This is a genomic window from Mesorhizobium sp. CA10, from assembly GCF_020165285.1.
GTDB lineage: Bacteria > Pseudomonadota > Alphaproteobacteria > Rhizobiales > Rhizobiaceae > Mesorhizobium.
This window is the reverse complement of sequence record NZ_JAIUHV010000004.1, coordinates 1-56,647: the sequence shown is the minus strand read 5'-3', so window position 1 is coordinate 56,647 and position 56,647 is coordinate 1. Positions and strand designations below refer to the sequence as shown.

Here is a 56,647-nt window from a genome sequence, read left to right as displayed (position 1 = left end):
TCGCTTTGCGTCGGTTCCGGCCGCGGACCCATCTATTCCTTCTCGACAGGCATCCATGTCGCAATAGCCCGGCACGTTGCTTCTTCAATTCGACCGCGGAGGCCATGCTACACCTTGAGGCGCCATCCGTTGCATCGGAGCCGATAGACCGCCACTAGCTTTGCATCGGCGATGGGCCGCCATCAACAAAATCGATGCGGCGCAACCAAACGCCGGCTGCAGCTCTCCTTGATCGGAGGCTGTAGCCGGCGCGCCTGAAATCCCTGCTCGGTTCGCTCAGCTAGCGCGCGGTGGCCGGTGAGGCCGAGCGCACCGTTTCCGTCGACGAGAAGACGACGAAGCCGAAGACCAGCACCGCGGCGGCCACGATCAGCGAGCCGATTGCCACGACCGGCTCGATCTCCGGGTGGCCTCCCGCCAGCATCCAGTAGAGCGCCGGCAGCATGATCACGATGCCGACCGTATAGAGGCCGTAATGGATCATGGCGATGCGGCGCTCGGCCTTGGCCGGGTTGAGCGCATAGTAGCCGCCGAAAATGGCGCTGGTGACCCAGCCAAGAAGGTTGATGTGAGCATGCGCCGGAAAGGCACCGTGATCGCCCGAAATCGCCATCTGTAGTCCGGCGGCGACGCCCAGGACGAGAAAGACGATGGCCGTCTTGAAGAAGAGTTCCGATACCCGTGGCATTTGTTGTCCTCCCAATGCCTCTGTAAACCCGACTCTGCGCAGTCTACATCGTGCGAGCGATATTAGCCATGACGCACCTAAGTCGGTGCGGCCTTCGGGCGAAAGCCGCGAGGTTTGGCGGCGGTTTTGCAAAAAAATGGCTCGCCTCTTTCGAAGCGAGCCGAAAAGGGAGCCGGGCTTGAGGTCGGCTCCATCCAGGTTGCCACCTGAATTCCAAGCAGAGCTAGCGTAACAAAGCCGGAATTTATTCCACCGCAACGGGGCAAAGGTTTTTCCGACACGCGGCCGCTAGCCTTTGCCGATCGGCCATCGCACAGAAGACGCCGCCGGCCAGCATATCTCCCCAATCAGCCGACGGGCGAAAGCATGCGCTTCAGCGTCCCGTCCCTCAGCCAGAACTGATGGTAGAGCGCCGCCACGACGTGGACAGCGATCAGCACGATGAATGCCGGCTTGGCAAGCGAATGAATGTCACCCCAAGGGTCGCCCAGATAGAACGCCAGAAGCCCGATTGCCGGCGTCGCCAGCAACAGCACATAGAACAGGCCGTGCGATACATGCGCGGCGACCCGCATCCATCCCGATCCATGACCGGCGGGGGCCGGCGCGCCGGATACCAGCCTGAGGACCAGTCGAACAAGCACAAGCGCAAGAACGGACAGGCCGACCCAGTAATGAGCTGAGCCCAGCGCCTGGTCGGTGGCCGATACCGGCTGGCCGTCTTCGGCGGCGTCCACGACGACTGTCATGCTCTCACCGAAGAAGAGCTGAAATAAAACCAGCGCTGCAATCAGCCAATGCAGCGCGATCTGAAAAATTGAATATCCACGTCTGGTTTCCATCGCGACCGTTCCCTGAATACAAGGCGTCCCACGCCTTAACGTTGTTGAATAGTCGCGAGGACGATGGCCGAATTTGGCTCGAAAGCTCCCGCAATTGTGGCCACAATCTTACATTTTCGTATGGCGAGCATTCGCGCCGGCCTTGGCGGTTCGAGACTGGGACCGGCACCTTGCAAGCGCGCAGCATTTGGGCAATGCTTGGGCCTGGGGGAGTGGTTTCCGTAATTTCGGAAGCGCGATTACATGTTCATCGACTACTACGAAGTTCTGGAAATAAGCCCGAACGCCAATTCCGAGACCATCGAGCGGATCTTCCGCTACTTTGCCATGCGCTATCACCCCGACAATCGGGAAACCGGCAATGAATCGCGCTTCAGCGAGATCGTTGAAGCCAACAATACACTCCGCGACCCCGTCAAGCGGGCTCAATACGATATCCTTTACCGCGAGCATCTGGGTCTTCGTCATGAACTCACCGAGGGAGCGCGCGACGGCGGCGGCATGGAGCGGGATTCCGTCATCCAGGCCAATCTGCTGTCGCTTCTCTATGTGAGGCGCCGGCGGGACGTCAACAATCCGGGCATCGGCGACGACGAACTCGAGCGCCTGTCCGGTTGCCCCCGCGAGCACCTGGAGTTCCACCTGTGGTACCTCAAGTCGAAGGGCTTCATCGGCAGGACGGAGAACGGCACGTTCGCGATTACCGTGGAAGGCATAGATCACGCCGGGGTCAAGCAGGGCCGGAATCGCCCTGACGCCACCCGCCTGCTCGATCACGCCGAATGAGCCCGGTTTGCGTCGCCCTGATCGTCAAAGGTCCGCCTGCTGGCCTGAACCAGCGGCGGGCACAACGAAGGAACAGCTACATCCCGCAGGAATCGACCGTCCTCTCCTCACCTCCCGTATCTGGGCGATTCCACCGGGGCCGCGGAGCATGCCATGCGCCTTGGAGGGCAGAACAGCGTCGGTGACTTAGGCACTGTGCGCCCTCGAATACAAGGCGACTGAGGTCTGGCGCACTGCCGCAATTGGCACGGCTTGCGACGGCAAATGCAGTCGCGAATGAAGGCACCGCTGGAGCTTGCTCTTGTGTGATGCAGTCCGTTCCTGGCCGGTGCGAGATCAAAGGGATTGCCTGCCCGCCGTGCCGGCGATAAACATGTCGCAGCACGATATATTATCCCGCGGCGCGCAGTAGAGCGTCCGCAAGCCGGCGTCTCGGTTTCGACCGCCGGCCACCCGGAAAACAGGTGGCAACCTGGTGCGGGATCAGCACCCGGCAATGGGGCTCCCGCTTTGGCTCGTCTCGACTGGGGCGAGCCATTTTTCTGCCGGAGACGGCGCGCCCGTCGCCCTGTCAACAAAAAACCGCCGGGCGAGGCCCGGCGGCTTTCGCTCGCCCTCCGGTCGGTTCGTCCGCCTTATGGGGTTGTTGTGGTTGTCGCCGTGGCCGCGGCTTGCGCGTCGATCTTGCCCGCCAAAGTATCCTTGGCCCAGGCGGTGACGTCGGCGTCGACTGGCTTGTTGGCCATGTCGGCAAGGGCAGCGTCCAGCGACGCATCGGTGGGAGGCGGCGCGTTGTCAACCGCGGCCTGCGCATCGGCGATCGCCTGGGCATCAGTGGTGCTGATCGTGGCGTTCTGGGCGTCAATCTGTCCCTGAACGTCGGCGATCTGCGCATCGAGAGCCGCCTGCTGTTCGGGCGTGAAGCCGGTTGTGTCGGTCGCGTTGAGGTCGGCGAGTTGCTGAGTGAGGTCGGCCAGCTTGCTCTGGTCGGCGGCCAGTTGGGCGTTTGCCGCGTCGAGGTTGGCCTGGGCGTTCTTGGCTGCCGCGGCCTGCGTCACGTAAGCCTGGACGCCGGCGAACTTCTTGCTCTTGGAATTCATATAAGCGTTGATGTTGCGCTGCAGCGAGTTCAGCCGGCCGAGCTTGGCGTGAATGTTCTTGTCCTTGGGCGTGGCAGACGTGGTCGTATCGTCAGTCGTCGCGTCATCGGTCGAGTTGTCATCCGACGCGCTGGCATCGGCGCTCTTGTTGTGGCCCGGAGCCGAGGCCGAGTTGCCGTGCGAGGCGCCGCTCTTGCCGCTGCCCCCGCCATTTCCATGACCGCCACCGTTACCGTTACCGCCGCCGTTTCCGTTGCCGCCGCCATGGCTGCCGCCATTGCCGTGGCCGCCGCCGTTACCGCCGGCGCCGGCAAGCGCGGGGGCGGTCGCGAGCGCGAGAATGGCCAGGGATGCCAGAAGTGTCTTTCGCAATGTCATTGTGCTTCTCCGCAGATGAATCGTCACTATGGCCCAACCGCTAGGCAGCCTCTTATGAGAATTTCCTAATGGCGTCGGATAAACTTTAAGCAACTGCGGTCGCGAAATGAGAGCATAGCCGCGGCCTCTCCGCAATTTTCCCAAAATACCACGTTAACTCATTGAAATCTAACGTAAATACAAAGGGCTTAGCATCTGTGGGCCGTTTGGAACAAAGAAGGCCCTTGTCTCGCCAGACCATGGTCCCAAGAGGCAATTGCCGCCGCGACAATCCCCTGCAATCGGGATCACCTGCGCCTTTGGAACCCTGCCGAAAGGTCGGGGTTAAACAAGCGAAGGGACGTTGCCTAAAAGGACAGTCACCATGAAACGAATTCTTCTCGTTGCCGCCTTTGTTGCTTTGTCCGGTGGTCTGGCGACGGCGCAGTCGGGCACGACATCGGGCAGCTCATCGACATCGTCATCCACCACAACGACGATGCCCAGCAGCCAGGGCACAGACACGACCACGACGAACTCGACCAATTCGAATTCAGCGAAGGACTGCGCGCCTGGGCAACAGACCGGCAGTGCCAAGCAGGCGGCCCCTGGCCAACAGGATACGAGCGCCAAATCCAACGCTCCCGGCCAGATGAAAACCACAACGGAAGGCTGCTAGCCACCAGGCACAAGTGGGGCTGGCTTTTTGCCGGCCATCAAGCGGAAGGATTTGGATCTTCCGTGCCACCAGTCTCGGTCGCCGTGCCGGTTGCCGTCTCCGGCTCCTGACCTTCGCCCGAACCGGTCGGGGAAAGCACGGTCAGGTCCATTCGGGCGATCCGGGATGCGGATTTTCCTTGGGCATTCGGCTCGCCGATGTCCGTCTCAAAGACCGAGGCTTTCGCGAGGTGGCCGACGCTTTCGGCGCGCTTGCCCGGGAAAGTTTCCGACGCCTGGGGTCTGCTCGCTTGATGCACGGCGCCTGGGCCGTGCTGGCTTCCAACAAGAGAGGTCATGGCTGCGCTCCTGATATTGGATGACAGCAACCCCTAGCATTCCTGGCTGGCGCCAGCCTTGCAGCTTTTTAGAGAATCCTAAGGTACATCCGTTCGTCCCTCTAGCTGCTGACCAGGGGCACGGTCACCGAGGTGGTGTAGCTGATCGGGTAATTGCTGAAATAGGGAAAGCTGATGACAAAGGCATAGCTGGCGTTGACGTGTGCCATGCGGAACCCGCCGCTCGCCGGATCGGTGGTGATGGTGACGTTCACATTCCGCAGGCCAAGCGCCTGAAGCTTCTGTGTGGCGATGGCCTGGATGTCGGCCTGCGTCAGCGTGTTGTTGAGCTGCAGGGAGCGCGCCGAGGCTTCGAGCGCGTAGCGCACGCTGGATACGCTGTTCATCGACCAGCCGAAGGCGAAGATGCCGAACAGGAGCATGATGAGAAAAGGCGCGACCAGGGCGAATTCGAGACCGGCGCCGCCCGCCTCATTAGCCGCAAATGCCGAAAGCCGGAGCCTTTGTTTAGCGCACACGGACCACCTGCACATGGCCGATCGCGGTATTGTCTGGGTATGGACCAAAGGTGAAGGGCGGGATCCAGGTGCCGGATGCCTGAATCTGGACGTAGACGGACGGCGCTTTCGGTCCACTGCATAAGGTCGACGCATCGACCACGGTGGTCCCACACTTATAGATGCGACTAATCGTAACCTGCGCGTCGGAAGGCTTGTTCTCCCAGCTCGACAGCGCGACAGTCTGGGTCGCGCTGTCGTCAGCGGAGCCAGCCATCACGAGGTTGGCCGCCGTTTTCACACCGGCGCGCATCGACAGCGAACCCGCGACATAGGACCAGCCGTCCATGATTCCGAGCAAGGCCGCGCACAAGACAGGCAAGACAAACGCGAGTTCCACCGCGGCGATGCCCGATTCATCGCGAATGGCCGGCATCAGTCGACGGGCAGCGGATTTCACTCTACCACCGCAACCGCCTGAGCGGCCGGGATGTCCTTCATCCCGAGGCTCGAGCAGTCCTGGTTGATGGTCGAGTTGCCCGACCACTGGATGGTATCGGCAACGACCTGGGTGCAGCCATTCACGCCCGAGAAATTGCCAAGATAGTTGACCTGTTGCCTGGGGAAGTAGATCGCGCCGGTCAAAAGCGAAGTCGCGGTGCCGTTGAAGGTGCTCTGCGCGGCGGTCCCCGTCCGGTCGCCATAGAACAGCACGCCGGAATAGGTGCCCGTAGTCGGGGCGGCCAGCGTCACGGTGGCGTTGCCGTTCATGCTGACAGTGTTGCTGCCGGCCATGAAGATCGTAACGTCGCTGCCTTGGATGACGGCACCCGCATTGATCTTCAAGTCGCCCTGGACGACGTAGACACCGGGGGAAAGCGTGATGTTGCCGTTGAGGCTCATGCCGCTGCAGTAGGTCCCGGGCTGGATCGTTTGCGTCGTCTTGTTGCCGTTGATCTTCTGGCATGGGGTCGTGGTCGCGGGAGCCGGCAAGCTGGCGAACGGATCGGCCGCCGGCAGCGCCTGGGTGATCGGGGCCTTGCAGACCATCGGCACCGGATTGTTCAGCACGACGCCGCCGGCCGAAATCAGGCAATCGGCCTGAAGCCCCGCCGACCCCTGCACCTTGATGGCATCGTTGGCGATCGAATTCGCCATGATGACGCAGCCGGCCAGTTTGACGCTGGTGCTGCCGGAGAAAAGTGCTGCCTGGGAGGCCGACGGATTGAGCGCTTCGATGCAAGCTTTGGAGGCGTCGGTGATCAGCGCCACCGCCCTCGCCCGCTCCGGTACTTTTGTCTGAGTGAAGATGGACGTGAAGATCCGGTCGAGATCCTGGTTGAGGATGACCTCGACCGCCTTCTTGGCCGTGTTCGGTCCCGACGCCGGCGGGGTGTTGACGACAATGGTGCCCGCACCAAGGCCATTCGAGGCGGCCGATGACGCGGCGGCGGCGGTGATGGCATCCGTGTTGGATCCGGCGATCTTTTCCAACGCGCCGGCATAGGCGGCCGCGTCGGCGATCGCCTGCAGCTTCAGGCTCGAATAGTACCAGTAGGAGGTCTCGACGCCGAGCCCGGCGCCGCCGACGACGACCGGCAGGGTGAGCGCGAAAATGGTGGCGACATTGCCGCTCTTGCCTTCGCAAAAGCGTCGAGAGCCGCGTCGAGAAAAAAGATTTCTGATGAACCGACCTGAAAAGGCCATGGCCGAGCGCACCCAAGCTATCCCAGCCGTTACGTCATCATTGCCGTATGAACGAATGCCTAATTATTTCGCTCGATTTTTGCCGGTGGGACCCTAGCGCTCCGCTGCCCCCGCCTTGCGCCGCACACACTAAGACTTAAGGCCTATAAAGCCTCGGACTTAAGGTTTAAGCGTCGGTAAAACCGTGCATTTTAGCTCTCTCTGCATTTTATCTATTTTGGAAATCGACCGTAGAGACGGCGCGCATATCACTCTCGGACATATGACGAGGGCGAGCTCCATGTTGGGACGTTTTTTGGCATCGAGGCGCGGCAACTTTGCGATCGCAGCCGCGGTCGCCATGGTGCCGCTTATGCTTGGCGTGGCGGCATCCATCGATCTGATAGGCACGAGCGACGACGCCGCGCAGTTGCAGAACTCGCTGGACGCGGCCGGCTTGGCGATCGGCACGAAATACCTGCCAGGCATGTCGGCAAGCGACGTGCAGCAACTCGGCCAGACCTTCTTCGCCGCCAATATGAGCGCAGCCGACGCGCAGGAACTATCGGGCAGCCTCGCCGCCTTCCAGGCCAGCGCGAGCGGCGATCCGGGCGCCTATTTCATTTCGCTGTCGTCGAGCATCAGCCGGCCGGCCTTCATCAGCGGCATGCCGGCCTGGCAGGCGACGCGCACCGCCTCGGTCAAGCTCAAGCCCGGCGCGCAAGCCTGCGTGCTCGCGCTCGATCAGCACGCCGACGGCGCGGTCAACCTGCAGGGCTCGACCAATGTGGCGATGAACGGCTGCGTGATCGCGGCCAATTCAGACGCGCCCGACGCCGTCAATCGCGGCGGCTCGGCGATCGTCAGCGCCGGCTGCGTCTCGACAGTCGGCGGCACGCAAGGGCTGACGCCGCCGAACGCCACGCTTTCCTGCGGCGCGCCGCATGAGAACCAGTATGCTTCGTTCGATCCGCTGGCCGACGTCGTTCCTCCCGCCTATACGCTGTGCCTGCCGGTGCCCAATGGCAAAACGGTGACGCTCTCGCCGGGTACCTATTGCGACAAGACCTTGTCGGGAAAGATCACCCTCAATCCGGGCACCTACATCATGCGCAATGTCACCATAAAGCCGGGCGGCAACGGCAGCCTGAGCGGCCAGGGCGTGACGATCTTCCTGATGGAGAACTCACAACTCTATATCAACGCCAACGAGCAGGTGAACCTGTCGCCGCCCACCAGTGGCCCCTACGCCGGAATCACCATCTACCAGGCTCACGGCAACACACAGGCGCTGACGCTGAACGGCGGATCGGGCTCCGTGGTCAGCGGCTTCATCTACGCCCCGGACGCCGTCATCACCTATGCCGGAAATTCGGACATGAACGCCCAGGGCAGTTGCCTGCGGCTGGTCGGCGATACCATCTCGATGACGGGGAACTCGGCCGTGAAGTCGGATTGCACGGCCGAACTCGGAGGCCGGGCGGCGTATGCGGGCCGGATGATCACCCTGGCGAAATGAGCACCAACCTCCTCCGCCAGGAGGAGGACGAGATTGCGCCTAGCCGACAATATCCGCACCCGCTCGCTCGTCGAAGAGCACGGCGCAGCCGCGCTTGAGAGCGACCTGCGTCAAGGCGTTGGCCGCATCCTCATCCGACGAGACGAAATCGCCGGTCAGGACGCGCAACTCCTCGACGGCCCTGGACATCGGCACGATACGGCCGGCCGAACGGTCGCTCACGCAGGCGTCGATGACGCACAGAAGATCGATGAGTTCGAAATTGTCCATGGCGGCCTCCGCCAGCGCCATCCCTTCGCTCCGTCAACGGCCCGGGGCGCGGACTGGTTCCCGCGCCCGGCTTCATCCGCGCGGCCTGGCGGGCGCGAGCTTGAGGTCGAAGCGGGCCGGCAGGCATGGCTCGAGGCAGGCTCGGCGCAGCGATCCGGTCGCAATCGTATCGACCGGGAGAAGGATCACCATACGGGCCTGGCGCTCGGGCCAGAGCGGCCTGCCGAAGACGAAGAAGACGCCGCCGACCAGGCCGGCCAGAAGCAGTGCGGCAAACAGATTGGCGATCATCTTACCGGGTTGCACGGCCCTCAACTCCAGGAGCGGTTTCAGGGAAAGGCGTGCCCGCCATATCGCAGGAATAGCGGGCACGCCGTGGTCAACCGCCGATGAAGGGACTTTGTCCGGCGGCTTGCTAGCCAATGATTTTGGTGCCGTCGTTGTTTCCTGAAAATAGGCGTGTCGGGCCTCTGCGTTCGTGCGATGGGACTTCGGTCCGAAGATGGCCCGGGACCGTCGCCCGAGGGCCTGGAATATCCACCTTCCACGACAATGCGCCAAGTGTTCGGCTGAGCTCGCGGTCACCTCTATTAATTAGCAATCGCTCATAATAAGGCTTATGAATACACTCGCGGTCGCCGACGATCGCAACGTCAGGCGCCGCTTCACACATGGGAGGGATACCATGGCCGAAGTTGCAATGAAGGTGACGAAACTCGAATCCAAATCGCACAACAATCCCGATGAGGTCCGCGCGCCCGCCAAGACGCGTGTCGAGATCGTCCGGCTCCCGGGCTATACGCTCGGGCGGATGAACATGCAGCCGGGCTGGAAATGGTCCGAATGCGTGAAGCCGGTGGTCAAGACCGACAGCTGCCAGGTCTCGCATGTCGGCTATGCCGTGTCCGGCTCGATCACAGTACGGATGACCGACGGCACGCAAAAGACCATCGAGGCGGGCACTTCCTACACCATCCCGCCCGGCCACGACGCCTGGGTGGAAGGCAACCAGCCGTTCCAATGCATCGAGGTGCTGAGCGCCGAAGAATACGCCAAGCCGGCATAGCGCAGACAGTCGCAATTTACGTTCAGAAGCGAAGGAGGGACCGCCTCGCGAGGCGATCCCTCCTCATGCTGCGGCGGCGTGTCCCGCGCAAAGGTCATGCGCACAACCGGCGTTCTATCTGTGGCTGCGCCCCCAGTTGTGGAAACCTGCACGGCCAAGCGTGGTGGCTTGACAGAGAGCTTCTTTTGTTCTCTTTATGTTCCGTTAATTCCCCTTACAAAAGACGCAGCTAATGCTGCAATGCCACACAAATGGCCATGGGAGCGCGCGATGGCCGCCACGAACACCGCCGCGGCCGCCACCATCCTGCATGCCGACCTCGACGCCTTCTACGCCTCGGTCGAGCAGCTGCTAGATCCGTCATTGCGTGGCAAGCCGATCACCGTCGGCGGAGGCGTGGTGCTGGCGGCCTCCTATGAGGCGAAAATCTTTGGCGTGCGCGGCGGCATGCCGGGCCGCAAAGCGCGCGAGCTCTGCCCTCAGCTCATCTTCGTCGGCGGTCATTTTTCCGAATACCAGCGCCTCGGCGACGCCGCGATCAAGGTGCTCGACGACTTCACGCCGGCGGTCGAGCGCATCTCGATCGACGAGGCTTTTGCCGACGTCGCCGGCTGCACGCATCTGTTCGGATCGCCGCAAGAGATCGCGCGAAAAATCCGCGAGCGGGTGAAGGCCGAGCTCGGTCTGCCGATCTCGATCGGCGTGGCGCGGACGAAGCATCTGGCCAAGATCGCCTCGCAGGTAGCCAAGCCCGACGGGCTGGTGGTGGTCGAGCCCGACAGCGAGCTCGCCTTCCTGCACGACCTGCCTGTCACGCTGATGTGGGGTGTCGGCCCGGCGACCAAGGCCAGGCTGGCCGAGATCGGTGTCGAGACGATCGGGCAATTGGCGCGCACCCATAGCGGGGCGCTGGAGCGGCTGATCGGCCATGCCGCCGGCCAGAAGCTTGCCGCGCTCGCCTGGAACCGCGACCCGCGAAAACTCGAGGCACACCGCCGCGCGCATTCTGCCGGCGCGCAATCGGCGCTCGGCAGGAAGCCGGCAGTGCCGCGCGTCTTCGTGCCGACGCTCCTGCATCTGGCCGACCGCGTGGCCAGCCGGTTGCGCGCCAAGGACCGGCCCGGGCGCACAGTGACGGTGCGGGTTCGCTTCGCTGATCTGCGCGCTGTGAGCCGCTCGATCACGCTCGACCAGCCGATCCAGGCGACCGCGATGCTGGCGGAGATCGCCGAGGAACTGGTGCGCGGCGTGCTTGCCGCCCATCCGGGCGAGAGGGACATCTCGCTGCTCGCCATCTCTGTCTCGCATCTGGAGGAACATGCCGAGCTGCAGCTCGAACTGCCGCTCGGGCTGGCGGACGAGAAGCTGAGGCCCGGCAGCCGCAAAGGCCTCGCGCGCTTCGGCGCCGACCGGGCGGTGGACAAGATCCGCCAGCGCTTCGGCAAGGAGGCGGTCGGCTACGGCACGGTAGCGCTGGAAGGTCCGCGCTCAGTGCCGGACGGGTTTAGGGAATTGGCCGAAAAGGAGCTGTGAGTGGCTGAGGCATCTCCTCTGGCGCCATTGGAGATTGACGAAAGCCTACGCGCCGTCCGTGCGCTGCGTACCAACCGCTTCGGGTAATCTCCCCGTCCGTCGGCGCGGGCCGATTTCCAATCTGTGAAGTTACGCGTTCCCCCACTTGCAAGAATGTCGGTGCTGGGCTCGATTGCGCAAAGCCAGGCTTAAGGACGCCGGACGGACAGGCAAAGGGGGCCGCGATGGAGCCGATTGCGGCTGGATCACCACCGGACGCGCATGGCGGCGCGCCCGAGCGCTATGATCTCGGCCTCTGCCTGTCGGGCGGCGGCTACCGCGCCATGCTGTTTCATGCTGGCGCGATATGCCGCCTCAACGAGGCCGGGCTGCTCCAGAAACTCGACATGGTAAGCTCGGTCTCGGGCGGCTCGATAGCCGCCGGGCTGCTGGCGGTACTTTGGCCGCGTTTCGCCTTCGTCAACGGTGTCGCCGCCAATTTCGATATCTATCTGAACAGGATACTGGAGTTCTCGCAAGTATTCCTCGACGCGCCGGCGATCTTCAAAGGCCTGCTCAACCCGCTTTCGAGCGCGGCGCGCGAAGTCGCCGCCTGCTACGAGAGACATTTGTTCGACGGCTCAAGGCCGATGCTGAAGAGCCTGCCGGAAAAACCCTGGTTCGTGTTCTGCTCCAGCAATCTCGGCACCGGCTCGCTGTTCCGGCTGTCGCGGCGCTATATCGCCGACTATCGCATCGGCGTCGCCTACCAGGCCGACCTGCCGGTGGCTCTCGCGGTTGCCGCCTCCTCGGCCTTCCCGCCTTTCCTGTCGCCGCTGCGGCTCGACCTCTCGCCCTTCGCGTGGAAGAACGACAAGCTCGACCCCTCTGTCGGCCCGCCGGTGCCGCCGCGGCGCGCCGTGCTCACCGATGGCGGCGTCTACGACAATCACGGCATCGAGCCGGCGCTGAAACGCTGCCGCTGGCTGCTGGTCAGCGACGCCGGCGCGCCGTGGCAGGCTTCGAGCGCCGGCTATCGGAACTGGTTCTCGCAGTTGAAACGCGTGCTCGACACCACCGACAACCAGGTGCGCTCGCTCAGGCGCCGGGATCTGGTGGCGCGCTTCCAGGCGGCCAAGGACGCCGACGATCGTGGCCTGGCCAATGACGCGACCCGGCCCGGCTATGCGGCGACGCGCGGCGTCTTCTGGTCGATCGCAAGCAAGCCCGACACGGCCGAGCCGACCTTCGTGCAGACCGCCGCCACCGCACCTGCCGATATCGGCACCTCGCTGCATTTCCTGGGCAGCGAAGAGACGGTCGATCTGGTGAACTGGGGCTATTGCGCCGCCGACCAGGCGCTGCGGGGCTGGTACGAGCCGGCAGTGGCTGCGGGCAAGGGCGTGCCGCTGAAAGCGGGCGACGTGAAGCCCGGCCGCTGCGCTGTGGTGTCGAAGACGCTGATGAGTATGTTCAAGGTTTGAGGGTGCTCGAACTGCCAATTTCCCCCTTGTGGGGGAGATTGGCAGTTCCGCCGCCTTCGCCAATTATCAATCGCCTTGGCGCAATCCAATCCGGTTCATCCCCTGCCCTGCGCATGCTAACAGGGTCAACCCAAACACCCGGGATGGACAGCGACATGGCGATAGACAAAGTAGCTTTGGTGACGGCGGGCGGCAGCGGCATGGGCGCAGCGGCGGCCAGGCGCCTGGCGGCGGACGGATTCAAGGTCGGCGTGCTGTCCTCTTCCGGCAAAGGCGAAGCGCTGGGCAACGAGCTCGGCGGCTTCGGCGTCACCGGCTCCAACCAGTCGAATGAGGATCTGAAGCGCCTTACCGATGGCGCGGTGGAACGCTGGGGCCGCATCGACGTGCTGGTCAATAGCGCCGGCCACGGGCCGCGTGCGCAGATCATCGAGATCAGCGACGAGGACTGGCACAAGGGCATCGACACGTATTTCCTCAACGCCGTGCGCCCGACCCGGCTGGTGACGCCGGTGATGCAGAAGCAGAAGGGTGGCGTTATCATCAATATCTCGACCGCGTGGACGTTCGAGCCGAGCGCGATGTTCCCGACGTCGGCCGTGGCGCGCGCCGGGCTTGCCGCCTACACCAAGATCTTCGCCGACACTTATGCCCCCGACAACATCCGCATGAACAATGTGCTGCCGGGCTGGATCGACAGCTTGCCGGCGACGAACGAGCGCCGCGACAGCGTGCCGATGAAGCGCTACGGCACTTCGGATGAGATCGCCGCGACGATCTCGTTCCTGGCCTCGGACGGAGCCGCCTACATCACCGGACAGAACATCCGCGTCGATGGCGGCATCACAAGAGCAGTGTAAGCCGCACGGCCGAGGGACAGCGCCCGGCATAGCCGGGCGACACGTCATTTGCTGCGGCGACGATGCAGCAGCAAAAGAACACCCAGCAACGCAACGACGGCGACCACGTTGCCCACAACGTTGTTCCAAAAACGCGCTGGGTCGTCCGCACACGAAATCCAGCTGAGCCTTCCCCGGATCTCTCCGGTCTTCAGGCCGCAAGCAAGGTTATAGATCGCGAAGGCGGCGAGTGCCGCCATCACGACAAAGACGGCGTCGTTTTTGTTGCGATCCATGGAGCACGTCTAGCTGCGTCCGATGAAATTTTGCTTATCGCGTGCGGACGACGCGGGCGGCGCTGCAAGTCATCCGGGTCTGCGGGAATTGAGCACCCACAGAAAGGCTATCGAAGCCACCAGGACGATCGAATTACCGACCACGATGTTCCAAAAGCGTGTCGGATCGTCCGCCAGAGCGACCCAATGCAACTTGCCGCGGACTTCGCCTGTCTTGATGCCGCAGGCAATGTTGTAGATCGCGATGGCGGCGAGCGCCGCCATCAGGACAAACAGGTCATTGTTCTTGTTGCGATCCATGGAAGCGGCTTTTAACAGCACTTGGTGAAATTTTGCTTACCTTGGGTAAGACAGCGGCCGGAAGACCGACCGCCGCCCGCTCTCATCTTGACGCAATTCCAGAAGTTACGGCGAAGGCGCCGGAACCTACGCACTTTTCCTGGAATAGCTCCGACCTTACTGGTTGATCTCGGGCTCGACGAGCTTAGCCAGGTTGCGCAGCGATTCCTGCCAGCCGAGATAGCAGGCCTCGGCGGGGATGGCGTCCGGGATGCCGGCCTGGGTGATGTTGACCTCGGTGCCTACCGAAACCTTCTTAAGGATCACGGTCACCTCTATCTGACCCGGCAGGTTGGGATCGTCGAAGCGGTCCGTGTAGCGCAGGCGCTCGCTCGGAACCAGCTCGACAAATTCGCCGCCGAAGGAATGGCTGTCGCCGGTGGTGAAGTTGCGGAAGGACATCTTGTAGGCGCCGCCGACCTTGCCCTCGAACTCGTGGACCGTGCAAGTAAAACCGTTTGGCGGCAGCCATTTCGCCAGCGCATCGGCCTCGACGAACGCGCGGTAAACCTTCTCCGGCTTGGTCGCCAGGACGCGGTGCAGTTGAATGGTGCTCGGCATGTCTCGATATCCTCTCTTCGTTGACCGATGCCCCAAGGACGGGCAGCCCTCAGCCGATCCGACAGAGGCTGTCAAATTTTGTGGCGCGCGGCTACCCTGCCACCCTTGCAGCGGAGGCTGCGGACGTGAGCGCTTCGATCAGGCTGGGCATCGTCGGTGGCGCGGGCTGGCTGGGCGCAATGTGCCGCGATGTGCGACGTCGTTGGCCATCGCTGTTCGTTCGGTCGATCGCTTTTGTCGAGCAAACCGAAATCGGATTCCGGCTCGAATATCCAACGTCGAACATATGGCGACTCAGCCCTTGCTCACCGCGCGCAGCCGCTGGTCGATGGCGGTCACGCGCGGCATCTTGCCCATATTTCAGCATGAGCCTCGCAATATTGAGTAAAATTGAGTAATTCTGGGTGTAATTATCGCGCATAAATTGTATTAGAAACTCCTTGTTATGTCTATTTCTAATCATTATCGATCAGCGGTAATTTTTTATCTGTACTGTGACGCGAATCCTTGGAACCATAGGCCGGCTTGCAGGTTGGCCTGAAAATCAGCCGCCACCAAGAAAGGAGTGTCCGATGAGTTTCGTCGTCAACGCGGTAGGCGTTCCTCTTTATTATAGCGGCGCTTCCAACCATTGGTTTTCGGCAACGTCCGGACCGACATTCAACGGCAGCAGCGGCAACGACTCAATCTGGGCCTCCAGCGGCGTCAACGTCACCATGTATGGCGGCCAAGGCGACGACATCTATTACCTCTATTCGGCGGGCAACAAGGTGGTCGAGTACGCCGGACAGGGCATCGACACGATCAGCACATGGATGAGCTACACGCTGCCGGACAATGTCGAGAACCTCGTCGTCACCAACGCCCACAACTATGCCTTCGGCAATGCGCTGGACAACATCATCACCGCCAAGGCGGGCGGCCAGACGATCGACGGCGGGGCGGGCAACGATGTGCTGATCGATGGCGGCGGCGGCGCGGATGTTTTCATCATCGCGAAGGGCAACGGCAGCGACTCGATCGTCAATTTCGCCTCGAACGATGCTGTGCGGCTCGATGGTTACGGATTCACTTCGTTCGCCGCCGTCCACAATGCCATGATCCAGGCGGGGCCTAATGTGGTGCTGAACCTCGGATCGGGCGAAATCCTCGAATTCAAGAACACCACGATCGACAAATTCCAGCCCAACCAGTTCCAGCTGCCGATCGACAAATCCGGCATGACGCTGTCCTTCAGCGACGAGTTCAACACGCTGAACCTGCACAACAGCCAGGGCGGCACCTGGGATACCAACTTCTGGTGGGGGGCGCCGAACGGCAGCACGCTAACGCGCAATGGCGAGCTGCAGTGGTATATCGACGCCAATTACGCCCCGACCAGCTCGGTGCATCCCTTCAGCGTGCAGGACGGGGTCCTCACCATTACCGCGGCGCAGGCGCCGGCCGACATCAAGCCGCTGATCAACAATTACGAATACACCTCCGGCATCCTGACCACGCATGACTCCTTCTCGCAGACCTATGGCTATTTCGAAATGAGGGCCGACTTACCGGAACACGCCGGCGCCTGGCCGGCCTTCTGGCTGCTGCCGGAAGACGGCTCCTGGCCGCCGGAGCTGGACGTGATGGAGATGTACGGACAGAAACCGAATTCGCTGCTGATGACCGCGCACACCAACCAGACGGGCCAGCACACCACGGTCGGATCCACCGTGAACGTCATGGACACCGCCGGCTTCCATACCTATGGCCTCCTTTGGACCCCGGACAAGCTGGTGTGGACCTATGACGGCGTGCAGGTCGCGCAAGCGGCGACGCCGTCCGACATGAACAAGCCGATGTACATGCTGGTCGATCTCGCGATCGGCGGACAAGCCGGCGCGCCGCCCGACCATCTCGCCACGCCGGCCCAGATGAAGATCGACTATATCCACGCCTATACGCTGGATGAGCTGCAGCAGAGCCATTTGAACGTCACGGGCGAACACACAGCCTAGGCGGTCGAGCCAATGTCACAGGAGAGCACTCCGGGTGCGATCAGGCAGGCCGGCGTGCGGCCGATGTTTCTGCGCGCCGTAACCGATGTCGGGCTGTTCTCGCTGCTCATCAACCTTCTGCTCCTGGTCATCCCGCTCTACCTGCTCCAGGTCTATGACCGGGTGCTGCCCTCCTCCAGCGTCGAGACGCTCGTCTATCTGTCGGTCATCGCGGTCGCGGCGCTCGGTTTCCTCGGCTTTCTCGACGCCGTCCGAGCCGTCTACACGCAGCGCGTCGCGGCGACGGTCAATGACAGGCTTGGCGCAAGAGCGTTCGCCGCTTCGCTCGGTTCCGGCAATGCGCCGTCGCCGCTCACCGACCTTGCCTCGGTCTGCGCCTTCATCCGCTCGCGCGGTGTTTCGGTGCTGTTCGACCTGCCCTTCGCGCCGGTCTTCCTTGGCCTGCTCTACCTTATCCATCCGCTGCTGTTCTGGGTCACGCTCGGCGGCGAGGCGCTGCTCGTCGTGCTGGTCTTCGCCAACCAGCTTGCCATCGGCAGGAACGATGCGCTCTCGGCGGAGCGTTCGGCCTTGGCCAGCCGGGCCGAGCAGGCCTTCGCCCGCAACGCCGAGACGCTGCGCGCCATGGGCATGGTGGAAAACGCCGCGCGCGCCTGGGGCCGGCATGTGGCGGAAGCGCTTGTCCTGCACGACCGTTCGGCCGGCGCCAACGCCGTCTTCAGCGGCGCGTCGAGAGCGCTGCGCATGATGCTGCAGCTGGCGATCCTCGGCACCGGCGCCTGGCTGGTGCTCAAGGGCGAGATGACGGCCGGCATGATCTTCGCCTCCTCGCTCGTGTCGTCGCGTGCGCTGCAGCCGCTCGACCAATTGATCGGCTCTTGGCGGCAGCTCGGTGAGGCGAGGCGTGCCTGGGCGCGGCTGCGGACCGCGCTCGCGGCGCAACCGGCAGAGACGCGCAAGCTCGTCTTGCCCGACCCGACCGGTGCGATTTCGGCGCAGGATCTTTTCTTTATTGCGCCAGATGCCGCCTTTGGCGTCGAACCGATTCTCAAGCGGTTGAGTTTCGCGATTCAGGCCGGCGAAGCGGTGGCGATCGTCGGCCCGAGCGGTGCCGGAAAGTCGACGCTGGCGCGACTGCTCGTCGGGGCCGCCCAGCCGAGCGGCGGTACGATCAGGATCGACGGCGCGGAGCTCAGGACATGGGACGAAAACCAGCTCGGCCGGCATATCGGCTATCTGGCGCAGGAGGTCGAGCTTTTCCCCGGCTCGATCGCCCACAACATCGCCCGCTTCGACGCGCAGGCGGACGACGCCGCGATCGTGGAAGCGGCAAAGCGCGCCGAGGCGCATGAGCTGATCCTTTCGCTGCGTGACGGCTATCAGACGATGATCGCCGGGACGCTGTCGGGCGGCGAACGGCAGCGGATCGGACTGGCGCGCGCTTTCTACGGCAATCCGCGCATCCTGGTGCTGGATGAGCCGAGCACGCATCTCGACGGCGCCGGAGAGACGGCACTGGAAGCGGTGCTCGCGGCGGCCCGCGCTGCGGGCGTCACCACGATCGTGATCACGCATCGCCCTTCGATCGCCACGGCTTGCGACCGTGTGATGGTCTTGCGCGGCGGCGCGATCGAGGCGTTCGGACCGAGCGCCGAGGTGCTGCGCCAGCCGGGCAAGCAGCGGAACACGGTGGTCACAGGATCGTTCGCGCCGACCATCCGCGCCTCGCACGGCATCGCCACGGGTCCTGGACGATGACGCAGAGCCTCATCCTCGACGGCCGCCCGCGCACCGACTTCCGGCGCACGGCCTTCGCCGGCTATGCGGCGATCGCGCTGATGGTCGGCGGCTTCGGTTATTGGGCGGCGAGTGCGCCGCTGGCAGGCGCGGTGATCACGCAAGGCACGATCGCGGCGACCAGCGGCAACATCCTCATCCAGCATCGCGAGGGCGGTATCATCAGGCAGTTGCTGGTGCATGAAGGCGACCGCGTGCGGGAGGGCCAGGACCTCATCCTGCTCGACCGGACCGCCGCGGAAGCCGATCTCAACCGGCTGACAAGACAATGGATCGCGCTCAAGGCAAGCGCGGCGCGGCTGGAGGCCGAGCGCGACGGCCTAGCCACGCTGGCGCCGATCGCCGACCCCGCGCCGGCGCCGTTCCAGCAGGATTTCGAAAACCTCATCCGCGAGCAGCAGAAGGAATTCGACGCCAGGCTTGCGCGATTCCGGTCGGAGCAGTCGATCCTGGCGCAGCGCGTCGCCATGCATCGCGAGTCGGTCAAAGGGCTGAACGCGCAGAAGGCCGCAATCGAGCAGCAGGCCGAGGTGGTGAAGAAGGAGCTCGGCATCAAGACCGACCTTCTGAACCGGGGCCTTACCGACCGCAGGGAATATTCGCAGCTTTTGCGCTCGGAGGCCGACCTCGTCGGCCAAGCCGGCGCGCTCGAGGCGGACCTCGCCTCGGCCAGCACGCAGATCGTGGAAGCGGCGGCGCAGACCGAGCGCGCCACGACGCAGCGCGTCGAGGAAGCGCTGACGAAGCTCGACGATGTGCGCATCAACCTCGCCGACATCGAGGAGCGGATGCGCGCCGCGCAATCGGTGCTGAAGCGCACGACAATCACCGCGCCGGCGGCGGGCATCGTCGTCTCCTCGACCTACAATTCGCAAGGTAGCGTGGTCGCGCCCGGCGAAAAGATCATGGAGATCCTGCCCACGACCTCGGGCCTGGTGGTCGACGCCAGGCTGCGGCCGAAGGACATCGACCAGGTGCATGTCGGCCAGCAGGCAAAGCTCCGGCTGTCGGCGCTCAACGCGCGCCTGACGCCGGAAGTCCCGGCCACGGTGAGCGAGATCTCTGCCGACCGGTTGATCGACGAGGCCACCCACGAACCCTATTTCCGTGCCAGGCTGAAAATCGCTGATGCCCTGCCCCCCGGCGTGAAGGCGGACCAGCTCTATCCCGGCACCCCGGTCGACACCTTCATCAGCACCGGCAACCGGACCTTCTTCGAATATCTGGTACGCCCGATGATGGACTCGTTCGCACGGGCGTTCAGGGAAAGGTAGGGCAGCCCTTCCGGCCGCCTCGGAACGCCGCTTTGCGCCAGAACCGTCCTCGCTTCGGCACATAGGAGGAGGAAGTGATGACGAAGAAGATGCGGGCGAGCCCCTGCTCGGACTCCTCACTCCGGCCGATACAACTCATCCATGCTAAGCTTCGCCATCTCAGTGAACGGCGCCTGTTTCTTCACTCTACCATGCTCCAGGATCACCAGGTCGTCGCAGAACGAGATGGTGCTGCGGTGGTGGCTGATGACGATCGTGGTGCGGCGGCCGGCGCGCGACTTCAGCGTCTCGACGATCGCCGCTTCCGAAAGCCCATCCACCGCGTTGGTGGCCTCGTCGAGGATCAATATGTCGGGGTCGCGTACAAGAGCGCGGGCGAGCGCGATGCGCTGCCTTTGCCCGGCCGAAAGGTTCACCCCGCGATAGCCGACCACCGTCTGGTAGCCTTGCGGTAGCGTTTCGATGAAGCCGTGCGCCTCGGCAAGCTCGGCGGCGCGGCGGGCCTCCTCGAACGTCGCCGTGTCCTTGCCATAGGTGATATTGTCGAGAATCGTACCGTCGACCAGCTCCAGCTCCTGGCTGGCCAGAGCGATGTGGCGGCGCCAGTCGGCCGGGTCGATCTCGCCGAGCGGCGCGCCGTCGACGAGGATCTTGCCTGCATCCGGCTCGACGAAGCGACAGAGCAGGTTGACGATCGTCGTTTTGCCGGCGCCGGAGCGGCCGATCAACGCCGTCGAGTGCCCGCTCACGATGTCGAAGCTTGCCGCGTGCAGCACCGCCGCGCGCTGCTCCTCATTGGCATAGCTGAAGCTCACGCCCTCGAAGGCGATCTTTTTCGTCAAGGTGGCGAACTGCCGGCTGCCCTCGGGCGGCGCGGGCTTGCCATCGGGATCGAGCAGCCAGGTCACCTCTTCCAGCGAGCCGGAAAGACCCTGCAACTGGCTCCAGGTCATCTGCAAGGCTCTGATATGCGGCTGCAGGCGGTAGAGCAGGATGAGGAAGGCGGCGACCAGCGGGAAACTCAAGCCCGCAAGCCAGGCGCCGATCACCACCGCCAGGAACAGCATGGCGTGCAGAACTTCGGTCAGCGGCCCCAGCGCGCCCTGGCGGTTTGAGAGCAGGAAGGCCGCGCGCCGCACGCCGTCGGATGCCTTTTCGAACGCCGCCTTCTCACGCGCCTCCTGGCCGAAGATGCGGATCAGCCGGCCGGCATGGACGAGATGCAGCATTTGCGAGGCCAGGGCGCTGTTGCGCGCCGAAACATTGCGGCTGGGTGCCCTGAGATGCGCCGACAGCGCCATATGCGCCGCTTGCACCAGCGCCAGCCCCAGCATCACCAGGAGCGTCATCGGCCACGAGAGCAGCAACAGAAAGGCGAGCAGGATGAGCGCCGCCGAAGCGCTGACGATCGCGCTGAGCATACCTTGGATGGCATCCGACGCCCGCCAGGATTCGCTGGAGATGATGTTGAGCAAGCGGCCCGGGCTTTGCCTGAGAAAGAAGGGATAGCCGACATTGAGCAGCCGCTCGGCCAAGGCGCCGCGTATCGCTTGGCTCGCCTTGCCATAGATATGAGCGGTCAGCACCGAATTGGCGAAGGCGAGGAGGTTCTTGAGCAGGATCGAGCCGAGAATAGCGGCCGAAATCGCAATCAGCCGCTCACGCTCGCCTAGCCCGGCGCCGACCTTCTGCAGGAGGGCGGAGAGGCCGGCCATGCCGGTCGTCTCGCCATGGCCCATGATGATGCCAAGCAGCGGGATGATCAACCCGATGCCGAGCCCTTCGAGCGCGGCACTTGCAAGTCCGAGCACGACGACGACGGGCATCAGGCCGAGCTGACGCCGTCCGAGCGCGCGCTGCAATATCGAGAAGATAGGGGCTTTGGGTTCAATCATCGCGCGCCGGCCTCGGCCCTGGCCTCGGTGGTTTCCTGGGCGGGCCGCTCCTGCCGGTCAGGCCGCCCGGCCAGCACCAGGGCCATGAACTTCGCCGCGCCCGCTAGGTTCATCAGCACGATCGGCCAGTGCGACAGGCTGAGCTCCTGGTCGAAGCGCGGACCGCCGAAGAGCTCGCGCGTGGCCGCCCGCGTTGCCCAGTAAAAGTGACGAAGCAGCCACGGGGCGCGGCGCATATGTTTCAGGCAGAGCGCACCGTTGCCGAAATGATAGTCGCGGTGCAGCCGTTCGATCGCCCCGCGGTCGCGCCTTCCATGATGGTGGAAGATCGTCATATCCGGCACATACTCCACCGCCATACCGGCCAGCATGGCGCGCACCAGGTAATCCGTATCCTCGGCCGAGCGCAGCGCTCCGCCGGCGCCGAAGCGTTCGTCGAAGGGACCGATCAAGGCGGCAACATCGCGATGCATGGTCATGTTGCAGCCGAGCACGAAGCCGCCCGGATGGACGGCGCGCGTCAGCCGCTTGCGCTTTTCGCAGCGATTGATGGTGAAGGGCAGGTCCCCGGCGTCGCCGATCTCGACGCGGCCGCCGCGGATCAGCCATTTCTCGCCACTCGCATAATGCCGCTCGAGGTCGACGAGATAGTCGCGGTCGAGCCGGCAATCGTCGTCGACGAAGACCAGCACGCGCCCGCGCGCCCGCGCCATCCCGGCATTGCGCGCCGCCGCCAGTCCGGGCCGTGGCTCACAGATAGCCGTCAGCGCTATATCGGACGCCGTGGCGATCCGCGAGAGATAGTCGGCCGTGCCGTCGCGCGAGCCATTGTCGACCACCACCAGCTCGGCGGCGAAGGCAGGATGCGTCCGGCAGGCGGCGCGGATCGAATCGATGCAGGACTTCAGCACCGCCGCGCGATCACGCGTGCAGACGATGAAAGAGACCTCAGGCCGCTGGTTCGGGCCGGGAGGCGAGCGTAGATGCTGCAGCAGCGGATGGCGATCGGCGTTCATGCCGCCTCCATCCGATAAGGCGCAAGCACGGACGCCGCCGGCGCGGATTTGAGGCGATAGGCGACCCAGTCCGCGCGTTTGCCAGCCCATATCGAAGCCTGGCTCAGCCAGGGCGCCCAGGCGCCGGCGCGCAGCGCGTATTTCTCGCGGCGGCGGATGACGTCCCATTTCGCCGTCAGCGTCAGCAACTCATGCGCCAACGCCGGCCGCTGCTGGTCGTTGACGAGCTGGTAGAGGAAATAGAACAGGTTCAGCGCGCCGGCCTCGAAGCTCGGCCGCGATGCGGCCGGCAACTCGGCGACCCGCTCCTCCAGGCTGCGGATGAACGCGGCCGCGCGGCGCACAGTATCGAACGAAACACTGTCGCCAATGGCGCGCAGATCCTGCGTTTCGTCCGCCAGCCCCTCGCGCTCGAGATTTTCGCCGACAATCCGGAGGTGCGTGCGCCGCATCTCGCTTGTATGCAAGCTGGTCACGCTGCCGGGATGCAGGCGGTAGACGAGCAGGCTTTCCGGCATCAGCGCCGCCGGATAGCGGTCGGCCAGCCGTCGGAAGAGATCGAAATCCTCGGCATGCCGGTAGCGGCCATCGTAATACAGGTCTGCCTCGCCGATGACCCGGCGGTTGTAGACCACCGTCGGGTGCATGAAGATCGTGAAGAACTTCGACAGCACCGGGAGGAGACCGAGGCGGAACACCGGATCCACCCTGCCCCGTGCGACGCGGCCGTGCAGCAGCGTGTCGACAAGCGAGCCGCAGAAGCCGAGTTCGGGCCGCGCGGCAAACAGCGCCGCCTGGCGCGACAGGCGCCAGGGATAGGCAAAGTCGTCGGCATCCATCCGCGCCACCAACTCGCCCCGGGCTATTGACAGCCCCTCGTTGAGGCTGGCGACGAGGCCGCGATTCTCGCGCGAGATTATGGATACGCGGCCGTCCGCCTTGCGGAAGCACTCCAGGATTTCCAGCGACCTGTCGGTCGATCCGTCATTGATGGCGATGATTTCGAGCCGGTCGTAGTCCTGCCGCAGGATCGATTGGATTGCAGCGCCGACATAGAGCTCGGAATTGTAGATCGGCAGCACGACGGAGATGAGCGGGCGTATCATTGTCAGCTCCGGTCCGTCGGCTGCAGATCGAGCGCCGCTTCTGCGCCGGGATATGTGGCGCCGAACCGCCGGGTCTCGCTCGGCGCACGAGCGCGTGGCCGCGCGATATAGGGGAAATAGCGCTTGAAGCTGTTGAGCGGCTTTTCGAACAGCACCCAGGACAGCGAGGCGACAATCAGCGTGGCGGCGCCCGCGACCAGGAAGCGGCCCGGCCCCTCCTCCGAGACGTTGAGCGGGATCCACGGCTGCGCCTTTACGGTGTAAGCGAGGAGGATCGCGTGATAGAGATAGACGCCGTAGCTGATGCGGCCGAGGAAAAGCAGCGGAGGCAGTTCGGCCAGCCAGCCGAGCGTGCCGGGAAGGCCGTTCGAGCACATCGAGACGATCGCCACCAACGGCACCAGCGGCAGCACCTGCACCAGGAGCCAGCGCGGCCATTCCCAGGTCGAGTTCGCCGGCCCCGGATCGGACAAGACGACGAGTAGGAAGAGCGCCACGAAGGCCGGCCAGCCGAACCGCATCCAACGCGGCACGTCGGCGCCCCTGGCGCGACGTACGGCAAGCAGCGCGCCGCAGGCAAGGGCATCCATCGAGGCCGGCGGCAACAGGTCTCGGGCCAGCGCCGGGTTGGCGGCGATCGGCCAGTAGAAGCGGTAGGCGAGCGAGAAGCAGATGAGGCCAATGGTGATCGCCTCGATGCGCCTGCGCGGCGCCAGGAGCACGATCTGCGGCCAGGCGATGTAGAACTGCTCCTCTATGCTGAGGCTCCAGAAATGGCAAAGCAGCCAGGGCGTCCAGTCGTTGCGATGCGCGTACCAGAAGTTCGACAGATAGAGCGCGTGCCAGACGAGCGACGATCCAGCCTGCTCAAGATCGGTAAACCAGACGAAGGCCAGTACCGCGAAATAGGGCGGGAATATTCGGATCGCGCGCCTGGCATAGAAGGAGCGCAGCGCCGATCCAGCCGCGAATTGGTCGGCGTCGCGTGCCTCCAGCAAAAGCCTGGTGATCAGGAAGCCGGAAAGCACGAAGAACAGCCGCACTCCGAGATGACCAAGGAAGGACGTGCCGCCGGGCGCGAAGAAATGCGAATAAAGCACAAGCGTGACGGCAGCAGCCCGGAGCGCGTCAAGCTGGAGGTCGCGACCGCCGGGCATCATTCGCAGCCGCTGGTGCTGACGACATGGCCCGGGCCGGCGGCCGCAACATCCGTGCCGGTCAACGGAAAACGCAAGCGTGCCGACTCCCTAAACCGTATATTCGCCTACGCTAAAGGACTGCGGCACAAAATGGTGCGGTGCAACACAGAATAGTTATCAGCCTGAATGAAAACGTGACCGTTCGCTCCAGGAAATGACACCTCTATGCCGCTATTCTGCCTTTTTTGGCGAAGCGGCAGGCTCCAACCAATGCGGATGCATCAAGCTCTTCGAAGCTTTTGGAGAACCGCTCAGACAACGCCACAATGTAGCCCGGCGACATACCAAAAGGGGTTACCCTCCTCGCTTCCATCTCTCTGGCTCAATCACCGCCTGTAGACATCGCGGCGGCAATGAAACAATCTTCACTGCGGGAACAAAAGCGCTTCGAAGAAAGCGCGGACCTTCGGTGCGCATGAAAAATCGATGGACCTTGTACGATCCACGCCTGGCCTGGATGCTCGTTGCACCGGTGCTTCTGCTGCTGATCTTCTTCCTGGTGCTGCCGATCGCGGTGATGGCGGCCTATACGTTCTTCACCTTCGTCACTGCCGGCGTCGAAACCAGCGCGCTGACCACCGCCAACTGGCAGGAATTCTTCAGCGACAGTTATTATTCCGGCTTCCTGCTGAAGACGTTGAGGGTCGGCGCGATCACCGCGCTGCTATGTGGCGTGCTCGGCTATTTCCCGGCCTATTTCATCTGGGCCACGAGCTTCAGGCACAAATGGCTGCTCTTGCTCCTGCTCATCGTGCCGTTCTGGATCAGCTTCACCATCCGCACCTTTTCCTGGATCAACATCCTTGGCGAACAGGGCGTCATCAATGTCGCGCTGCTCAAAATGGGCATCATCAATGCACCGCTGCCGATGCTCTACAACGAAGGCGCGGTGATCCTGGGGCTGCTGCATTTCCTCCTGCCCTACATGATCCTCAACGTCTATGTCAGCCTCGAGGGCATTGACCGCACGCTGATCTCGGCGGCCCGCTCGATGGGCTGCACCAGCGCGCAGGCGTTCCGCGAGGTGACGTTGCCCCTCTCCCTGCCGGGTCTCGCGGCGGGCCTGCTGCTCTGCTTCGTGCTGGCGGCCGGCAGCTATGTGACGCCGCAGCTTTTGGGTTCGGGCCGCGACGCGCTGTTCGGCAATTTGATCTACGACACCATCATGAGCGAATTGAACTGGCCGATGGGCGCAACGCTGTCGATCGTGCTGTTCCTCGTGCTCGGCTTTTTCGCCGCGATCTACACCCGCTACATGGGCATGTCGCAGATCGTGAAGGGGTTGGGCGGATGAAAGCTGCGCGACCGAACAAGGAAGGCAAATGGGCCTGGCGGCTGACCGGCTTCGTCACGCTCTGCGTCTACATCTTCATGTTCGCGCCGATCGTGGCGACCGTCATCCTGTCGTTCAACGCCTCGATGTTCGGCGGCTTCCCGATGACCGGCTTTTCGCTGCAATGGTATGCCAAGCTGATGGGCAATGAAGCGGTGCTTGCGGCCTTCCGCACCTCGCTGTGGATCGCGCTGGTCACCGCCGCCGTCACTACGGCAATAGGCGTCGTCACGGCCTTCGCGCTGGCGCGCTTCGACTTCCGCGGCAAGCAAGCGCTGAGCACGCTGGTGATCCTGCCGGCGCTGGTGCCGGAAACCATTCTCGGCGTCGGTCTTCTGGTGCTGATCAAGGCGATAGACCAGCCGCGCACCATGCTGCTCCTGGTGCTCGGCCACATCCTGCTTGCGGTGCCCTATGTGGTGCTGATCGCGCAGGCGCGCATGGTCGGCATCCGGCGCGTCTATGAGGAGGCGGCGCTCTCGCTCGGCGCCTCGCGCTTCTCGTCCTTCCGCGAGATCACGCTGCCGCTGCTCATCCCGGCGGTCGTCGGTGGCGCGCTGCTCGCCTTCACCATTTCGTTCGACAACACGTCGGCCAGCCTGTTCTGGCGGCCGGCAGGCGTCGAGACGATGCCTACGCAAATCCTTTCGATGCTGAAAATCTCGATCAGCCCGGAGATCAACGCGCTCGGCACCGTGATGATTGTGGTGACCGTCGGCATCCCGCTGATCGGCGGCCTGCTGATGCAAAGCCTGACAAAACTGAGAAGACGCGGCGAACCCAAGGAGGAAGCACGATGAAACTGACCACCACCAAGCGGCTGGAGCGGCTGCACGACCGCTATGTCAACGGCGATCTCAGCCGACGGACGTTCCTGAGTCTGACCGCGGCTGCCGCGGCCTCGGCCGGCCTCTCCATGCCGTGGATGAGCCGGGCGCTTGCCGCGGTCGAGCAGGTGCGCTTCGACGGCTGGGGCGGAACGGTGCAGGACGCGATCGACAAATATGCTTTCCAGCCCTACACGGCCAAGACCAAGATCAAGGTGGTGCAGGGCACGTTCGGCGACGAGAACGAGATCATCACCAAGATAAAGACGGCCAAGCCCGGCGATTTCCAGATCGTCCATTCGTCCGGCGTCAACTATTACATCAAATATATCAATGCCGGGATGAACTCGGAGATCAACGAGGCCAACATTCCCAACATGGCGAATGTGCTGCAGCCGATGATCGAGCCGTTCCGCAAGCTTACGCCGAAGCTGTCGGCCGTGCCTTACGATTATGGCACCACCGGCATCGCCTACAACACCAAGGTGATCTCGCCGGAAGAAGCCAAGGAAAAGGGCGCCGCACTTCTGCTCGATAAGAAATATGCCGGCAAGGTCGGCGGCTATTCCGACATGACCACCCGCGTCTGGTACGCGGCTCTCGCCACCGGACAAGATCCCAACAATCTCAAGGACATGGACGCGATCTGGGCCAAGGTGCGCGAGACGCGCGACCTCGCCAAGAAGTTCTGGAGCTCCGGCGCGGAGCTGATGGACCTGCTCTCCAAGGGCGAGATCGTGGTGACCGACGCCTGGTCGGGCCGCGTCGCGGCGCTGCAGGACCAGGGCCACCCGATCGGCTATCTCGATCCGGCCGGCTCCTATGCCTGGATGGAGGACATGCTGATCCTGAAAGGCTCGCCGATGGCCGAGTGCGAGGAGCTGATCAACTTCATGCTCGATCCGGCGACCTCGATCGCGGTGGCCGAAGGCCAGAGCTATCCGCCGTCGCTCGACCCAAACAAGGTCAAGCTGACCGACAAGATCGCGAAGCTGCCGGCCTTCGATCCGACCGGCACCATGAAGGCGTTGACCTTCGCCGATCCGGTCTATTGGGCGACCAACGAGGACGCCTGGACAAAGCAGTGGAACAGGATCTCGAAAGGTGCCTGACAGCCAGGGCACGACACTCAATCCCCGGCCGGCCTCGGCCGGGGCGGAAGGCGCGAGCGCGGGCGCCGGGGCGAGCAGCCCGGCGGTCGAGTTCCGCAACATCGACATAGCCTATGGCAAGTTCGTCGCGGTGCGCGATTTCTCGCTGTCGATCGGCAAGGGCAGCTTCGTCACGCTGCTCGGCCCTTCGGGCTGCGGTAAGACGACGATCCTGCGCTCCATCGCGGGGCTGGTCGATATTTCTGCCGGCCAGATCATGATCGGCGGCCGGCGGGTTGACGACGTGCCGATCTACAAGCGCAATATCGGGCTGGTGTTCCAGAGCTATGCGCTGTTTCCGCACAAGAGCGTGTTCGACAATGTCGCCTTCGGGCTGAAATACCGCAACGTCGCCAAGCCCGAGATCAAGCGCAAGGTCGGCCTGGCGCTCGACATGGTGCGGCTGCCGGGCAGCGAGAAGAAACTGCCCTCGCAATTGTCGGGCGGCCAGCAGCAGCGCATTGCGCTGGCGCGCGCCATCGTCTTCGAGCCGCAGGTGCTTCTGCTCGACGAACCGCTCTCGGCCCTCGACGCCAACATGCGCGAGGAAATGCGCGTCGAGATCAAGAAGATCCAGAAGGAAACCGGCATCACCGCCATCTTCGTCACGCACGACCAGGAAGAGGCGCTGTCCATGTCGGACCGCATCGTGGTGATGAATGCCGGCTCGGCCGAGCAGGTCGGCACGCCGGAAGAGGTCTATGAGCGGCCGGCCACCGCCTTCGTCGCCGACTTCCTCGGCAAGGCCAACATGCTGTCAGGCACGGCGAGCCGATCCGACGGGCCGACCATCGTCACGCTGACCAGCGGCCAGACGATCAATGTCCTGTCACCCAGGCCGCTGCCGCAGGGAAGCGCCGTTACCGTCGTGGTGCGGCCGCAGAAACTCGCGGTGGGCGCCAAGGCGAGCGCCAACCGGTTGTCAGGCCGAGTCGTGTCGGCCTCCTATCTCGGCGGCAGCGCCATTTACGAGGTCGACATAGGCGGCAAGACGAACATCCGCGCCAACGCCCCGATCGACGGCCGGGTGCTGCGCGAAGGCGAAGCGATCGAACTGGGCTTCGACGCCGACGACTGCGTCTTGCTGGACGAGACCGGGCGGCGGATTTCCTGAGGGCCGCGACTGCTGCTGCCCCGCAAAGTGCCTCAGTTTGAATTTTCAGGGAACAACACAATAGATCGGTCGCCATGACCAACATGCAGGCGACCGGTCGCGTGGTTCAGCCTCAAGCGACACAAATAAGGCACCGACATCCCCTCGGGAAGCGCGCCGGCTTGTTCCACTCGTCCGAGTTCGGCCATGGATTTTCGCAAAATCTTCTCGATCTCGGACGTGCGGCGACTGCGCTCGGCGAATAGAGACCGTTCGAGCAACTCGGGGCGGCGGTTGGCCACGGCCGCGAACAGTACTCTGAGATCGTCATGAGATCGGCCATCAAGTTGCTCCAACGCGGCAACAAACGGCTCAAGCAGGCGATGCCGCCTCATTCCTCGCGCTCTCTTCTATACGACCCGCGCGTCCCCAGCCGCGCTAACTCGATGTTTCTGCAAGCCTACAAAATCTCTATTTCCACGGCAATTTCGACGCCCGCTCCAACGCTCGTTCCCCCGGTCGTAAGCCACAAGTCCGCCCATCGACGACGCGAACGGTCGCGCCGCAAAAGATGGAGGCGACGATGACGACTTTGGAACACACCGCCCATGAAACCAGCCGATCGGGTCTCGGCCCGATCAATTTTGCCGGCCGTGCGCTGCGCCTTGTCTACCGTGCAATGAGGATGCGCAGCGACCGCGCCGCCATGCAGGCTATGCCCGATTATCTACTCAAGGACTTGGGTATCGCCCGTTCTGAAATCGATCATTACACCTCGATGCGCTACGCCTCCGACACCAACGGGATGGACATCCGCAGCGCCCGCTGACCGCCCATGGCGATCGTCGCCACGCCGTCGACAGGCCCCGGGCTTCCCCACGCCCGGGGCTGTTGCGTTCCGGCGCATTCGGGTCAAGACACTTCGTTTCAAACGATACGCCCGACGCAATTTCCACGGTAGGCGTATGAAAAATTCCACGGTCTCATCCACTCTCGTTCAAACGCTCCATCGGCAAACAGAGGCCGTCACGGCAACCAAGCCGCAAACGAACCTTTGGAGATGAAGATGCAACCCAACACCAAACCTGCACGGCTTCCGCTCAATGGCGTCGACACGCCGAACCTTTTGGCGACGATCAATTTCGTCGCCGGGCAGCCGGAGCTGGCCAAGTTCCAGTTCCGTGCTCACAACGAGTGGATCGAGGGCACGCACAGCAAGACCGTCATGAACGGCTTCTTCGGCGCCGGACAGGAGCAGAAGCACGAGAAGCCGCATTATGCCGATGCCGATCATCCGGCGATCTTGTGCGGCGCCGACAATGCGCCGACCCCGGTCGAGTGGCTGCTGCACGGGCTGGCGGGCTGCCTGATGGCGGGCGTCGCCAACATCGCCGCCGCGCGCGGCATCAAGCTCACCAAGGTGAAATGCTCGGTCGACGGCGACATCGACCTGCGCGGCATTCTCGGCATCTCCGACGAGGTCCGCAACGGTTTCCAGAACATCCAGGTGTCGTTCGAGATCGAAGGCGATGCGCCGGCCGAGAAGCTCCAGCAGCTGGTCGAGCAGTCGCGCGCCCGTTCGGCCGTGTTCGACGTGCTGACCAAAGGCGTGCCGGTCACCGTCGGCATCAAGACCATCCAGTAAGCAGGCCGGCGGTCCGGAACCGATCCGGGCCGCCGCCTCCCGAGACGGAAATGAACCATGAGACGCTCGGACGTCGTCATCATCGGCGCGGGCCAGGCCGGGCTTGCGCTCAGCCATTGCCTCGGCCAGGCCGGCATCGACCATGCCGTGCTGGAGCGCGGCCGCATCGGCGAGCGCTGGCGTTCGCAGAGCTGGCGCTCGCTCAGGCTGCTCACGCCGAACTGGCTGAACGCCTTGCCCGGCTCGCCCTATGAGGGCGGCGATCCGGACGGCTTCATGACCAAGGAGGCTTTCGTGGAAAGCCTGGAACGCTACGCCTGGGAATGGCATGCACCCGTCGAGAGCAATGTCGAGGTCATCGCTGCCAGGCGGACCGTCGAAGGCTTTGCCTTGCGCACCAGCGCCGGCGAGCTGTTGGCGCGAGCGGTCGTCGTCGCGACGGGACATTGCGACCGGGCGGTCATCCCTTTTTCGGCTGAGATGCTTCGCGGACCGCTCAGCATCCACGCTTCGCAATATCGCTCGCCTGGCGAGCTGCCGGGCGGCGGTGTGCTGGTTGTCGGCGCCTCGTCCTCCGGCGTGCAGATCGCCGACGAGCTCGTCCGCGCCGGGCGGCGCGTGGTGCTTTCGGTCGGCAAGCATACACGCCTGCCCAGAACATGGCGCGGCCAGGATATCTTCTTCTGGCTTTGCGAAATGGGCTTGATGGCACAGCGCCAGGAAGACCTCGCCGATCCGGAAGGCGCCCGGCGCCAACCATCGCTGCAGCTCGCCGGCCGACCGGACAGGGCAGATGTCGACCTCGCCACGCTACAGGCGCTCGGCGTGGAACTCACCGGGCGGGTGCATGGCGTCGGCGACCGCGAGATCGGCTTCGCCGGCGATCTTGGCCAGCACATCGCGGCAGCCGAAGCGAAGCAGGCGCGCCTACTCGACCAGATCGATCGCTTCGCGGGTATGACGACATCGTACCGGCCCGAGCCGGTGGCGACGCCGGCGACGTGCGCGGCGCGGCTTTCGCTGACGGACGGATCGATCCGCAGCATCGTCTGGGCAACCGGCTATGCGCGCTCGTTCGGCTGGCTGGAGCCGCTGGCGCTCGGCGCCGATGGCGAGCTGGCGCATCAGGGCGGCGTCACCAGCGTGCCGGGTCTCTACGCGCTCGGCTTCCGCTTTCTGCGCAAACGCGATTCCAACTTCATCGGCGGCGTCGGCGCGGATGCCGAGGCGATCACCGCTGAAATCTCCCGTTATCTCGATTGCAACGCCCGCAAGGCGGCCTGAGGACATTGAACATGGCAAACAACCTCATCTCCCTGATGGCCGCTCCGAAGCATAGCCATTACGACGCTATCGTCGTCGGCGCGCGCTGCGCGGGCGCGGCGACGGCGATGCTGCTTGCGCGCGCCGGCCTCAAGGTGCTTGCGATCGACCGCAAGCCTTATGGATCCGACATGCTGTCGACGCATGCGCTGATGCGACCGGCCGTGTTGCAGCTTTGGCGCTGGGGTCTGCTCAAGCCGCTGCTCAAGGCCGGCACGCCGCTCATCGAGACGACGACCTTCCATTATGGCGACGAGGAGATCACCATCCCCCTTGCCGCTAGCTCGGACCTCCCCGGCCTCATCGCGCCGCGGCGCACCGTGCTCGACCGCATCCTGGTCGATGCGGCGCGCAAGGCCGGCGCGGAGATCCTGCACGAGGTCGCGGTCGGCGGTCTTTTTGCCGACACGCGTGGCCGCGTGCGCGGCATCGAGATCCGCGCCGCCGGCCGTACTGCCGTGCGGGTCAGCGCCGATATCGTCGTCGGCGCCGATGGCATCGGCTCGCTGGTGGCAAAATGCGTCGACGCCCAGCCCTTGCGGCGCGGCGCGGTGTCGGCTGCCCATGTCTATGGCTATGCGCCAGTCGAGCCGGGCGCCGGCTATCACTGGTACTTCCGCGACGGGATCGCCGGCTCGTTAATCCCGACCAATGACAGCCTCGCCTGCATCGTCGCTTCGGTGCCGACAGGCCTGTTCGACCAGCGCTTCCGCCTCGGCCACGCCCGCGCCCGGATGGATGTGCTCGAGACGCTTTCCCCGACACTGGCAGCACAGGCGGCCCGGGCACCCAAGGATGCGCGCCTGCAGGCGTTCCGCGGCGTGCCGGGCTATATCCGCCAGCCGCACGGCCCGGGCTGGGCGCTGGTGGGCGACGCCGGCTTCTTCCGCGATCCGATCACCTCGCACGGCATTTCCGACGCGCTGCGCGACGCCGAGAGCCTCGCGCGGGCAATCCTCAGTGGGTCCGAGGCAGCATTCGCGGTCTGGCAGCAGCAGCGCGACATGATCGCCAACCAGATCCTCGACACCACGGACGCCATCGCCGGCTTCGATTGGACGCTTGACGATCTCGGCGAGCGGCATCGCCGATTCAGCGCCGTCCTGAAGGCCGAGGTGCAGGCGCTGGCCGGGCAACCCATGCCGGCCCGCCGCGCTACCGCATCGAAGCCCTCGACCTATCGAGCGCCGGCCAACCAGGACGGGCCGCCGGCCGATTTTTCCCGCAACCGAACTGGAGCAAGACCATGACTGTGCATGTGATGAAGGACGGGTGGATCGGTGTCATCAAGGGCCGGCCAAAGGTGGGCGCCTTTGCCGAACGCTCGCGGCGCACGCAGCCGCAGGATATCGACGCCTTTGCCGAGATGACCGGCGATCGTAATCCGCTGCATTACGACAAGGCGCTGGCCGAGGCTTCGGTCTTCGGCAAGCTCATCGTGCAGGGCGGCGTCACGTCCGGCATCCTGAACGCGGTGGTCGCGGAAGACCTCCCCGGCCCCGGCTCGGTGTTCCTCGAAGTCTCGTGGAAATTCGTCAAGGCGGTCGGCGTTGGCGAAATGATCACCGGCCGCGTCGAGGTCAAGGACGTGCGCGCCGACAAGCCGATCACGAAGCTGGAGACATCGGTGCGCAACGAAGCGGGCGAGCTTTGCCTCACCGGCACGGCGACGGTGTTCACCGTGCCGCTCATCGGCGGCTGAGGGCTTCGCGAGTGCCCGGTTACCCGCCCGCCGTCTCGGCGATGAAGGCGCGGACGTGGTCTATGAACTCCTCGAAGGCGGGCTCGCCTTCGAGGAGGATGTGGTTCTGGCTATCGAGCTCGATGAAGCGCGCGCCGGGAATGCCGGCGGCCATGGTGCGGCCCGACTCCACCGGCGCCACGTTGTCGTCGCGCGCATGCAACACCAGGGTCGGCACGCGCACCTTGTCCAGCAAGTCGCTGACATCGATCACCGAAAAGGCGTTCTGAAGACGCCAGGCATCGTCGGGCGAGACGGTGCGCAGCATCAAATCGTCCATCCAGGCGAAATGCTCGTGCGTGGCGCCGGGGATGAACATGGAACAGAAGGCCTGGCGAAACATCGGGTTCGACTTGCCCCAGCTCTCGCGCATCAGCGTCGCCACGGCCTCGCGCGTCGCGATCTCGCCGGCATCGCCGCGCGCCCGCCAGCCTTTGACGTAGCCGCCGTAGAGGATCATGCCCGACACTCTCTCGGGGTGGCGGATGGCATAGGCGATCGAAACCGCGCAGCTCTGCGACAGGCCGAGCAAGGTAAAGCGGTCGAGCCCGGTTGCCTCGACCACGCATTCGAGGTCCGACACCATGGTTTCGAACGAGATGTCGACGACGTGCCTTTGCGACAGGCCATTGCAGCGCTCGTCATAGCGCACCAGCCGGTTGTGACGTGACAATTCCCGCATCCAATGCCGCCAGATCGGGCTGTCCCAGTCGAAGGTGAGATGCGACATCCAGTGCGCGGCGCGCAAGATCGCCGGGCCAATGCCGGTGCTGGCATGGGCGAGCCTGGTGCCGTCGAGAGCCCGGCAGAACTGCACGGCGCGGCCGGGATCCTGCGGCGACGCAGCAGGCCTCGACGGCGCCTGCGGCGGCTTGGACGAAGCAGGTTGCTGCGCGCGGCCGGTGGCTTGGGCGGCGACCGACCGGACCTTCTCCTCCAGCGCCTCGATCTCGGCGGCGATGCTGGCGTCGTCGGGTGCCAGGCGGCGCAGGCGCCGGGCGAACGGCAGCGCGCGTCGCGGCTCATTCCCCAGGCGCTCGACCAGCTCGCGCAGGATGCCAAGCTCGACGATCTCGACCTCGCTGGCGATGGCCTGCCGCCAGGCTTCATAGTCGAAGCAGCGTTCGAGCGAGAGATCGGCGAGAAAGCCGCCTCGGATCGAGGCCAGGGCGGCTTCGAGCTCCTCGGTCGAGCGTGATGAAAGATCGGCCTTCACCAGCGGCGCCAGCCGCGCATAGTCCGTCTCGACATTGAGCGCGACAGCATTGCGATCGGCGGCAAGAACGGATTCGTCGGCGCCCAGCACCTGGCGGATCTTGGACAGGCTCCAGCGCAAGGCGCCGCGCGGATCGTCCGGGATGTCCCAGAATATCTCGCACAGCCGCTCGCGCTGGTGCTGCCTGGCGGTGACGGCGAGGTAGGCGAGCAGCGCCCGCGTCTTGCGAGATGGCGGCAGGTGAAGCGGCTCGCCGTCGCGCCTGACCTGAAAATCGCCAAGCACGCGCAGTTCCAGCATGTGCTGACCGCCGTTCATGCGTCCACACGCTTGTCGATCGCCATGATCCCCTTCGGCCTTGGCCGACGCTGCGAAGGGGCAGCCAATAGCAAAATTGGCTAATTTAGGAAAGCTTGGTCCGGACGGCTCACCGCCCGAGGAACCAGATCGACCTGGCGGCTCGGGCAGCCGCATATGTCCATCAAGGCACGTGGCCGCTCGTTCACGCCTTTGCCGGAACCGGCCTCGACTTGATCGCCGTCGCCAGCACGACCCCGACCACGATGAAGGCCGCGCCGAGCAGATCGTAATCGTGCAGGCTCTCGCCGAGCAGCAGGTAGGCGAGCACGGCGACGAACAGGGTCTGCAGATAGAGCAGCATGCTTGCCCGGCTGGCGCCGAGCGTCTCCACGCTTTGGTTATAGAGATAGTACATCAGCGCGCCGCCGGGACCCGCCAGATAGGCAAGCGCGAGCAGGCCGTCGGCATTCAAGGCGGAGCGCTCGTCGTTGAAGATTTCCCAAAGGTGGAACGGCAGCGCCACCAGCGCGCCGGCGCCAAGCAGAAGGACCACCAGCGGCAGGAGCTCGAGGCCGAATTTCGAGCGGCGCAGCAGCACCGTATAGAGCGCCCAGCAGAAGGCGCTGCCGACGATCCACAATTCGCCGATGTTGAAGCGCAGTTGCACCAGCGCGTCCAGCTTGCCATGCGCGACGATCACCAGCATGCCGGCAAGTGCTGCAACCGCGCCGAGCGACTTCCAGAGCCCGAGCGGCTCGCCCAGCACGAGACGCGCCAGCACCATGGTCATGATCGGCGACATCGCCATGATGATGCCGGCCGTGGTGGCGTCGGTGTCGTTCAGACCATGGTAGATCATCCCTTGGCAGAGCGTCAGGCCGATGGCGCCGACAGCAACGATCTCCAGCGGCCGGGATTTGAGCAGCGCCAACATCGCGCCGTGATGGCGGTGCACGATCGGCAAAAGAATGAGGCAGGCGAGCGCCAGCCGCCAGAAGCATAGCCCCCAGGGCGGCATTTCCGGCGCCACCCATTTGGCCGCGATATAGACGCCGGCCGAAAGCAGCCAGCACAAGGCAGCGGCGGGATAACCAGCCAGCGACGGTATCGCTCGGGCGACCGGCGCTTCCGCCGGATGCGCTATCGGTATCGCCTGCATCGCATGTCCCCCCGCTCTATGAAGGTCAGCCCAGTCGCAGCCGACAGTCTACCTCATGACGGGGATTTTATATAGTTGGCCCGGCAAGGCCCCACGCGGCAGGGATCAATGCGCCGTGTCGCCGGCCATATGCAGAAGATCCCAGGCCGAGCCGACGCGACCGTGGAACTGCGATGCGAAGCGTTCGGCTTCGATGCCCTCGAGGCCGTCCTCGACAAGGGCCTCGATGCTCCGCCGCAGCAAGGCGAGCTGCATCTGCCGCGCATGTCTTGCGTCGGTTTCGCGCATGATGGCCGTGACGTGATAGGCCACGACCGGCTGGCCAAGACAGGACAGGAGCGCGCCTGACCCTGCCGTCGCTGCAGTGACCGCTTCCTCGATATTCATTCCGGCGCTCCTCATCAAAAGATGCTGGGCGCCTCCCCGGCAGAATGGCGACGGTGTCCGCCGCTCTTTTCTAATTTTCGGCAGTCGCGAGATCATCGCTGGCGGCCGAAATCAGTATCCTCCAGAACCGTATTAAAGGCGACCGGATAGTTAATCGATGGTTAACGGGAACGCTCGCATCTTACGCGTCAGGGGCCAGCTTGATGCATCGGTCAGTGACCGAGGACGTTGCGCTCGGCCGACGGCGCCAGGCTCCGCGAACCGGGCACCGAAACCGGCGCACCCTGAAGCACCCAGTCGGCCGCGATCTGGCCGATCACCGGGGCGAGCTGGATGCCATAGCCGCCGGCGCCGGCAGCGGTGATCAGCGTCGGCTCCGAGGCATCGAATGGTCCGACGAAGGGGCGATGGTCGGCGGTGACGGGATAAAGGCCCGCCCAGCCCCGGCCGAGTCGCGCGCCCGGCAGGTCGGGCACGCGTTCCAAAAGCAGCTCGGCCAGATCGACCTTCGACTGCTCCTCGCACTGGTCGTTGTAATTGTCGGGGTCCTCCGGCGCGATCGAATTCACTTTGTGGATTTCGGCGATCAGCTCGCCTGGTTTTTCGTGGCGGAAGTTGAGCCCGCTGCCTTCGCCGTTCACGAGGTCCATCACCATGGGCATCGTGTAGCCGAGCGGCTCGTCAAGATGGATGACGACGGCCTCGTGGCGCTCGGGCCAGATGTGGAGACGCTGGCCGAAAAGCGCGGCGACTTGCGGCGCCCAAGCGCCGCCCGCATTGACCACGGCATCGCAATCGATCAGTCGTCGCTCGCGATCGATCGGGCCGCCATTGGTTTCCAGCGTATAGCCGCCCGGGCGCCGTTGCACCCCGACCAGCTTGCGGTATTGACGGATTTCGCCGCCCTTGGCGCGGACGATGCCCGCAAGGAAATTGCACATCTCATGCGGATCGAGAAAACCGTTGTCGGGCCCGAACAATCCGCCTTCGAGGCCGTCGGGATTGATGTGCGGAACGATTTCCGTGAGTTCGTTGGCATGGATCAGGCGCGAACTAAGACCCGCTTCGCCCTGAACCTCGACCGATTTGGCGAAGAGCTCCATCTGGGCGGGCGTGCGGGCCAGCCGCAGATAGCCGATATGATTGAAACGAAGCCCCTCGCCTTCCCATTCGCGGAACCGGCGCAGCGAATGGACGCGCAGCATGATCTCGAACGGGTCGGTGAATTGTGATCCGACGACGCCGACGGACCGGCCGCTCGACCCCGAGGCAATCGAGTGCGCTTCGAGCACGGTCACGCGCGCGCCCTGCTCGACGAGGTTGAGCGCCGTGCACATGCCCAGCGTGCCGGCTCCGATCACCACGACATGAGGAGAAGCTGTCATCTGTGGCCCGCCTGCTTTCACGACTGCGCGGCGACGTCGCCCAAGGTCTCGTCGATCGCTTGAAGAATGGCGCTGGCATCTTCCTCGGTCATCGGCGTCGACAGCGCGAACAGGCCGTAGCTGGCGGACAGGACGCCGCGGCCAAGCAAACCCTTGTGGAAGGTGTCGAACTTCCTGTGCTCGGCCGGACCTGGATAGATCGAGCGGTAATCCGTGACGGGATGCGACGTGAAATGAACCTTGAATAGCGAGCCGAGGCCGACGCATTGGCCGGCAAGCCCATGCTTTTGGAATGAGGCGGTAATCCCTTCGCGCAACGATGCGCCAAGCCGATCAAGATGGGCAAAGCTTTCTTTCGTTAGCGCCCGCATCGAGGCAAGGCCGGCGCGCATGGTCACCGGATTGGCCGTGAAGGTGCCGCCATGCGGCAGCGCGGGCTTGCCTCCGGTCGGATCGAACACCGCCATGATATCGGCGCGCCCACCCACGGCGCCCACCGGGAAGCCGCCGCCGATGATCTTGCCCAGCGCCGTCAGGTCGGGCTCGATGCCCCACAGCCCTTGCGCGCCAGACCAGCCCAGCCGAAACGAGATGACCTCGTCGAAGATGACGAGCGCATCTGCGGCATGGGCGATCTCGACCATGGCGCTGAGGTAATCCCGCCGCGCCGGTATGAGGCCGGCACGGTTGGGCATCGGGTCGATCAGCACGGCCGCGATAGTCTCGCCGTCGGTGGCGAAGACGGCGCGCAGTGCCTCGGTGTCGTTGAAGGGCACGGCAATCACGTCCTCCAGCACGCCGCGCGGCGTGCCCCTGGCATAGGGCGTGGATCTCGGCAGATCGCCCCAATTGGCGGGCGATGAGTCCAGGCTGACTTCGGCGAAATCGTAGGATCCGTGATAGGCGCCTTCGATCTTGACGATCTTCGGCCGCGCGGTGAAGGCGCGCGCGGCCTTGATCGCCATCATCACGCCCTCGGTGCCGGAGTTGGTGAAGCGGATCTGGTCGACGGAGGGCAGCCGCTCGACCAGCAGCTCGGCAAGCTCGATCTCGCTCAGCGTCGGGGCGCCGAAAGCGGTGCCGAAGGGCAGCTGCTCGACGACGGCCGCGGTGACATCGGGATGCGCATAGCCATGGATCATCGCGGTGAAATTGTTGATGCAGTCGTAATAGGCATTGCCGTCGACGTCCCAGACCCTGCACCCCTCGCCGCGCGCGGCGTAGATCGGAAACGGATCGACGAAGACCGTAGTGCGCGTATTGCCGCCCGGCATCACCTTCCTGGCGCGCTCGAACAGGGTTTTCGATCCAGGCATGGCGTCGGGATAATGCGGCATGGCGTTCCGAAGGCGAATTTGAAACAGCGGCGTGCCGCTCGTCACGAAGCTACGGCTCGTTTGCGCGCCGGCGCAATCGGCCAGACCGGTCATGCGACCCGACCAGGGTCATCGCGGACCCTCATCGTTTTGCGCAGTAGCAACCGCGCGCTTAGACTGCCCGACATTGATCAGCTCGCCATCGAGAAGTTCTGCTCCGAGACGATCAATCATGACATCTAGTCCATTTGGATGATGCATCCTGCCCCTAAAGGCGTACCTGGTATAAGCAGCCCGTCAACTGCGCAAAATACAAGTTGTCCAAGCTGTAGATAGAGTTCAACACGGAGCGAACCGCCAAGACCGAAAATCTTAATTTTGCGCACGCACAGCCGCTATGACGTGTTTCTTGAGCATCGCGAAGAATACCGGCAGACAGAGGACCGTGGCCAGTGACGTCCATACATGGATCTTACGAGGAGTTCGAAGACGACCCGCGCCCGGCGTGGGTTCGCTTCAGCATGCGCCACTGGAGGTGGAGCGCCATTCCCGGATGCATCCTCCTCTTGGCGGCGGTATCTCCCCCAGACAACAGCGCCGAAATCCAGCAACAGATCGCGGCAGCGCGAGGCGAACTGGCGTCGACAAAAGCGCAACTGGGCCTGAGTCAGGATGCCGAGCGCACAGCAAGCGCCCAGGCAAGGCTGTTGGCCAGCACCTCCGCAGAGCAGACAAAGGCCCTGAGAGAGGCGAACCAAAGCAACGGAACCCTCAAACTCGATCTGGAAGCGGCGCAGCGCGTCATCAAAGACTTGAAGGCACAGTTGATTTCTGCAAACGAAGCACGCAACGCTGTGGAAGCGTCCCTGGCCAAGGCAAATCAATCGGTTGCCGAAGAGCGCCATAAGGTCGAACAATTCGAGCACGAACTCGCCATGGCTCGCCAGGCCGGCGAGGCCGATCAGAAACGCGCAAATCTGGCTGCGGCCGAGCGGGCCACCGCCCTAAAGGACCTCCAGCTGGCGGTTACTGCCGCAAAGCATGTCAACCAGGCATTGGATCTGGAACACACGCGCGCGGTTTCGGCCGCAAGCGATGCCGATGACGCCCGTCGGGAAAGAGACGCTGCGAAGCAGGCGTCTGCCGACTTGAGTGCAGCGCTTGAGCAGGAGCGTCAAAAGCTGACCGACATGTCCGTGTCCCTTACCGCTGCGCGAAAGGCGATCGATCTCGTCAAGGCGCAAAGCGCGCGCCGCACAGCGCAGATGGAGCGTGCACCCGGGACGCGTTCCGCCGCGGTTCCACTTGCCAGCCAGAATGGCCAAGCTGTCCGCCGAACAGGCTTGCAGGATAAGAACAGAGCGAAGATCCCAAGATCACCGAAACGGGTTCTGGTGGCGACGACGATCACTCTCCCCGACGCGTTGCTTCCGACCCCGCCTCGATGATGATGGTCAGCAGTACATTTGGATTGGCACGAACGCATGCCCAGGAGGGGTCCTGAAATGGGCAAATACTTGGCGGTCGCCTTGATGATCGCAGCCGCTACCGGACCGGCGGCCGCCCTTGATGTCGGCGGTGGCGGCAAGGTCGGCGGCATTGGCGTCGGCGCTGGACTGGGCGCCGGATCACAAGGTGTCTCCGCTGGCTTGGGGGCAAGTGTCGGCGGCTTGGTCGGCGCAAGCGTTGGCGCGTCGGCAGGCGCAGGAGGAGCAAGCCTTAGCGCGTCCGCAAACGCTGGTACCGGGTCGATCGGCGCCAGCGTTTCGACGCGTGACGCTGCAGGCAGCGCAAGCGCCGGCGTGTCGACGGGTGCCGGCACCGCAACGCCAGGCACCGGGGATACCGCGCCTCCCGAAAACCCCACCGTTTTCTCTGCAAAAAGCGCAACAACCGCGATCAGCCTGCCATCCATCCTCAAACCCTCCAGCACCGGTGGCGGGGAGTTCGGGCGGTTTAGAGCGGGCTATCCTTTTGCGCCCCTTGTATCGTTGAAAGCGAAGCCAGGCACGCCGCCCAAAGTCGTGAGCGCTTGCCGCGCGGCGATCATGTCGGCCACGACGCCGCTTGGTGCTGTGCGCGTATACGCGGTTAGCGCCGGTCCGATGCGCCAACGCAAAGCCGGTCTGGCGGCGCCGATCGAGGTGCGAATAAACTATGCGCTTCCAGGCGGCATCCAAGTTCGACAAGCGAAGGTCCTGTGTCGCCTTAGTGCGACGGGGAAAGTCTTCGCCGTGACATAGGGACCAGCTTGCCGAAGTCATGCACAGGGACCGCTATCTGGCGATGTCACTCGCCGCTGCCCGGTTCGGGTGCCTGAGATTGGTCGGCGTGATGCCGGCCTGCTGGCGGAAGACACGGCTGAAATGGCCGGCATTGGCAAAGCCGCAGCGATAGGCGATCTCGCCGATCGCGAGGTCGCTGCCTTCCAGCAGCGATCTGGCATAGTGAACCCTGAGCGCAAGATAGGCGGCCATCGGGCCGATGCCGAGCTCGGCGCCGAACAGGCGCTCGAGCTGGCGGCGCGAGCAGTTCTGCCTGGCGGCGATCTCGGCGATCGGGATCGGCTCCTGCAGATTGCTTTCCATCAAGAGCAGCGCTCGCTTCACCGCGCGGCTCGCGGCCGCTGGAAAAAGGTCGCCGACCGGCTGCACGTCGCGGCTGGAGCGGATGCGGTCGAGCACCAGGATCTTGGCCGCCTTCTCCGCCGCCTTCCGGCCGATGAATTGCGAGACGAAATAGCCAGCAAGGTCGGCCGCGCCCGTGCCGCCGGCGCAAGTGGCGCGGCCGCGGTCGACGGAATATAGGCGGTCGGCATGGGCGTTCACATCGGGGAACTCGGCGCGGAAATCCTTGATGTGGAACCAGCTGACCGCGGCACTGTAGCCGTCGAGCAGGCCATAACGCGCCAGCACGAAGCTGCCGGTGCAGAGCGCGGTGAGCGGTACGCCCTTTTCGGCCGCGCGCAAAAGGAATGCTTCCTTTTCCGAGCTCAGCTTGCGGCTGGTGTCGAGCAGGCCGCCGACCACCACGACATTGTCGAAATCCTCCGGATTGCCCATCGCCTTGGTCGGCAGCAATTCGACGCCGCAGCTGGCCCGGATCGGCAGGCCGCGCTCGCCGACGATCTCCCAGTCGAACTCGATCCTGCGGCTGCGGTCGCCCTCGTCGCCCGCCAGCCTGAGCGTGTCGATGAACAGCGACAGCGGCGACAAAGTGAAATCGCGCACCAAAAGAAATGCGAACTTCTTGGCCATGCTTTTGCGAGCCGACGCCCCTGCCTTGTCTCAAAGCCATTTTCGACCATTCCGCACGGTCGGCGCTGCTTCGCCAACGCCGCCACGCAGGCAATAGGCGACGCGCGTGGCGTTAATCGCATGAATGGCTCCGCCTGGGCGATTGCCGCATCCCGCTGTGTCACCCCGGCCTGCCTGCCCTGGCCCGCCCTCTGGGCGCATCTGGAACAGGGCTCTGGCCCAACCCGGACATGCACGAACGGGATGGCCATTATAACCAGACGCTTTATAACGGGCGATCCGATTATGACCACCAAGGGGAGACGATGCGTTACATACGTCCGCTTTCAATCGAAGATGCCGTTGGCGAGCTCGCCAAGGCAGTAGGCCCGGCCGCGATCCTGGCCGGGGGCAGCGATCTTTTGGTGAGGATGAAGGGCGGCTTCATCGAGCCCGAGCTGATCGTCGACATCAAGGCGATCGGCGGCCTGGCCGACATTGCCGAGACGGCCGATGGCTTTCGGATCGGCGCCGCAGTGCCCTGCGCGGTGCTGGGCGAGAACAAGGCGCTCAAGCAGGCATGGCCGGGCGTGGTCGAGGCGGCCAACCTGATCGGCTCCAAGCAGGTGCAGGGCCGCTGCACCATCACCGGCAATCTGTGCAACGCCTCGCCCGCCGCCGACAGCGTGCCGGCGCTGGTCGCGGCAGCGGCACAAGCAGTCGTCGCCGGGCCTTCGGGCAAGCGCACGATTGCCGTGGAAGCCGTGCCGACCGGACCCGGCCGCACATCTTTGGCCAAGGGCGAGATGATCGAGGCGATCCTGCTCGACAAGCGGCCTGAGCATGCGGGCGACGCCTATCTGCGCTTCATTCCGCGCACCGAGATGGACATCGCGGTGGTGAGCGCCGGCGTCAACCTGACGCTGGACGAGAAGGGCGCGATCAAGACCGCCCGCGTGGCGCTCGGCGCCGCCGCACCCACCGTGCTTCTGGTCGAGGAAGCCGGGCAAGTGCTGATCGGCTCGAAGCTCGACGAAGAAACGCTGGAGCGGCTGGCGAAGATCTGCTCCGGCGCCTGCCGCCCGATCGACGACAAGCGCGGCACCATCGTATTCAGACGGAAAGTCGCGGGCGTGCTGGCGCAGAGAGCCGCAACGACCGCCTACAAGCGTGCGGGAGGCAAATAATGGCCGGTATAGCTGTATCAACCACGATCAACGGCGACGCCGTCGAGTATCTGTGCCAGCCCGACGAGACGCTGCTCGACGTGCTGCGCGACCGGCTGGGGCTGACCGGCGCCAAGGAAGGCTGCGGCACCGGCGACTGCGGCGCCTGCAGCGTCATCGTCGACGGCAGGCTGGTCTGCTCCTGCCTAGTGCTGGGCGCGGAAGCCGAGGGCCGCAAGGTCGAGACCATCGAAGGCATGGCGCATGGCGACCAGCTGCATCCGCTACAGCAGAAGTTTCTGGAGCATGCGGCCTTGCAATGCGGCATCTGCACGCCGGGCTTCCTGATCGCGGCCAAGGACCTGCTGGAGAAGAACCCCTCGCCCACCGAGGAGGAAATCCGCTTTGGGCTGGCCGGCAATCTCTGCCGCTGCACCGGCTATGACAAGATCGTGCGCGCCGTCCAGGATGCGGCCCAAGTGATGAAGGGAGCCTGATCATGAACTTCGATCCGCGCTACTCCGGACGCAATTTCTCCTCGGTCGGCACGCGACCGGTCCGCCCCGACGGCGTCGACAAGGTGACGGGACGCGCTCGCTACGGCGCCGACTTCAACATGGCCGGACAGCTGGTTGGCCGCGTGCTGCGCAGCCCGCACGCGCATGCGGTGATCAAGAGCATCGACACGTCGAAAGCGGAAAAGCTCGCCGGCGTGAAGGCGGTGATCACGGCCAAGGACCTGCCCGACCTCACCGATGGCGATGCCGCCATGTACGACATCCTCGACAACTGCATGGCGCGCAAGAAGGCCCTCTATGACGGCCATGCGGTGGCCGCGGTGGCGGCGATCGACGCCCGCACCGCCCGCCAGGCGCTGAAGCTGATCGAGGTCGACTATGAGGTGCTGCCGCATGTCACCGATGTCGACGAAGCGGCCCAGCATCACGCACCGCTGATCAACGATCAGGTCTATACCGAGGGCCTGGAGGAAAAGCCGGCCAAGCCCTCCAACGTCACCAAGCGCACGCAGTTCGGCCATGGCGATGTCCACAAGGGTTTCGCCGAGGCCGATTTCATCGTCGAGCGCTCGTTCAAGACCGAGCAGACGCATCAGGGCTATATCGAGCCGCATGCCTGCGTGGCGAGCGTCAACCCGGACGGCACGGCGGAGCTTTGGGTGTGCACGCAGGGCCATTTCGTCTACCGACAGCATTGCGCCCAGCTGCTTGGGCTCGAAGCCTCGAAGCTGCGCGTCACCTCGTCGGAAATCGGCGGCGGTTTCGGCGGCAAGACCCATGTCTGGGCCGAGCCGGTGGCGCTGGCGCTGTCGCGCAAGGCCGGCCGTCCTGTAAAACTGGTGATGACCCGCGACGAGGTTTTTCGCGCCTCAGGGCCAACCAGCGCCACCTCGATCGACGTCAAGATCGGCGCCAGGAAGGACGGCACCATCACCGCAGCGGAAGCGACGCTGCGCTATAGCTGCGGCCCCTATGCCGGCTCCTGGGCCGAGATCGGCGCCATGACGGCCTTCGCCTGCTACAAGCTCGAGAACGTCAAGACCGTCGGCTACGAAGTGCTGGTCAACCGGCCCAAGACGGCGGCCTATCGCGCGCCCTCCGCGCCGATGGCCGCCTTTGCCGTGGAAAGCGCGGTGGACGAGCTCGCCAAGGAGCTCGGCATGGATGCGGTGGACTTCCGCATCAAGAACGCCGCGCAGGAAGGCACGCGCTCGTCCTACGGCCCGGTCTACGGACCGATCGGCATCGGGCCGACGCTGGAGGCGGTGAAGAGCCATCCGCACATGAAGGCGCCGTTGAAAGCCAACCAGGGGCGCGGCATGGCTTGCGGCTTCTGGTTCAACTTCGGCGGCCAGACCTGCACGGATCTGAACATCGGCATGGACGGCACGGTGTCGCTGGCCGTCGGCACGGTCGATGTCGGCGGGTCCCGCGCCTCGCTGTCGCTGGTGGCGGCGGAGGAGCTCGGCATCGACTATTCCCAGGTCAAGGCGATCGTCGCCGACACGTCCTCGCTGGGCTACAACGACATGACCGACGGCAGCCGCGGCACCTTCTCCTCGTCGATGGCGACGATCTCGGCCGCGCGCAACGCGATCAAGATCCTCAAGGATCGCGCCGCGCAGATGTGGGACATCCCGGTGGAGGACGTTACCTGGGAAAAGGGCCACGCCATCGCCAAGGGCGAGAAATACGGCAACCTCTCGCCGCTGTCGCTGAAGGACATCGCGGCCAAGTCGGGCACCACCGGCGGGCCGATCGCCGGCCATAGCGAGCTCGTCGCCGACGGCGCCGGCGTTTCCTTCGCCACCCATATCTGCGACATCGAGGTCGACCCCGAGACCGGCGCGACCAGGGTGATCCGCTATACGGTGGTGCAGGACGCCGGGAAGGCGGTGCACCCCACCTATGTCGAGGGGCAGTACCAGGGCGGTGCCGCGCAAGGCATCGGCTGGGCGCTCAACGAGGAGTATATCTACGGCAAGGACGGGCGGCTGCAGAATGCCGGCTTCCTCGACTACCGCATCCCGGTCTGCTCAGACCTGCCGATGATCGACACGCAGATCCTGGAAATCCCCAACCCCAACCACCCCTATGGCGTGCGCGGCGTGGGCGAAACCTCGATCGTGCCGCCGCTGGCGGCGATCGCCAACGCGGTGTCGAACGCGGTCGGCGTGCGCATGACCCACATCCCGATGTCGCCGCCACGCATCCTGGCGGCGCTGGAGGCGGAGCGGGAAGGCTGAGCGGTATCAAGCTAGGGCAAGGTGTGTTGAGATTCAGGTCAGGCCGAACCGAGAATGTTGGCTTCCGAGAACCGGAGCGGAGCGTACTTGACGTACGTGAGCACCGGAAGCGCAGGAAGCCTTCATTCGCAGGCCGGCCTCACCTGAATATCGACGCACCTTGAGGCGCTAATGGTCGAGGTCACCCTCTGGGGCTCGCTCAGCGCCGTCGCCGGCGGCAAGGCCAAGCACGAGATCGAGGCCAAGGACATAAGGGAGCTGTTCCGCAAGCTGGCGGAACAGTATCCCGGAATCGAGCCGTGGATCGATCGGGGAATTGCCGTGGCGATCGACGGCACGATCTATCGGGATACGTGGAGCAAGGAATTGCCGGAGGGGGCGGAGATTTTCCTGCTGCCGCGACTGGCTGGAGGGTGAGTGAACCGGCGGCTGGCCGTCACGACGCCTACCATTGGCTGTCGAGCCGCTCACGCAGTTCCCGCTGCTGTTTGATTTCGGGCGGCGACGAATCGACAGAACCGCTGCAGCACGCAGGCGCCCCAGACACCGGCGAAGATATCCGCAGCCACTCCAGCCGCGGGTTTCCTTGGCTGGCGCCATGATATCGGCACTGTCGAATTGAAACCGGCATGTCCGGCGACCGTGCCGGCCGCTTGGGGCTTACCGCCTAAGCCCGAAAAAGCTCAAGATGGCGAGAATGACGACGACGAGACCGATGAGATAGATAATGCTGTGCATGGCAGGTCCTCCTATGGAGGATTAATAATTAGCGTTCGCTAATGTTCCTTAGAGCGGCTGCTCCAAGCGTCCTTCGTTCGGCAGGCGCCCTGTCTCCAGTCCATTCCCCCCGCCGGTCAGGCTCGCGGACACCACCCGCTTTCGAGCCGGGCCGCTCATGATTATCGGGCTGGTTATCGGTTTGGCCGGTCTTCGCGCACAACGTTGTAGAGAAGAAGCCCCGCGGTCAAAGACACGACCGCACCCAGCATGTCGGGTCCGGTCAGCCCCGAATAGTACACAAAAGCGAATGCCAACTCGGCCATGGTTCCACCTGCGATCCTTGCTGAGAGAACCCTTAGGGCGCGCTAATGTTCCTATGGTTCGGAATGGATCTAAGAAATCCAGACCCCGCCTGCCATGACAGGCGCCGAAGAATGTTGGGTTCCACAGATGGGCCCTCTCTCCGACTGAGGTCCCATTCGCCAGCGCATTGGTCCATCGCGCGAAACATAATCCCTGCGATCTCATTAGGGCTGCGCTGACGAGCAATCAGTCCCTTCATCGTCAGTTGGCTGGATCGCCCGCCACCTGCTCCCAGGTGGTGGGCATCCGAAGAAAGAACAGGGGCTGGGGACAGAGGTGGACAATGTCGATTTCCGAGGAGTTGCGGGACGTGAGTCTCCGCTATGAATGCCCGAATTGCCGCCGGCCGATCATCAGGAACGGTTCATGGTTCAAGTCGGTGAGCACCTTCCGGTGCGATGCCTGCAAGACCAAGCTCAGGCTTGGCTATTCGGCCAAGCTGGCGCTCTTCGAACGCCACGGCAAGGCGGCGTTTTCGGGGGTGTGACCTATGCGCATGAGTGCCCGCGAACCTTTTGGCGAGCAGCAGCTTCCTTTCCGAGAGCGGTGGGAGATGCCCCCGACGGCCGTAAACGACAACAGCGCGCTCCATCACCGCGATCTTTCCATCCTCGTCCCGGTCGATGACGGCCTTGCAAGGATCGCCGCGAAAGCGGAGCGGATGGGCATTGCGGCGGCCGTGGCGATCGGCCTTTTCATCGGGCCGATCGTGTTCACGTGCCTGATGCTGAGCGTGTGGAACGCGGCGTTGGACAACAACGGAGGCAAGCATGATCGAGACTTCCAGGATCCTGGAAACCAAGGTGGCGGGCTTGCAAGACAGGCTGCGGGAAGCCAAGCTCAGCATGGATGACATGCTGGCCTTTCAAAAGGTCGCGGACGTGCTGGACAACGGCCATGGCGGCATCGACGTCGACGACCTGATCGCGCTTTCGTTTGTGGTGGAGGAGGAAGGTTGAGCCTGTCGCTGGGCTTTGCCCAACCTGGTCGAAGTCATCCTCCGGGGCTCGTTCTGCGCCGTCGCCGACGGCAAGGCCAAGCATGAGGTCGAGGCCAAGGACGTAAGGGAGCTGTTCCGCAAACTGCGAATCTCGGGATTGAGCCGTAAATCGATCGCGGGATCGCGGTGGTGATTGATGGGGTGATTTATCGGGATACGGGGGGGAAGGAGTTGCCGGGGGTAGGCGGAGACCGGTGGTCGCCTTACCTGTCCTGTTCCCTGGTTTTTCCAAAGAGAAAAGCCTCAGCTTTTCTCTTTGGAATCTGGATACTGAACTCTGGCCTATGGACTCTGGGACTTATTCCCTCCCTTGCGACTGCGTTGTTATCCGAGAGCGGAATTGCCCCCTCCTCGCGACAGCTTGGGTTGCGGCCCCCTTAGCCGGTGTCTTACGCGCGAGCGCGCCTCGCCCATCTTCGACCTCCCTGATCAATCGTGATATTGCGATTGCGATCGGGGGGACGATTTGTCGGGATATCTGGTCGAAGGAACTGCCTCAGTAGTGGGAAAGTGACAGTCATGGTCGACCTGGGCAGATAATTGATAATGCCTTTACCGTTCCAAGGTTAGGAACGTGTCATGGAAATGTTAATCGAACAGCTCGAAACCAATATCACCGCGCTAACCGATCGGCTTGGGGTTGGCTCCAAATTGCTCGCGAAGAATTGGTTTGCACGTCATGATTTCCTGAGCCCGCCCTCCACGAACCAAAGCACGCACGACCTGCCATTCCAACGGTGGTACCGGTTCAAGGAGGCATTTGCCCCCAGAGCTGTTTTGGATGCGATCAGCAGCCTGGATACAGCACCGTCGACCTGTGTGGATCCTTTCGGAGGGAGCGGGACCACAGCGCTGACGGCGCAATTTCTCGGCATCCGACCGACCACAATCGAAGTAAACCCGTTCCTTGCAGACCTCATCGAGGCGAAGCTGCAGCTTTACAACACCGAGGCGCTTCTCACGTCCTTTCGTCAGGTGGTCGATGATGCATCTGTAATTCGAGTAGATCCGCGAGAGGAACTGTGGGGCGCCCCACAGACGCTCATTGCTCCCGGGGTCGGCGGTCGGTGGATCTATTCTGTCCAGGTAGCTGAACGCATACTCGCATACCGTGCAGCAATCGATGCGCTGACCGACAAGGCCTCTGCGCGGCTACTGCGCGTCCTGCTCGGGTCCACGCTAGTGGCCCTCAGCAATGTAGTGATCAGCGGAAAAGGACGCCGCTACCGCTCGGGCTGGAAGAATCGAGTGGTCCCTGTTAGTGCCGTCCACCGCATGTTCGAGGCAGCGTTCTTGAATGCCGTCGAAGACATTGTGCGTTTCGGTAGGCGCCCGTGTACCTCATATACTCTGCTACGCGGAGATGCCCGTGTCGCTTTAGCTAACGCGACGACGGCGGACTTTGCGCTCTTCTCGCCTCCGTATCCAAACTCTTTCGACTACACGGACATATACAATCTTGAGTTGTGGATGTTAGGATATCTCAAGACACCGGTCGATAATCGGGAATTGCGCGAGGCGACTTTGCGGTCCCATGTCCAGATCAAGCGATCGTTTGAGGCGACATCATCTTCGCCCTCGCTGGACAGAACTGTAGCGGAACTGCGATCTCGTCGGTCAGAGATGTGGGATAAGCAAATCCCAGAAATGGTGCGTGCATACTTCGATGACCTGATTGCAGTCTTAGGCGAGTTGCATCGCGTAGTCATTCCCGGCGGTTCGGTAATGATGGTGGTGGGGGACAGTCGGTACGCCGGCGTCTCTATCGACGTTGGAAAAATCTTGGTCGAGCTAGGCAAGGGAATTGGCTTCGACCTATCCAGTCTTTCCTCAATGCGGTCAATGCGTTCGAGTGCCCAGCAAGGTGGGACCTACGATTTGGATGAAACGCTAGTTCATCTGATAAGGGCCTGAAAGTTCGGCGAGAGGTTTCACGCCACTTCGCAAGTCAGCAGTGCGCCGGCCTTCTTCGCGGCCGCCGCCGCCTTCCTGTGCTCCCCCGGGCTCGTGTACATGAAATACCTCCGCAAAGTAACGTCGTTCGCCTTAGCCAACGCCTGAACCTCCGGCTGATCCTCGTCCACCAGCCTAGCGTCGAAGCAGCAGAGATAAGCCAATTTTCCTCCGATATCCTGGCGGTACTCCACGGCCTGCTGAATACCTCCGCTGGCATGATCGACCATCTTCCCAAGGGGCACGTTTCGAATAATCGTCCCTGCTGATTCCTTGGATCGCAGGACTTTGCACTCCATGGCGCATGGCCCCAGCGTGGACTTCATGACGTGGCCAGATATCTTTATGTCCAGACGGCCATGAGGCAGCTGATCCTCGACAGTTATGTTGTCCTCGCCAACGACGGTCCCGAGATAGAAACCTAACATGAGGCTGATGCGCAGTTCCGCCTCGTCTATAGTAACGCGGTTCTCACTCTTTCCCTTCCAGGGTCGAAGTACACCGGACGACGTCTGTGTAAATTTGCGATGGAATGCCCACAATTGCTTGTCGATCTCGGTCGGGCCTAGTTTTAGAACGCTCGCCTGCTCCACCTTGAGCAATGTGGTCGGACCGTTTAGTCCATCGCGACAAAGGACCATCTCGCCGCGATGTCCACGCATGAGGCAATGCACAGCATTCGCGAGACCGAGTCGGTCCAACGCGTTAGCCACAGCGTTCTCGCTCAGGCATTTGCCGAACGGCACCTCCGCGACGATCGATAGGTCGTTGTTCGCGATCAGAACCTTGCCACCAATAATTGCGTCAGCCGTGGACTCGAAATAAAACAACCGCTTCGCGCCGAGTGTCTCGATATCCTGGGAAATACTCCGCGAGAGCACGATCGCGCAGGGCTTCACACCAGCCTTTGGACCGCCCTTCTCCGCCAGCCACATCCGAAAGAACTTGTGAGTTGCGGCGAAAAACTCAGCTTCTAAACCGTCATTGGAGGCTGGTAGCGATGGCACGCCGCCGCTGCTTTGTGCCAGAGACGTTAGCGCTTCATCTTCTAATACGGCCAGGATTGAATCGTCGGTGTCGCCGCTATGCACTTGCACGCCCCTGTTGCAGATCCCAGACTCGATCTAGGTAGCGGAAGTAGAGATGAACCGTCTCACGGCGGCCTGCTGTTTCATTCGAACTGACGCGCCGTGCGATAGCGTCAGCGGCCAACGAGGTCAGATTGCGAGAGGCAGTTTCGAAGTCGATTGGCCCATCGGCGTCCGCGTTCTTGTAAGTCACGTCCATGAGAACGACGTCGTCTGGCGCCTCAGGCGGTTCCTCGTCTCTCAGTACGCTAGCGAAGGCCCGAACCACCTCCCTTATGAAGGTCGCCCTCCGCGACATTTCCGCCAGTCTTATCGCTTTATCGACCGCCGCCATCCCACCCTCCGTGAGGGAATAATCTGCTTCGAACCACCAGCCGAGATCGTCGTTAAACGTCTTTAGGTTCGAGATAGCCGCCAGCCCTTGCGCACAGACGCGATCGATGTCCCATTGGACTTCCGGAAAGAATGGGCCTCGCTTGTACTTGAGGAGATAGCCGTCGGGAGTCAAAAGATCGTATACGGGGGCCATGGCGTTGCCGAGATAAACTAGGCGGTGTAAGCGTTGTGCTGACAGCGGCGCGATCCCGATCCGTTCTGCCGCATCCAACAACGTGAGCAGCCACATCCGAGCCGACAGGATCCCGGTCCTCTGGTTCATGTCGAGCTCGTCTCTGGAATGTCGCCGGCCCTTCTGGGCGCAGACGTGCCTATGGGTCCCTGTGGTCGCATTTCGGCGGACACATCTTGGTACACAGCGTCTCGGAGTTTGTCTTCGTAATACCGGCGATGTGCGCGCAGTGCAGCATTTGGCAACGCCAGCGCCAGAAGGTTGACGACATGGGCGCTGCGCTTTTCGACCGGTAGGATAGGCGGCACCGGGCCTTCCTCTCCCGGGCCCGCGTCAGGTGCCAAAGGGCTTTCGTCATCCGGGACCGTCGGCTGTCGTGCCGGCGGGAGCGCGGCCCCAAACAAAGCGGGTATCATGTTCTCGTCGTTCAGGTTGGTGCTGGCGATAAACACGTTGCCCATTGTCCCGCCGGCTGCAGCGAATTCGCGAAACAGGGCTCCCGCTTGGATTACGAAAAGGCTGTCGAGACTGGCTTCGGGCGTCTCCAATACGAGCATCGAGGCCCCTCCGACATCAGCAGCGGCCTCCATCAGCGCCATACGGAAGGCGAGATCAATGAACTCGCGCTGCGATTCTGAGACCGACGTAACGTCCTCGCGAGCGCTGGGGCTACCTGCAAAGACCGCTGAGCTCATCATCACTTCTAGGATCGGGAAGTCGAAAGTCTCACCCTCCTGACCGATCTTCCTGCTGTCCTTCGTCTCGCGCAATAAGCAGGTCTCAGCTAGTAAATGTTTGGCGATGCGAGCGAATGCCCCCTTTACTTGCGTGAGCTTCCCGGCGAGGCGCTTCTGCTGGCCGTCTTTGAGGATTCTATATTTGGTTTCCGCGGCGGTGCGCTCAGCGGCTAATCTGGCAAGGCGAGCTTCGCCCTGCTCAACGAACTTCCGTTTGAACGCGATCTGGTCCTCGTCGTCGGTAACAAGGGCCGCCACTACATCTGGGGACGCCTGACGCTGCAGGTCGGCCAGCAGCCGTTGCAGGCGGACCAGTTCCCCGACCGAGGATTGCCTCGCCTCGATCTGACCGCGAAGTTCCCCATCGTATCGTTTGAGCTCGTCGTCTACGCGCTTAAGCTCTTCTTTCAGTTGCTCCGCTTCCAAGGCGGCACGCTCCAGGCGCTTCTGGTTGAAGGTCGCGGCGCTGACCACGTTCTCTTGCTGATCGACAGTGCTCTCGCAGATTGGACACTGATGTTTCGCAGCGAACTCTCGCAGCCGATCCCTTGCGGCAGCCGACTTGTTGCCGCAAACAAGGCACCCTCCGCCTGCCGCGAGGTTCAGGAAGACGTGCTCAGCGGTTTCGGCAAGATCTGGAAAAACATCTTGGTAGAAGAGTTCCTGCTCGTGCTCGTACGCTCGCCGAACTTCTTCAAGGTCGAGCCGGGACTTCTCTCTCCTTAACTTTGCGCTCTCGTACTCAGCTCTAGCTAGCTCGATGGCGTCGGCGAAGTCCGCGTCAGTTTCTTGCGCCGCCAACAGGGCTCGACGCAGACCGCGTATCTGGGCACCAATTCCAGATTGCTCGGCCGCGTCGTACTGAGCGAGCTCTTCTTGCGCAGCGCGTATAGGTACACGTTCGTTTCGGTACTGGCTGTCGAGGCGCTGGACTTCGTCATAGGCTGTGGCAGCGGCGCCGGCGGCTTCGCGGTCGTAGAATAGCAGGCGAAACATGTCGAACTGCGATCGTCTATCCCAGATAAGTTCGGGCCGATCCTCTAGGAAAAAGATCAAGAAACGAAGGATGGCGAAGAAGTCAAAGTAGCTTGCTGTCCCCGACAGCTGCTGAACCAGCTCCTCATACCGGTCCTGGGTAGCAACAGTCTCGGGCTTTCCGTCCAATGACAAGAACTGCACTTCAAGCGTCGCCAAAGACCGCCTGACGGTCAGCTTGGCCTTCCCGAAGGTAATGTCTGCCTCCATAGAAGCGGATCGCGCGCTGTCTCTGACACGCGCCCGGAAGTACTTTTTGTTTCGCCAATCGACCAGCTTGTGTTGCGTCGAGGCCAGACCTCCGTCCTCTTTGCTCATGTCCCTGGGACCGAGGAGGCAGCGATAGATGATATTCAAGAGAGTAGTCTTGCCCAGACCGTTGATGCCGGCAATGACGTGCACACCCTTGTCGAATGTGTGCTCAATGCCTTTCGATGTGGTCGTCTCATAAAGACCGTACTCCGTCACGCTCAAGCGTCGAAGTACCGGAAATACTATCGTCACTCAGCCCCCCCGATCGGCAAACCCCATACAGATAATGGTTTACCAATATTCCCCGCACAAGGTTTTTCTTGCGGTCCGTTTTCCCGAGCTCGACCGTGCCAAACCTTAGTACTTTCGAATTTCTCACTACGGCAACCGTCATGCTTTGACCACGGTGACCGATTCCGAAGCCATAGACACCGAGGCCACCTCGTCCAGCGTTGACTGTAAAACAGCAAGCGCGCGAAGGCGCGCCGACGCGCATTTCGCTGGTGGGTAACTTAATTCAGCCCCGCTCTATCTCTTGGTCCCTAGATGACTTGCGGAGCTGAAAGTGTACTCGCCACCAAAATTCATCGGGGGCGCTTCTATCCTGAGGTCAGAATTGGGATAACGACGTCGAAGCTCCTCGCCGACTGCAGAGCAAAAACCTGGTTCGTCATTGGGAACACGATACACTCCTCGTTCCTTCAGCATCCACTCAACGCTCTCCGCCTTGTGGCGCACCTCAATCTCTTTCTTTCTCGACAAGCTGACCTCTCAAAAATCGACAAGATTCGTTCAAGTATATAAAAGCTGTGCATTGCACCAGCAATTGCGACCTGGCGATACAATGTGTCGCTGCCCGCAGCGTCTCACCCATCCAGCCCCTGCAGTATCGGCGAGACGGCTATGCGCCTTCGTCCGAAGAGTGCCTGGCCCCGAGGAGGGTCCCCGTCGATACTGCCTTCCGTCAACCGAAGCCGCTCTTGCCGACGCCTCTCCTCACATCCCCAGCGTCGGCTCGGTATTCACCTCAAGCGCCTCTTCCGCCTCGTCCTCCTCGCCGAGCACCTCGCCCTTCACTGGCAACGCCTGCCCTATCCAGATCGGGTCGATCAGGTGGTCGCGTTTGGGGTTGGTGGTGTTGGGGTGGATGAGGATGCTCAAGCCGCCGTGGTTCAGCATCAGCCAGGGGACCAGCGTGGCGAAGATCTCGGTGGCGAAGGAGACCTGGTACATGGCCTGCTCGTGCGGGCCGACCGGCTCGTCGCGCCAGTTGCCGAGCCGCACGCGAAAACGCTCGCCGATGCGCTGGCGCAGCCATTCGGCCTGCCGGCGCTGCGCCTCATCTCCGTAATAGATGTGAGCGTGATAGCTGGCGATTTCCGAAAGCGGTCTCGGATCGTGCGGCCTGGCTTCGTTCATCGCGATGCTCCCCTCCCCGATGGTTCCAGTCTGTCGTGCGGAACTCTAGGCGCTTCTTCGGTTCATGGAAACGGCGAGCCGCTCTACAGACTGTTCAGCGTGGGCGCGTGTGGCCGTAATCGCAGACGCCGGCCCCGCTCCGTCTCGGCGCTGCGCGCCGAGCCACATTTCCCCACTGCGGCATGCATAGTTCCAAGCGGCTGGCCTTTGGCGATAGCGTGCATGGCAGCTTGGCGCATGCATTGGCTAATGTAGCGCTGGTCGACCCCCACTCCGTCTCGGCTTCGCCGAGCCACCTCTCCCCCGATCGACGGGGGAGAGGAAAGGC

At 63.3% G+C, this 56,647-nt stretch carries 55 protein-coding genes; 27 read left to right on the top strand and 28 right to left on the bottom strand.

Going from position 1 to position 56,647, the window contains the following annotated elements; genetic code table 11:
* Positions 1–280: 280 nt before the first annotated feature.
* Complete coding sequence (locus tag LB535_RS10485; protein WP_140845421.1) at positions 281–688, bottom strand: hypothetical protein; 408 nt, start codon at positions 686–688, stop codon at positions 281–283.
* A gap of 347 nt (positions 689–1,035) precedes the next feature.
* Positions 1,036–1,530, bottom strand: coding sequence for a cytochrome b (locus LB535_RS10480; RefSeq protein ID WP_224632121.1), 495 nt, complete (start codon positions 1,528–1,530; stop codon positions 1,036–1,038).
* A gap of 243 nt (positions 1,531–1,773) precedes the next feature.
* Here LB535_RS10480 and LB535_RS10475 point away from each other — a divergent pair, with 243 nt between their 5' ends.
* Positions 1,774–2,316 (top strand): J domain-containing protein, encoded by a 543-nt coding sequence (locus tag LB535_RS10475; RefSeq protein WP_224529647.1) that lies wholly within the window; start codon positions 1,774–1,776, stop codon positions 2,314–2,316.
* A gap of 635 nt (positions 2,317–2,951) precedes the next feature.
* On the opposite strand, the gene LB535_RS10470 is transcribed toward LB535_RS10475, so the two are convergent.
* The 6 genes from LB535_RS10470 to LB535_RS10445 form a co-directional block, all read right to left on the bottom strand.
* Positions 2,952–3,794, bottom strand: a complete 843-nt coding sequence (locus LB535_RS10470; RefSeq protein ID WP_181174878.1) for a hypothetical protein — start codon at positions 3,792–3,794, stop codon at positions 2,952–2,954.
* A 324-nt stretch (positions 3,795–4,118) separates the two neighbouring features.
* On the bottom strand, positions 4,119–4,370 hold the full coding sequence (locus tag LB535_RS10465) for a hypothetical protein (RefSeq protein ID WP_224548515.1): 252 nt from the start codon (positions 4,368–4,370) through the stop codon (positions 4,119–4,121).
* Between the two features lie 119 nt (positions 4,371–4,489).
* Complete coding sequence (locus LB535_RS10460; RefSeq protein WP_224632120.1) at positions 4,490–4,819, bottom strand: hypothetical protein; 330 nt, start codon at positions 4,817–4,819, stop codon at positions 4,490–4,492.
* A 71-nt stretch (positions 4,820–4,890) separates the two neighbouring features.
* The gene (locus LB535_RS10455) at positions 4,891–5,307 is read right to left on the bottom strand and encodes a TadE/TadG family type IV pilus assembly protein (RefSeq protein ID WP_224630369.1); all 417 of its coding nucleotides are present in this window, start codon (positions 5,305–5,307) and stop codon (positions 4,891–4,893) included.
* The gene (locus LB535_RS10450) at positions 5,297–5,746 is read right to left on the bottom strand and encodes a TadE/TadG family type IV pilus assembly protein (RefSeq protein ID WP_224630368.1); all 450 of its coding nucleotides are present in this window, start codon (positions 5,744–5,746) and stop codon (positions 5,297–5,299) included. Before LB535_RS10450 ends, LB535_RS10455 begins: the two co-directional genes overlap by 11 nt.
* Positions 5,743–6,993, bottom strand: coding sequence for a pilus assembly protein TadG-related protein (locus tag LB535_RS10445; protein WP_140845415.1), 1,251 nt, complete (start codon positions 6,991–6,993; stop codon positions 5,743–5,745). The genes LB535_RS10450 and LB535_RS10445 overlap by 4 nt, the downstream gene beginning before the upstream one ends.
* 280 nt (positions 6,994–7,273) lie before the next feature.
* On the opposite strand from LB535_RS10445, the gene LB535_RS10440 reads away from it, so the two are divergent.
* Complete coding sequence (locus LB535_RS10440) at positions 7,274–8,491, top strand: TadE/TadG family type IV pilus assembly protein (protein WP_224632119.1); 1,218 nt, start codon at positions 7,274–7,276, stop codon at positions 8,489–8,491.
* Between the two features lie 39 nt (positions 8,492–8,530).
* Here LB535_RS10440 and LB535_RS10435 read toward each other — a convergent pair whose 3' ends face one another.
* Entirely contained in the window at positions 8,531–8,761 is a 231-nt protein-coding gene (locus LB535_RS10435; RefSeq protein WP_140845461.1) for a hypothetical protein, read from the bottom strand.
* 72 nt (positions 8,762–8,833) lie between these two features.
* Entirely contained in the window at positions 8,834–9,067 is a 234-nt protein-coding gene (locus LB535_RS10430) for a polymerase (protein WP_140845413.1), read from the bottom strand.
* Between the two features lie 379 nt (positions 9,068–9,446).
* On the opposite strand from LB535_RS10430, the gene LB535_RS10425 reads away from it, so the two are divergent.
* The 4 genes from LB535_RS10425 to LB535_RS10410 all read left to right on the top strand — a co-directional run bounded on the left by LB535_RS10425 (position 9,447) and on the right by LB535_RS10410 (position 13,683).
* On the top strand, positions 9,447–9,827 hold the full coding sequence (locus tag LB535_RS10425) for a cupin domain-containing protein (RefSeq protein ID WP_140845412.1): 381 nt from the start codon (positions 9,447–9,449) through the stop codon (positions 9,825–9,827).
* A 270-nt stretch (positions 9,828–10,097) separates the two neighbouring features.
* On the top strand, positions 10,098–11,360 hold the full coding sequence (gene dinB, locus LB535_RS10420) for a DNA polymerase IV (RefSeq protein WP_224632118.1): 1,263 nt from the start codon (positions 10,098–10,100) through the stop codon (positions 11,358–11,360).
* A gap of 224 nt (positions 11,361–11,584) precedes the next feature.
* A complete protein-coding gene (locus LB535_RS10415) occupies positions 11,585–12,823 on the top strand; it encodes a patatin-like phospholipase family protein (protein ID WP_224632117.1) in 1,239 nt (412 codons plus the stop codon).
* Positions 12,824–12,978: 155 nt separating this feature from the next.
* A complete protein-coding gene (locus tag LB535_RS10410; protein ID WP_224529669.1) occupies positions 12,979–13,683 on the top strand; it encodes an SDR family oxidoreductase in 705 nt (234 codons plus the stop codon).
* 44 nt (positions 13,684–13,727) lie between these two features.
* Here the strand turns inward: LB535_RS10410 and LB535_RS10405 are convergent, their stop codons facing one another.
* From LB535_RS10405 to LB535_RS10395, 3 genes are all read right to left on the bottom strand, one after another.
* Positions 13,728–13,958, bottom strand: a complete 231-nt coding sequence (locus LB535_RS10405) for a hypothetical protein (RefSeq protein ID WP_224632116.1) — start codon at positions 13,956–13,958, stop codon at positions 13,728–13,730.
* Between the two features lie 69 nt (positions 13,959–14,027).
* Entirely contained in the window at positions 14,028–14,258 is a 231-nt protein-coding gene (locus LB535_RS10400; protein ID WP_140541677.1) for a hypothetical protein, read from the bottom strand.
* A 156-nt stretch (positions 14,259–14,414) separates the two neighbouring features.
* Entirely contained in the window at positions 14,415–14,858 is a 444-nt protein-coding gene (locus tag LB535_RS10395) for an SRPBCC family protein (RefSeq protein ID WP_095768273.1), read from the bottom strand.
* 572 nt (positions 14,859–15,430) lie between these two features.
* On the opposite strand from LB535_RS10395, the gene LB535_RS10390 reads away from it, so the two are divergent.
* Genes LB535_RS10390 through LB535_RS10380 form a run of 3 tightly spaced genes read left to right on the top strand, consistent with a single transcriptional unit; the run spans position 15,431 to position 19,926 of the window.
* Positions 15,431–16,855 (top strand): family 16 glycosylhydrolase, encoded by a 1,425-nt coding sequence (locus LB535_RS10390; RefSeq protein ID WP_224632115.1) that lies wholly within the window; start codon positions 15,431–15,433, stop codon positions 16,853–16,855.
* A gap of 12 nt (positions 16,856–16,867) precedes the next feature.
* Positions 16,868–18,613: a type I secretion system permease/ATPase gene (locus LB535_RS10385; RefSeq protein ID WP_224632114.1), complete on the top strand. Its 1,746-nt coding sequence runs from the start codon at positions 16,868–16,870 to the stop codon at positions 18,611–18,613.
* Positions 18,610–19,926, top strand: coding sequence for an HlyD family type I secretion periplasmic adaptor subunit (locus LB535_RS10380; protein WP_224632113.1), 1,317 nt, complete (start codon positions 18,610–18,612; stop codon positions 19,924–19,926). The genes LB535_RS10385 and LB535_RS10380 overlap by 4 nt, the downstream gene beginning before the upstream one ends.
* A 116-nt stretch (positions 19,927–20,042) precedes the next feature.
* Here LB535_RS10380 and LB535_RS10375 read toward each other — a convergent pair whose 3' ends face one another.
* From LB535_RS10375 to LB535_RS10360, 4 genes are read right to left on the bottom strand one after another with little or no spacing between them, the layout of a single operon-like run.
* Positions 20,043–21,821 (bottom strand): ABC transporter ATP-binding protein, encoded by a 1,779-nt coding sequence (locus tag LB535_RS10375; RefSeq protein ID WP_224632112.1) that lies wholly within the window; start codon positions 21,819–21,821, stop codon positions 20,043–20,045.
* Positions 21,818–22,837, bottom strand: coding sequence for a glycosyltransferase family 2 protein (locus tag LB535_RS10370; protein ID WP_140845403.1), 1,020 nt, complete (start codon positions 22,835–22,837; stop codon positions 21,818–21,820). Before LB535_RS10370 ends, LB535_RS10375 begins: the two co-directional genes overlap by 4 nt.
* Complete coding sequence (locus LB535_RS10365; protein WP_224632111.1) at positions 22,834–23,943, bottom strand: glycosyltransferase family 2 protein; 1,110 nt, start codon at positions 23,941–23,943, stop codon at positions 22,834–22,836. Before LB535_RS10365 ends, LB535_RS10370 begins: the two co-directional genes overlap by 4 nt.
* Positions 23,944–23,945: 2 nt before the next feature.
* Entirely contained in the window at positions 23,946–25,100 is a 1,155-nt protein-coding gene (locus LB535_RS10360) for an acyltransferase family protein (RefSeq protein ID WP_224632362.1), read from the bottom strand.
* A 457-nt stretch (positions 25,101–25,557) separates the two neighbouring features.
* Between LB535_RS10360 and LB535_RS10355 the strand changes: the two genes are divergently transcribed.
* The 4 genes from LB535_RS10355 to LB535_RS10340 are packed head-to-tail and all read left to right on the top strand — an operon-like array spanning position 25,558 to position 29,567.
* Positions 25,558–26,436: an ABC transporter permease gene (locus LB535_RS10355; protein ID WP_224632110.1), complete on the top strand. Its 879-nt coding sequence runs from the start codon at positions 25,558–25,560 to the stop codon at positions 26,434–26,436.
* On the top strand, positions 26,433–27,275 hold the full coding sequence (locus LB535_RS10350; RefSeq protein WP_224632109.1) for an ABC transporter permease: 843 nt from the start codon (positions 26,433–26,435) through the stop codon (positions 27,273–27,275). Before LB535_RS10355 ends, LB535_RS10350 begins: the two co-directional genes overlap by 4 nt.
* Positions 27,272–28,414 carry an ABC transporter substrate-binding protein gene (locus LB535_RS10345; RefSeq protein WP_140700384.1) on the top strand — a complete coding sequence of 381 codons (1,143 nt, stop codon included), beginning with the start codon at positions 27,272–27,274 and terminating at the stop codon, positions 28,412–28,414. The genes LB535_RS10350 and LB535_RS10345 overlap by 4 nt, the downstream gene beginning before the upstream one ends.
* Entirely contained in the window at positions 28,407–29,567 is a 1,161-nt protein-coding gene (locus LB535_RS10340) for an ABC transporter ATP-binding protein (RefSeq protein ID WP_224632108.1), read from the top strand. Before LB535_RS10345 ends, LB535_RS10340 begins: the two co-directional genes overlap by 8 nt.
* 32 nt (positions 29,568–29,599) lie before the next feature.
* Here LB535_RS10340 and LB535_RS10335 read toward each other — a convergent pair whose 3' ends face one another.
* Positions 29,600–29,941 carry a hypothetical protein gene (locus LB535_RS10335; RefSeq protein ID WP_224632107.1) on the bottom strand — a complete coding sequence of 114 codons (342 nt, stop codon included), beginning with the start codon at positions 29,939–29,941 and terminating at the stop codon, positions 29,600–29,602.
* 188 nt (positions 29,942–30,129) lie between these two features.
* Here LB535_RS10335 and LB535_RS10330 point away from each other — a divergent pair, with 188 nt between their 5' ends.
* The 5 genes from LB535_RS10330 (at position 30,130) to LB535_RS10310 (ending at position 34,216) form a co-directional block, all read left to right on the top strand.
* Positions 30,130–30,375, top strand: coding sequence for a DUF1127 domain-containing protein (locus tag LB535_RS10330; protein WP_176477070.1), 246 nt, complete (start codon positions 30,130–30,132; stop codon positions 30,373–30,375).
* Positions 30,376–30,612: 237 nt separating this feature from the next.
* Entirely contained in the window at positions 30,613–31,191 is a 579-nt protein-coding gene (locus LB535_RS10325) for an OsmC family protein (RefSeq protein ID WP_224529713.1), read from the top strand.
* Between the two features lie 57 nt (positions 31,192–31,248).
* Entirely contained in the window at positions 31,249–32,475 is a 1,227-nt protein-coding gene (locus LB535_RS10320) for a flavin-containing monooxygenase (protein WP_224632106.1), read from the top strand.
* Between the two features lie 11 nt (positions 32,476–32,486).
* On the top strand, positions 32,487–33,764 hold the full coding sequence (locus LB535_RS10315; RefSeq protein ID WP_224632105.1) for an NAD(P)/FAD-dependent oxidoreductase: 1,278 nt from the start codon (positions 32,487–32,489) through the stop codon (positions 33,762–33,764).
* Entirely contained in the window at positions 33,761–34,216 is a 456-nt protein-coding gene (locus LB535_RS10310) for a MaoC family dehydratase (RefSeq protein WP_224632104.1), read from the top strand. Before LB535_RS10315 ends, LB535_RS10310 begins: the two co-directional genes overlap by 4 nt.
* Positions 34,217–34,235: 19 nt before the next feature.
* On the opposite strand, the gene LB535_RS10305 is transcribed toward LB535_RS10310, so the two are convergent.
* The 5 genes from LB535_RS10305 to LB535_RS10285 form a co-directional block, all read right to left on the bottom strand.
* Positions 34,236–35,789, bottom strand: coding sequence for an alpha/beta fold hydrolase (locus tag LB535_RS10305; RefSeq protein WP_224632103.1), 1,554 nt, complete (start codon positions 35,787–35,789; stop codon positions 34,236–34,238).
* Positions 35,790–35,973: 184 nt separating this feature from the next.
* Entirely contained in the window at positions 35,974–36,930 is a 957-nt protein-coding gene (locus LB535_RS10300) for a DMT family transporter (RefSeq protein ID WP_224610360.1), read from the bottom strand.
* A gap of 105 nt (positions 36,931–37,035) precedes the next feature.
* Positions 37,036–37,317, bottom strand: a complete 282-nt coding sequence (locus LB535_RS10295; RefSeq protein ID WP_224632102.1) for a hypothetical protein — start codon at positions 37,315–37,317, stop codon at positions 37,036–37,038.
* A 212-nt stretch (positions 37,318–37,529) separates the two neighbouring features.
* Complete coding sequence (locus LB535_RS10290; RefSeq protein ID WP_224632101.1) at positions 37,530–38,702, bottom strand: NAD(P)/FAD-dependent oxidoreductase; 1,173 nt, start codon at positions 38,700–38,702, stop codon at positions 37,530–37,532.
* Between the two features lie 17 nt (positions 38,703–38,719).
* Positions 38,720–40,132, bottom strand: a complete 1,413-nt coding sequence (locus LB535_RS10285) for an aspartate aminotransferase family protein (RefSeq protein WP_224632100.1) — start codon at positions 40,130–40,132, stop codon at positions 38,720–38,722.
* A 452-nt stretch (positions 40,133–40,584) separates the two neighbouring features.
* Here LB535_RS10285 and LB535_RS10280 point away from each other — a divergent pair, with 452 nt between their 5' ends.
* Complete coding sequence (locus LB535_RS10280; RefSeq protein WP_224632099.1) at positions 40,585–41,466, top strand: hypothetical protein; 882 nt, start codon at positions 40,585–40,587, stop codon at positions 41,464–41,466.
* 57 nt (positions 41,467–41,523) lie between these two features.
* Positions 41,524–42,261, top strand: a complete 738-nt coding sequence (locus tag LB535_RS10275) for a hypothetical protein (protein WP_224632098.1) — start codon at positions 41,524–41,526, stop codon at positions 42,259–42,261.
* Between the two features lie 33 nt (positions 42,262–42,294).
* On the opposite strand, the gene LB535_RS10270 is transcribed toward LB535_RS10275, so the two are convergent.
* Positions 42,295–43,275 (bottom strand): GlxA family transcriptional regulator, encoded by a 981-nt coding sequence (locus tag LB535_RS10270; protein WP_224632097.1) that lies wholly within the window; start codon positions 43,273–43,275, stop codon positions 42,295–42,297.
* 305 nt (positions 43,276–43,580) lie between these two features.
* Between LB535_RS10270 and LB535_RS10265 the strand changes: the two genes are divergently transcribed.
* The 7 genes from LB535_RS10265 to LB535_RS10235 all read left to right on the top strand — a co-directional run bounded on the left by LB535_RS10265 (position 43,581) and on the right by LB535_RS10235 (position 51,181).
* Positions 43,581–44,441, top strand: coding sequence for an FAD binding domain-containing protein (locus LB535_RS10265; protein WP_224632096.1), 861 nt, complete (start codon positions 43,581–43,583; stop codon positions 44,439–44,441).
* A complete protein-coding gene (locus tag LB535_RS10260; RefSeq protein WP_140631856.1) occupies positions 44,441–44,917 on the top strand; it encodes a (2Fe-2S)-binding protein in 477 nt (158 codons plus the stop codon). The genes LB535_RS10265 and LB535_RS10260 overlap by 1 nt, the downstream gene beginning before the upstream one ends.
* Positions 44,918–44,919: 2 nt before the next feature.
* A complete protein-coding gene (locus LB535_RS10255) occupies positions 44,920–47,184 on the top strand; it encodes a xanthine dehydrogenase family protein molybdopterin-binding subunit (RefSeq protein ID WP_224632095.1) in 2,265 nt (754 codons plus the stop codon).
* Positions 47,185–47,355: 171 nt separating this feature from the next.
* Positions 47,356–47,601, top strand: coding sequence for a MoaD/ThiS family protein (locus LB535_RS10250; protein ID WP_095768248.1), 246 nt, complete (start codon positions 47,356–47,358; stop codon positions 47,599–47,601).
* Between the two features lie 976 nt (positions 47,602–48,577).
* Positions 48,578–48,754 carry a hypothetical protein gene (locus LB535_RS10245; protein WP_224548393.1) on the top strand — a complete coding sequence of 59 codons (177 nt, stop codon included), beginning with the start codon at positions 48,578–48,580 and terminating at the stop codon, positions 48,752–48,754.
* Between the two features lie 283 nt (positions 48,755–49,037).
* The gene (locus LB535_RS10240) at positions 49,038–49,226 is read left to right on the top strand and encodes a hypothetical protein (RefSeq protein WP_140631864.1); all 189 of its coding nucleotides are present in this window, start codon (positions 49,038–49,040) and stop codon (positions 49,224–49,226) included.
* A 620-nt stretch (positions 49,227–49,846) separates the two neighbouring features.
* Positions 49,847–51,181, top strand: coding sequence for a hypothetical protein (locus LB535_RS10235; protein WP_224632094.1), 1,335 nt, complete (start codon positions 49,847–49,849; stop codon positions 51,179–51,181).
* Positions 51,182–51,198: 17 nt separating this feature from the next.
* Here LB535_RS10235 and LB535_RS10230 read toward each other — a convergent pair whose 3' ends face one another.
* The 4 genes from LB535_RS10230 to LB535_RS10215 form a co-directional block, all read right to left on the bottom strand.
* Positions 51,199–52,311 carry a hypothetical protein gene (locus LB535_RS10230; protein WP_224632093.1) on the bottom strand — a complete coding sequence of 371 codons (1,113 nt, stop codon included), beginning with the start codon at positions 52,309–52,311 and terminating at the stop codon, positions 51,199–51,201.
* A complete protein-coding gene (locus LB535_RS10225; RefSeq protein ID WP_224632092.1) occupies positions 52,304–52,966 on the bottom strand; it encodes a hypothetical protein in 663 nt (220 codons plus the stop codon). The genes LB535_RS10230 and LB535_RS10225 overlap by 8 nt, the downstream gene beginning before the upstream one ends.
* On the bottom strand, positions 52,963–55,116 hold the full coding sequence (locus LB535_RS10220) for an AAA family ATPase (protein WP_224632361.1): 2,154 nt from the start codon (positions 55,114–55,116) through the stop codon (positions 52,963–52,965). Before LB535_RS10220 ends, LB535_RS10225 begins: the two co-directional genes overlap by 4 nt.
* Positions 55,117–55,896: 780 nt before the next feature.
* Entirely contained in the window at positions 55,897–56,319 is a 423-nt protein-coding gene (locus tag LB535_RS10215; RefSeq protein WP_224632091.1) for a DOPA 4,5-dioxygenase family protein, read from the bottom strand.
* Positions 56,320–56,647: the final 328 nt, after the last annotated feature.

Coding starts and splice junctions, on each gene's coding strand:
- LB535_RS10395 (WP_095768273.1), bottom strand. CDS start 14,858: ATGCCGAGCACCATTCAACTGCACCGCGTCCTGGCGACCAAGCCGGAG.
- LB535_RS10400 (WP_140541677.1), bottom strand. CDS start 14,258: ATGGATCGCAACAAGAACAATGACCTGTTTGTCCTGATGGCGGCGCTC.
- LB535_RS10485 (WP_140845421.1), bottom strand. CDS start 688: ATGCCACGGGTATCGGAACTCTTCTTCAAGACGGCCATCGTCTTTCTC.
- LB535_RS10390 (WP_224632115.1), top strand. CDS start 15,431: ATGAGTTTCGTCGTCAACGCGGTAGGCGTTCCTCTTTATTATAGCGGC.
- LB535_RS10240 (WP_140631864.1), top strand. CDS start 49,038: ATGATCGAGACTTCCAGGATCCTGGAAACCAAGGTGGCGGGCTTGCAA.
- LB535_RS10385 (WP_224632114.1), top strand. CDS start 16,868: ATGTCACAGGAGAGCACTCCGGGTGCGATCAGGCAGGCCGGCGTGCGG.
- LB535_RS10445 (WP_140845415.1), bottom strand. CDS start 6,993: ATGGCCTTTTCAGGTCGGTTCATCAGAAATCTTTTTTCTCGACGCGGC.
- LB535_RS10480 (WP_224632121.1), bottom strand. CDS start 1,530: ATGGAAACCAGACGTGGATATTCAATTTTTCAGATCGCGCTGCATTGG.
- LB535_RS10410 (WP_224529669.1), top strand. CDS start 12,979: ATGGCGATAGACAAAGTAGCTTTGGTGACGGCGGGCGGCAGCGGCATG.
- LB535_RS10335 (WP_224632107.1), bottom strand. CDS start 29,941: ATGAGGCGGCATCGCCTGCTTGAGCCGTTTGTTGCCGCGTTGGAGCAA.
- LB535_RS10300 (WP_224610360.1), bottom strand. CDS start 36,930: ATGCAGGCGATACCGATAGCGCATCCGGCGGAAGCGCCGGTCGCCCGA.
- LB535_RS10405 (WP_224632116.1), bottom strand. CDS start 13,958: ATGGATCGCAACAAAAACGACGCCGTCTTTGTCGTGATGGCGGCACTC.
- LB535_RS10350 (WP_224632109.1), top strand. CDS start 26,433: ATGAAAGCTGCGCGACCGAACAAGGAAGGCAAATGGGCCTGGCGGCTG.
- LB535_RS10370 (WP_140845403.1), bottom strand. CDS start 22,837: ATGAACGCCGATCGCCATCCGCTGCTGCAGCATCTACGCTCGCCTCCC.
- LB535_RS10380 (WP_224632113.1), top strand. CDS start 18,610: ATGACGCAGAGCCTCATCCTCGACGGCCGCCCGCGCACCGACTTCCGG.
- LB535_RS10365 (WP_224632111.1), bottom strand. CDS start 23,943: ATGATACGCCCGCTCATCTCCGTCGTGCTGCCGATCTACAATTCCGAG.
- LB535_RS10235 (WP_224632094.1), top strand. CDS start 49,847: ATGGAAATGTTAATCGAACAGCTCGAAACCAATATCACCGCGCTAACC.
- LB535_RS10355 (WP_224632110.1), top strand. CDS start 25,558: ATGAAAAATCGATGGACCTTGTACGATCCACGCCTGGCCTGGATGCTC.
- LB535_RS10285 (WP_224632100.1), bottom strand. CDS start 40,132: ATGACCGGTCTGGCCGATTGCGCCGGCGCGCAAACGAGCCGTAGCTTC.
- LB535_RS10315 (WP_224632105.1), top strand. CDS start 32,487: ATGGCAAACAACCTCATCTCCCTGATGGCCGCTCCGAAGCATAGCCAT.
- LB535_RS10265 (WP_224632096.1), top strand. CDS start 43,581: ATGCGTTACATACGTCCGCTTTCAATCGAAGATGCCGTTGGCGAGCTC.
- LB535_RS10470 (WP_181174878.1), bottom strand. CDS start 3,794: ATGACATTGCGAAAGACACTTCTGGCATCCCTGGCCATTCTCGCGCTC.
- LB535_RS10260 (WP_140631856.1), top strand. CDS start 44,441: ATGGCCGGTATAGCTGTATCAACCACGATCAACGGCGACGCCGTCGAG.
- LB535_RS10435 (WP_140845461.1), bottom strand. CDS start 8,761: ATGGACAATTTCGAACTCATCGATCTTCTGTGCGTCATCGACGCCTGC.
- dinB (WP_224632118.1), top strand. CDS start 10,098: ATGGCCGCCACGAACACCGCCGCGGCCGCCACCATCCTGCATGCCGAC.
- LB535_RS10425 (WP_140845412.1), top strand. CDS start 9,447: ATGGCCGAAGTTGCAATGAAGGTGACGAAACTCGAATCCAAATCGCAC.
- LB535_RS10320 (WP_224632106.1), top strand. CDS start 31,249: ATGAGACGCTCGGACGTCGTCATCATCGGCGCGGGCCAGGCCGGGCTT.
- LB535_RS10330 (WP_176477070.1), top strand. CDS start 30,130: ATGACGACTTTGGAACACACCGCCCATGAAACCAGCCGATCGGGTCTC.
- LB535_RS10275 (WP_224632098.1), top strand. CDS start 41,524: ATGGGCAAATACTTGGCGGTCGCCTTGATGATCGCAGCCGCTACCGGA.
- LB535_RS10255 (WP_224632095.1), top strand. CDS start 44,920: ATGAACTTCGATCCGCGCTACTCCGGACGCAATTTCTCCTCGGTCGGC.
- LB535_RS10270 (WP_224632097.1), bottom strand. CDS start 43,275: ATGGCCAAGAAGTTCGCATTTCTTTTGGTGCGCGATTTCACTTTGTCG.
- LB535_RS10290 (WP_224632101.1), bottom strand. CDS start 38,702: ATGACAGCTTCTCCTCATGTCGTGGTGATCGGAGCCGGCACGCTGGGC.
- LB535_RS10310 (WP_224632104.1), top strand. CDS start 33,761: ATGACTGTGCATGTGATGAAGGACGGGTGGATCGGTGTCATCAAGGGC.
- LB535_RS10325 (WP_224529713.1), top strand. CDS start 30,613: ATGCAACCCAACACCAAACCTGCACGGCTTCCGCTCAATGGCGTCGAC.
- LB535_RS10360 (WP_224632362.1), bottom strand. CDS start 25,100: ATGCCCGGCGGTCGCGACCTCCAGCTTGACGCGCTCCGGGCTGCTGCC.
- LB535_RS10375 (WP_224632112.1), bottom strand. CDS start 21,821: ATGATTGAACCCAAAGCCCCTATCTTCTCGATATTGCAGCGCGCGCTC.
- LB535_RS10440 (WP_224632119.1), top strand. CDS start 7,274: ATGTTGGGACGTTTTTTGGCATCGAGGCGCGGCAACTTTGCGATCGCA.
- LB535_RS10415 (WP_224632117.1), top strand. CDS start 11,585: ATGGAGCCGATTGCGGCTGGATCACCACCGGACGCGCATGGCGGCGCG.
- LB535_RS10250 (WP_095768248.1), top strand. CDS start 47,356: ATGGTCGAGGTCACCCTCTGGGGCTCGCTCAGCGCCGTCGCCGGCGGC.
- LB535_RS10295 (WP_224632102.1), bottom strand. CDS start 37,317: ATGAATATCGAGGAAGCGGTCACTGCAGCGACGGCAGGGTCAGGCGCG.
- LB535_RS10215 (WP_224632091.1), bottom strand. CDS start 56,319: ATGAACGAAGCCAGGCCGCACGATCCGAGACCGCTTTCGGAAATCGCC.
- LB535_RS10345 (WP_140700384.1), top strand. CDS start 27,272: ATGAAACTGACCACCACCAAGCGGCTGGAGCGGCTGCACGACCGCTAT.
- LB535_RS10305 (WP_224632103.1), bottom strand. CDS start 35,789: ATGAACGGCGGTCAGCACATGCTGGAACTGCGCGTGCTTGGCGATTTT.
- LB535_RS10225 (WP_224632092.1), bottom strand. CDS start 52,966: ATGAACCAGAGGACCGGGATCCTGTCGGCTCGGATGTGGCTGCTCACG.
- LB535_RS10475 (WP_224529647.1), top strand. CDS start 1,774: ATGTTCATCGACTACTACGAAGTTCTGGAAATAAGCCCGAACGCCAAT.